The following is a 57,671-nucleotide window of genomic DNA, read 5'->3' as shown; positions in this document are numbered from 1 at the left end:
ACCCGCATGGGCGCGGACCGGGTGGAGGAAAGGCTCTGCGCCAGCAGGTCCTTGAGCCCATTCACATGCCTGGTCCCGCCCGCGGTGAGGCTTTCGGGGTGCAGCAGGACGGCGGTGGCCAGCTGGCTTGGAGCCAGCGACCCGCTGGTGCGTTGCCGCACCAGCAGTTCGAGCAATCCGACCGCGGACTGGACCACGTTGTTCTGTGCGGGGGTCAGCGGAACGTCGGAGCCCAGAACCAGGGCGCCAAGATTGGCATCCTTGGTGCTGCGCAGCGGGTGGCCCACCACCAGCGCCGAGCCCGGCAGGTCAAAGCCGTCCATCTCCACCCGGGGGCCCCGGCCGGACAGCAGCCGTTCCAGCATCGGTTCCAGCAGGGAAAGTTCGACGGCGGTGCTGCCGCCGGCACTGGTGCCGCGTGCCCGGACCCGGCCGTCCGCCCCCACCATGACCGCCCATACAGGCACGCGCTGGACCAGGGCGGCCAGCAGTTCATGCTCCGGCCTGGGGGAGAGGACGGCCCGCATGAGTTGCCGGTTGGTCTCCGCCAGCTGCCGGAAAACCCGGGCATTGTCAGTCTCCAGGAGCTGTGAGAACTGGAGGCCGATCGCCGCGAACGGAAGCGACTCAGGCACCTCGAACAGGGTGAGATTGTGCCGCCGGCACGCGTCCAGCACCACGTCCGGGACGGCATCGAAGTAGGGCCTGATCCCGAACCCGAGGGCCGCCACCTTGGCCTCCACCAGCCGCCGGACATACGCATCCACCCTGGCCGGCGTGCCGCCGTCGCCCAGGAAGGGAAGTCCGGCGGTGAGCAGGAACTCACCCTCCGGCAAATAGGGTGTGGGGTCCTCCAGTTCGCTGGGTTCAACCCACCGCAAAAGACGGCCGCCGCTGCCGCCGTCGTGGAGCGTTTTCAGCAGCGGCGGCAGCTGGTCAAGGAACTGCTGGAGGGTGACGAAGCTCAGCCGTCCGGACTCCGCGGGTCCCACAGTCATGGCTCGCACCGGCGTCGACCGGCACCCGGCAGGCGGCGCACCCGGCCGCCGCAGGCGCCGGATTGCGGGATCCGCTGCGTTTGTGCATAAAGTCTCACGGTGGATCACTATAAGTCATTTTGCACCAGCTTGAGAGTTGGCTCACATGCCAATGTTGGTCAGGGGAAACCGACAACTACTCTGAAGGGACGTCAACGGTGACTGTGCCTGTAACCACCGAAAAACCCATCGCGCCAACCATCGGACGGCCCGGCCTCCGGGCCCAGCTGCTCCGGCGTAAACCGATAGGCCACATGGTCAGCGAAGCCGAAGGCGCCGGTGGGGGAACCGGCCTGGTGCGCAGCTTCGGCGTCCTGCACCTGACGATGATCAGCGTGGGTGCCACCCTGGGGACGGGCATCCTGGTGATCCTCGGCGAATCGGTTCCACTGGCCGGACCGGCCATCTGGATTTCATTCATCATCGCCGGCCTGGCCGCGCTGCTCTCCGCGGTGTCGTACGCCGAGATGGCCGGCCTGGTCCCGGCCGCAGGGTCGAGCTACTCCTATTCCTACGCCACCATGGGGGAGGGCATGGCCTGGATCTGCGGATGGTGCCTCGTCCTTGAATACGCCGTTTCCGTGGCCGCCGTGGCCGTCGGCGCGGGCCAGTACGTCAACGAAACGCTGGCTGTGTTCGGGCAGGTGCTGCCCGACGCGATGTCCCAGCCTCCCGGCGACGGCGGCCTGGTGAACGTTCCGGCGGTGGCCATCGTCGTGCTCGCCACCATCCTGCTGGTCCGCGGTGCCCGGGAAAGCGCCTGGATCAACACCGCCATCGTCATCGTCAAAGTAGGCATCCTGCTGTTCTTCTGCGCCGTGGCTTTTACCGCCTTCAACGCAGGAAACTTCGAGCCGCTCCTGCCCATGGGGGCCGCAGGCGTCTCCGCCGCCGCCTCCAGGGTGTTCTTCTCCTACATTGGGTTCGACGCCGCCTCCACGGCCGGCGAGGAAGCCCGGAACCCCAAGCGCGACCTGCCCCGCGCCATCCTGCTGTCCATGGTGATCGTCACCAGCATCTACGTCCTGGTGGCCGTTGCCGCCATCGGCGCCCGCCCCTGGGGCTGGTTCGACGGAACCGAAGCCGCCCTGGTCCAGATCCTCGAGGAGACCACGCACCAGCCGTGGATAGCGCTGGTCTTCTCCGTCGGCGCGGTCCTCGCGATCGCCAGCATCGTCCTCACCGTCCTCTACGGGCAGACCCGCATCCTCCTGTCCATGTCCCGGGACGGACTGGTGCCCGCGGTCTTCAGCCGCGTCTCACCCCGCACCGGCACCCCGGCCGCCGGTACCCTGATCGTTGGCACCGCCGTCGCCCTCACCGCAGGGCTGGTGCCGCTTGGCGCCCTGGCCGACGCCACCAGCATCGGAACCCTGTTCGCGTTCGCGCTGGTCAACGTGGCCGTTATCTACCTGCGCCGCAACCGCCCGGACCTGAAGCGCAGCTTCCGGGTGCCGCTGTACCCCATCACCCCCGTCCTGGGCACGCTCATGTGCGCCTACCTGATGGCAAACCTTGGCGCCGAAACCTGGGTGGTGTTCGGCGCGTGGATGCTCGTGGGCATCGCCATCTACTTCGGCTATGGACGCCGGAACTCCAAGGTAGCGGCCCTGAGCGAGCTCGACTACCGTGAACTGACCGCCAAGGCCCCCGGCCAGGAACCTGTGAAAGCAGAACAATCATGACCATCGCCACCGAACTGCCTGCCTCCGACCCCTCCAGCACCTCCACGCCGCCGGCGGACGCGGCAGGGCGGGGCACCGGTGAACAGGCAGCTCCCATCACCATGCTGAACCCCGATTTCCCGTTCAGCTACGACCACTACCTGGCCCACCCGGACGGACTGGGAACCGTCCCGCCGGAGCTGCACGGCACGGAGGTGGCCGTCATCGGCGCCGGGCTGTCCGGGCTGGTGACCGCCTATGAACTGATGAAACTCGGACTGCGGCCCGTGGTCTATGAAGCGGACCAGATCGGCGGCCGGCTCCGCACGGCAGCCTTCCCGGCGGCGCCCGGCGTGGTGGCGGACCTGGGCGGCATGCGGTTCCCGGTCTCCGGCAAGGCCTTCTACCACTACGTGGACCTGCTGGGCCTGGAGACCCAGGACTTCCCCAACCCCCTGGCCGAGGCCACCTCCAGCACGGTGATCGAACTGGCAGGCAAGAAGTACTACGCGGAAAAGCCGGGCGACCTTCCGCCGTTCTTCCGCGAAGTGGCCGACGCCTGGAAGGCAGCAGTCAACGACGGCGCCAGGTTCGTGGAGATGCAGGACGCCATCAAGGCGCGGGACATGGCCAGGATCAAGGAACTCTGGAATGAGCTGCTCCCGCTCATGGATGAGCAGACCTTCTACGGTTTCATCGCCGCCAGCGAGTCCTTTAAGAAGGCAGGCTTCGCCCACCGTGAAGCCTTTGGCCAGGTGGGGTTCGGCACCGGCGGCTGGGACACGGACTTCCCCAACTCCATCCTGGAAATCCTCCGCGTGGTCTACACCGACGCAGACGACCAGCACCGGCTGATCCGCGGGGGAGCGCAGCGGCTGCCCGAGGCACTGTGGCAGCACGCGCCGTCGGACATGGTGCACTGGCCGGCCGGCACCTCCCTGGCCTCGCTGCACTCCGGCTCGCCCCGCGGCGCTGTGGGGAAGATCAGCCGGGACCCTGACGGCAACCTGCGGGTCCGTGAGCGTTGGGGCCGCGAGGCCAGCTACCCGGCGGTGGTGACCACCTGCCAGTCGTGGCTGCTGTCCACCCGCATCCACACTGAGGAGGCGCTGTTCCCGGCCGAACTGTGGACCGCCATGGAGAAATCGCACTACATGCAGTCCTCCAAGACCTTTGTGATGGTGGACCGGCCCTTCTGGAAAGACATCGACCCCGCAACGGGCAACGAGGTCCTGTCCATGACCCTGACGGACAGGCTGAACCGTGCCACCTACCTGCTGGACAACGGCCCGGACCAGCCCGCCGTCATCCTGTTGTCCTACACCTGGAATGACGACGCCCTGAAGTGGCTGGCCCTGGACGCGGACGAGCGCGTGGAACTGATGCTGCACTCGCTGGAGCAGATCTACCCCGGCGTGGACATCGCCGGGCACATCGTGGGCCAGCCCATCACCGTGTCCTGGGAGGCGGACCCCAACTTCATGGGGGCCTTCAAGGCCAACCTCCCCGGACACTACCGCTACCAGCAGCGGCTGTTCACGCACTTCAAGCAGGACAGGCTGTCGGAATCCCAGCGCGGCATCTTCCTGGCGGGCGACGACGTCTCCTTCACCGCCGGCTGGGCAGAAGGCGCCGTGACCACCGGGCTGAACGCGGTGTGGGGCGTGTTGAAGCACCTGGGCGGGTCATCGGCGCCGGGGAACCCGGGCCCAGGCGACCTGCTCGACGAGTTCGGGCCAATCAGCCTCGACTAGCCAACGTGGAGCTCGCGGTGTTTCGCCGCGAGCTCCACGTAGCGCGCCGCGTTGGCGCGGACGCCGTCGAACTCTTCATCGGTGAGTTCGCGGCGCACCTTGGCGGGCACGCCCGCCACCAGCGAACGGGGAGGAACCACCGTACCTTCGAGTACCACGGCGCCGGCGGCCACCAGCGAGCCGGCGCCGATCACTGCACCGTTGAGGACGGTGGCGCCCATGCCGATCAGGCAGTCGTCCTCCACCGTGCAGCCATGCACGACGGCGGCGTGCCCCACGCTGACCCGCTGGCCCACCGTGCAGGGGAAGCCGGGGTCGGCGTGCAGCACCACATTGTCCTGCAGGTTGCTTCCGGCGCCCACGGTGATGGCCGCGGTGTCGGCGCGGACGGAGACGCCGTAGAAGGCGCTGGCGTCCGGGCCCAGGGTGGCCTTGCCGATGATCGAGGCCGACGGGGCCACGAACGCTGATTCATGGACAGCCGGGGAATTGCCGGCGAAAGGGTAGAGAGGAGCCATGGCTTCACCCTAAGCCACCCCTCCACCCAACTGAGTAGCAAAAGATGCCGTTTTGGGGCTTCAAAACGGCATCTACTGCGACCTAGTTGAAGACCACCGTACGGTTGCCGTCCAGCAGCACCCGGTGCTCGGCATGCCACTGCACGGCCTGCACCAGCGTGCGGCCCTCCACGTCGCGGCCCATCTGCACGAACTGCTCCGGCGTGCGCGCATGGTCCACGCGGATGACTTCCTGTTCGATGATCGGGCCCTCGTCCAGGGCGGCGGTCACATAGTGTGCCGTGGCGCCGATCAGCTTCACGCCGCGGGCATGCGCCTGGTGGTACGGCTTGGCACCTTTGAAGGACGGCAGGAACGAATGGTGGATGTTGATGGCCTTGCCGGTCAGGTCGGTGCAGAGCTCGTCGGAGAGGATCTGCATGTAGCGGGCCAGGACGGTCAGCTGGATGTCGTGTTCGGCGATGAGGGCACGGAGCTTGTCCTCGGCCTGGACCTTGGTGTCCCTGGTCACGGGGATGTAGTGGAACGGGATGCCGTAAAACTCGGCGAGCCCTGCCAGGTCCTGGTGGTTGGAGACGATGGCGGGGATTTCAATGGGGAGCGTGCCGGAACGCTGCTGGAAGAGCAGGTCGTTGAGGCAGTGCGCCGAGGTGCTGGCCATCACCAGGGTGCGCACCTTGTCACCAACGGTATCGAGGTTCCACTGCATGGAGAACGCTTCCGCCACCGGTTCCAGCGCCGCCCGCAGCTCGGACTTGGGGGCTGCCGTGGTCACCTCCACGCGCATGAAGAAGTTGCCGGTGGAAGGGCTGCCGTACTGCTGCGAGTCCATGATGTTGCACCCTGCAACCAGCAGGGCTCCGGCCACGGCGTGGACGATTCCGGGGCGGTCCGGGCAGGACAGGGTGACGACGTACGCTTGGTTCAGCTGCTCTTGATTCACGCGTAATAGCCTACCCGCGCCGCGGGTGCCGGTTTTGGTAGGCTGGAAGGGTCGCAACTGGCGTTGGGTGGCTAACCACCAGGGAGCGGCAATCACGAAGACCACGGATCGTACGCCTGGGCCGAGGGTCATGTCTTGCCGGAATTGGGGTTGCCCCTGCGTCAGCACAGCAGCACCATGCCGGGCTTTCACGCCCTGTCATCAACGCGGTGCGGAAGCGCGCCAGCCGGTAGCCTGACCTAAGCAGTGCCCGTATCCCTAGCCAGGAGTTCTTCGTGACTACTACAGCCACCTCAACCACAGCCGTCAGCAACCAGCCGCTGGCTGAGCTTGACCCCGAAATTGCCGCAGTCCTTGAGCAGGAGCTCGGCCGCCAGCGCGGCACCCTGGAAATGATTGCTTCCGAGAACTTCGCGCCCCGCGCCGTGATGGAAGCCCAGGGCTCCGTCCTCACCAACAAGTACGCCGAGGGCTACCCGGGCCGCCGCTACTACGGCGGCTGCGAATACGTCGACGTTGCAGAACAGCTGGCCATTGATCGGGTCAAGGCCCTGTTCGGCGCCGAGTTCGCCAACGTCCAGCCGCACTCCGGCGCGCAGGCCAACGCCGCCGCGCTCTCCGCCATGATCACCCCCGGCGACAAGATCCTGGGCCTGTCCCTGGCCCACGGCGGCCACCTGACCCACGGCATGAAGCTGAACTTCTCCGGCAAGCTGTACAACGTGGCTGCCTACCAGGTGGAGGAAGACAACTTCCGCATCGATATGGACAAGCTCCGCGAGCAGGCCATCGCCGAAAAGCCCCAGGTGATCATCGCCGGCTGGTCCGCTTACCCGCGCCACCTGGACTTCGCAGCCTTCCGCTCCATCGCCGATGAAGTGGGCGCGCTCCTCTGGACCGACATGGCACACTTCGCAGGCCTGGTGGCAGCCGGCCTTCACCCCAGCCCGGTGCCGCACTCCGACGTCGTCACCTCCACCGTGCACAAGACCCTCGCCGGTCCCCGCTCGGGCGTGATCCTTGCCAAGGAGCAGTGGGCCAAGAAGCTCAACTCCAGCGTCTTCCCGGGCCAGCAGGGCGGCCCGCTGATGCACGTCATCGCTGCCAAGGCCGTGGCCTTCAAGATCGCCGGCACCCAGGAATTCAAGGAGCGCCAGGAGCGCGTCCTGGAAGGCGCCAGGATCATCGCCGACCGCCTGAACCAGGCCGACGTCGCCGAAGCCGGCGTCTCCGTCCTCACCGGCGGTACGGACGTGCACCTGGTGCTGGTTGACCTTCGCAACTCGCAGCTGGACGGCCAGCAGGCCGAGGACCTCCTGCACTCCGTGGGCATCACCGTCAACCGGAACGCCGTGCCGTTCGACCCCCGCCCGCCGATGGTCACCTCCGGCCTGCGCATCGGCACCCCGGCCCTGGCCACCCGCGGCTTCGGCGCCAACGAGTTCACCGAGGTTGCCGAGATCATCGCCACCGCCCTCAAGGCAGGCAGCAGCGCCGACGTCGAGGCCCTCCAGGCCCGCGTGGACAAGCTGGCGGCCGACTTCCCGCTCTACCCGCAGCACGAGCAGTGGTAAGCAATGACTGAAACCACAACCGCACAGATCCTTGACGGCAAGGCCACCGCCGCTGCCATCAAGGCCGAGCTGACCGAACGCGTGGCCGCACTCAAGGCCAAGGGCGTCACTCCCGGCATCGCCACTGTGCTGGTGGGCGCCGACCCTGCCTCGCAGCTGTATGTCTCCATGAAGCACAAGCAGTCGGTGCAGATCGGGATGAACTCCATCCAGCGCGAGCTCCCGGCGGACGCCACCCAGGAACAGGTAGAGGCCCTCATTGACGAACTCAATGCGGACCCCGCCTGCCACGGGTACATCGTGCAGTTGCCGCTGCCCAAGCACCTGGACACGGACGCCATCCTGGAGCGCATAGACCCCGCCAAGGACGCGGACGGGCTGCACCCCACCAACCTTGGCCGGCTGGTGCTGAACGTCAACAACAAGATCACCACCCCGCTGCCGTGCACGCCACGGGGAGTCATCGAGCTGCTGGAGCGCAACGGGTACAGCCTGGCCGGCAAGCACGTGGTGGTGGTGGGCCGCGGCGTCACCATCGGCCGCTCGATCGGCCTGCTGCTCACGCGGCGGGACGTCAACGCCACCGTGACCCTGACCCACACCGGCACCACCAACCTCTCGGAGCTGCTGAAGCAGGCGGACGTCATTGTGGGCGCGGCGGGCGTGAAGCACATCGTCAAGGCCGCGGACGTGAAGCCGGGCGCTGCCCTGCTGGACGTCGGCGTCACCCGCGAGACCGATCCGGAGACCGGCAAGAGCCGCGTCTACGGGGACATCGATCCTGCCGCTGCCGAGGTGGCCGGCTGGATCTCACCGAACCCCGGTGGAGTAGGCCCCATGACCGTGGCGCTGCTGATGACCAACGTTGTGGAGGCTGCCGAACGCGCAGCAGGCGTCGGGGAGTAGTCCCGGCCCAAACCGCTCGACGGCGGCACGGTAACTTTCGCAGGGAAGGTGCCGGGCCGCCGTCGGCCGTTTAAGCGCAGCGCAGGCTGAGCCAGGCGCGGCCGTGCACCTACTCCCGGGGGAGTATGGCCGCTACGCCGCCTATCTGATTACTTTCGCGGCCCGCGGGAATAGGCTCGGACCATGCAGCGCCGATTCAGGGGACCACCCACCGCCGTCATCGTGGTGGTGGTCGCCGTGATCCAGGTGGCGGGGTCGGCGTTCGCGTCGGTGCGCCAGCCTGGACACGCGCCGCTGGACCCCCTGGCGCTGGCATTGCTGCTGCTGGGGCCCGCCGCGCTGGCTTTCCGCCGGCGCGCGCCGCTGGTGATGCTGCCCGTTGCCGCCGGGGCCACCGCAGCCTACCTTGCCCTGGGCTACGCGTGGGGCCCGGTGGTCCTCTCCTTTGCGCTGGCACTGATCCTGACGGCGGCGGCCGGAAAGCGCGCTGTGGCATGGTCCGGGGCCGCGGCGGGAATCCTGGCATTGTTTTTGGCCGCCGCGCGCAGCGGCGATGAAGCGGCGTTCGTCCGCGCCTTCGCCGGGTCCTCATGGCTGGCCATCCTGGTCCTGATCGGGGAAGGGGTGCGGTTCCGCGGCGAACGGGTGGCCGAACGGCGCCGCCAGGAGGCCGCGGCGGAGCAGGCTGCCCGCGATGAATACCGGCTTGCCCTGGCGCGGGACATCCATGACGTGGTGGCACATTCGCTGTCCCTGATCAATGTCCGGGCCTCGGTGGCGCTGCACCTGGGCGAGAAGGATCCGGCGCAGTTCCGCCCTGCCCTGGAGACCATCAAGGCAGCGAGCAGGGAATCACTGGCTGAAGTCCGCCAGCTGCTGGGCGTGCTCCGGGAAGATGCGCCGTTGAGCCCCACCAGCCGGCCCAGCCTGGCCCGGGTCCCGGAAGTCGTTGACAACGCGCGGCGGGCCGGGCTCGATGTCCGGTTCCATGCCGGCCCGGGCCTGGACCACGTTCCCGCTGCAGCCCAGGAAGCGGCATACCGGATTGTGCAGGAGGCCCTGACCAATGTGGTCCGGCATTCCGGGGCGCGGACGGCCCGGGTCTCCATCCACGCGGCGAAAGGGGAACTGCTGGTGACCATTGACGACGACGGCGCCGGGGCCGGCACAGCGCCCGAAGGCAACGGCATCACCGGCATGCGGGAGCGGGTGGCAGCTTTGGGCGGCAGGCTTGAGCTGGGGCCGGCGCAGTCCGGTTCGGGCTGGCGGGTCCGCGCGGTCCTCCCGCTGGCCGCCCATGCAGGGCAGGGACCAGGATGATCAGCATCCTGCTGGCCGATGACCAGAACCTGATCCGTGCGGGCTTCCGGGCTCTGCTGGACGCCGAAGCCGACATGAAGGTTGTAGCCGAATGCGGGACCGGGCGCGACGCGGTGCGGCTGGCCCGCCAGTGGCATCCCGACGTGGTCCTGATGGATATCCGCATGCCGGACGGTGACGGCCTGGAGGCTACGCGGCAGATCCTCTCCGATGCGGCGCTGCCAGGTACCCGGGTGGTCATTCTCACCACCTTCGAGCTGGACGACTACATCGCCGAGGCGGTGCGGGCCGGGGCCGCCGGTTTCCTGGTCAAGGACACTGAACCGGCCGAGCTGCTGCGCGCAGTCCGCATTGTGCACGATGGCGACGCGCTGCTGTCGCCCTCGGTGACCCGGCGGATCATGGCCCAGCTGGCGCGGCACTCCCGCGCCGCCGAACCGCCGGTGGCACTGGACCGCATCACCGACCGGGAACGGGAAGTCCTCCAGCTTGTGGGGGAGGGTTTGAACAACGCGGAAATCGCCGGGCGCCTGTTCATCACTCCGCTCACGGCAAAGACGCATGTCTCGCGGATCATGGCGAAGCTGATGGTCAGGGACAGGGCGCAACTGGTGGTGCTGGCCTACGAATCCGGCCTGGTCCGGCCCGGCTGGGCCGGCTGAGTCCGGCACGGGATGCAGCAGCAGGACTCCCCAGGGAGTACGCGGCCCCGTACAGGTGACTCCCGCCGCCGGACGCGCCGGCCGGGGTGCGGCAACGAGACTCGATACAAGGCCGGATCCCCGGCCGGTTAAGAAAGTCTGGAGAACAAAAAATGTTGGCTTCACTGAGCACCGCCCTGTCCACCACCGCCCTGTCCACCACCGCACTGTCCACCACCGCCCTGTCCGCGGCTGCGCAGGTGCCGGCCGATACGGTCGTCTACGGACCCTGGCACGGTGCCTTTTCCCCCTGGTTCCTGTTGTTCCCGCTCTTCTGGATCCTGGTCATCGCGCTGTTCATCTTCGTGGCCCGCAGGACCTGGCGCCGCAACCAGCACTGGGCAGCAGCCCAGGGAGCTGAAGGAGTGCTGCGTGAGCGCTACGCCCGGGGCGAGGTTGACGAGACCGAGTACCGGCAACGGCTGGAGGTCCTGCGCAGCGGGGACCGGCGGCAGAAGTGACCCGGGCCGCCCGGGGCTGTTCGCCGGGGGTGGAAGGCGGCCGAAGCACAGGCCGGGGTTTGAGACAATAGCTCCATGCGAACTTTGGGCAGCTCCTCGTCATCCGCCAAACCCGCAAGGGCCGGTTTTTCGATGTTCCGGATCAGCGGGCCGGGCCTGATGGTCCTGGTGACGGCGTTCATTGTTGCCGTCATCTTCGCCGCCAACCAGAACGACGTCGTGGGCTGGGTTGTTGCCGTCATCGCCGCGTTCTGGCTGGCACTGGCCACGTTCGTGGTCTTCAGCATCCAACGGGCGGCCAAAAAGGCCGGTGCCAAGCTGTCCGAGGCACAAAGCGCCTTCCACACCGCAACCGGCCGCGCCCCGGCGCAGGCATCGGCCGACCATGGGGGCACCCGGGTAGTGTACGAGCGCACCGAGGCCGACGAAGTACGCGACCTGAAACTGGACCACTCCTTCAAAATCGTCCAGGTGCAGATCCGCGTGGTGGAAGAGGAACGGGCCAAGGGCGCCGCCGCCAACCAGGACACCATCAACCGCGCCCTCGAGACCATCGAGATCACGGCCACCAATGCCCGGGACATGATCAAGTCCTCCGGCGGCAGCGGAGAGCCGGTGACCGGAACCATCATCGACTAGAGTGGAGCGGGTGAGCTCGGCATTGAACAAGGACCACCTTCGCATCGCATCAGTCAACGTCAACGGCCTTAGGGCTGCCTACAAAAACGGCATGGCGGCGTGGCTGGAGCCGCGCGAAGTGGACATCCTCTGCCTGCAGGAAGTGCGCGCCCCTGACGCGATCGTCCGGCAGCTGCTCGGCGAAGGCTGGCATATCCTGCACGCCGAGGCGGAAGCAAAAGGCCGTGCCGGCGTCGCCATCGCCTCCCGCCGGGAGCCGCTCGAAACCAGGAACGGCATTGGGGATGACTACTTCGCCACCGCCGGGCGCTGGGTGGAGGCCGATTTCCGCGTCCCTGACGCTGCGGGAAACCCCGTCCAGCTCACCGTTGCCAGCGCCTACGTGCACTCCGGCGAGGTAGGGACTCCCAAGCAGGACGACAAGTACCGCTTCCTTGACGTCATGAGCACCCGGCTTCCGGAGCTGACCAAGCACAGCGACCATGCGCTGGTGGTGGGGGACCTGAACGTCGCCCACACGCCAAGGGACATCAGGAACTCCAAGGGCAACCTCAAGAAGGCCGGCCACCTGCCGGAGGAACGCGCGTACTTCGACCGGTTCTTTGGTGAGGAAATCGGCTGGCATGACGTCCACCGGAACCTTGCCGGCGACGTCGACGGGCCATACACGTGGTGGTCCTGGCGCGGCAAGGCGTTCGACAACGACACCGGGTGGCGCATCGACTACCACATGGCCACCCCCGGACTGGCAGCATCCGCCATTTCCGCCGTTGTTGACCGTGCAGCCACCTGGGATGCCCGCTTCTCCGATCACGCCCCGCTGGTAGTGGACTACCAGCTCTAAGCCCGAAAGTTTTCCATGACCACCCAGACTCCCTCCACTGCCAAGAAGCGCATCCTTTCCGGCGCCAAGCCCACCGCGGATTCCCTGCACCTGGGCAACTACATCGGCGCCGTGCGCAACTGGGTGGACATGCAGGCGGAATACGACGCCGTCTTCTTCATCCCGGACCTGCATGCCATCACGGTGGATTTCGATCCCGCCGAACTGGCCAAGCGCACCCGCATTGTGGCGGCGCAGTACATCGCCGCCGGCATCGACCCGGACAAGAGCATCTTCTTTGTCCAGTCCCATGTCCCGGAGCACGCACAGCTTGCCTGGGCGCTGAACTGCATCACCGGCTTCGGTGAGGCGTCCCGGATGACCCAGTTCAAGGACAAGACCCAGAAGTCGGGCGCTGACGCCGCAACGCTGGGCCTTTTCGCCTACCCCACGCTGATGGCCGCGGATATCCTCCTGTACCAGAGCGATCTGGTGCCGGTCGGCGAGGACCAGCGGCAGCACCTGGAACTGACCCGGAACCTCGCGCAGCGTTTCAACACCCGGTTTGGCCACACCTTCACGGTTCCCGAGGCGACGATCGTCAAGGAAAGCGCCAAGATCTACGACCTCCAGAACCCCAGCGCCAAGATGTCCAAGACGGGGGAGTCCCCCAACGGTGCCATCCAGCTGCTGGAGGATCCCAAGATCGCCGCCAAGCGCATCAAATCGGCAGTGACGGACGCGGGCACGGACATCCGCTTCGACGCCGAGGAGAAGCCCGGGGTCTCCAACCTGCTGACCATCTACTCTTCCCTGACCGGGAAGTCGGTGGCGGAGCTCGAAGCCGAGTACCAGGGAAAGATGTACGGCCACCTCAAGGTGGACCTCGCGGAGGTGGTGGTGGACTTCATCACCCCGCTCCGCAACCGGACCAACGAGCTGATGGCTGATCCCGCCGAGCTTGACCGGCTGCTGGCCCTCGGTGCGGAACGGGCCCGGGAAATTGCCTCCGTCACGCTGGGCCAGGTATACCAGCGCATGGGCTTCCTGCCGTCCCTCAGCCTCGCAGGAGTCCGCTAGCGCCATGTCTTCGAGAAACGTCACCGCCAGGGGAGGTGCCTTCTCCGCCGGCCAGGCGGAGCGGAACCTGGCTGACCGCTTCGAAGACCAGTCCGGCCACAACGCGGCAACGGACCGTGAGATGCCCCGCAGCGACGAAATCAGTGTGGGCGTCATCCTGGGCTTTCCCGCCGAGATAGCTGACGAACTGCAGCGCTGGCGCGCGTCCTTTGGCGATCCCCTGGCCGGGGTGGTGCCCGCGCACATCACGCTGGTCACCACTACTCCCACCCAGGACTGGGAGGCCACCCGCCGGCACGTCCGCGAGGTGGCCCGCTGCCAGAGCCCCTTCATGGTGACCATCGCCGGAACCGGAACTTTCCGGCCGGTTTCGCCGGTGGTGTTCATCAACGTGGAGGACGGCTTCGAGGAGTGCGTGGACCTGCATCGCAAGCTGCAGCAGGGTCCCCTTCACCGGGAACTGCCCTTTGCCTACCATCCCCACGTCACCATCGCCCATGATGTCGCCCCTGAAAGCCTGGATGAAGCCGAAACGGTGCTGAAGAACTACAGGGCCACCTTCCCCGTGGTTAGCATGGGACTCTATGAGCATGATGCCGACGGCATCTGGCAGCTACGGGAAGAGCTGGACTTTGGGACCGAAACTGACAACCACGCCGGCACCAGCTTCACGGACGCTGCCGCGGACACCACAACCGAAGGCGGCTGACCGGCCGCCGCTGCCCACGCAGCATGCCCAGCTGAAGCTGGCCGTCATCCAAAAGCGGATGGAATGGGGAAAAGCCAGGAGAGCGGGCGGCGGCGTGGTACCGGGCCTGATGGCACTGATCCAGTGGCTGCTGGCCAAACTCAACACCTTGCGCCCCATGCGGGCCTTCCAGCACTACAACCTCCAGCACGGGCCCCTGCTGAGCGCCGGCATTGGCTTCCGGATGTTCTTCTCCATCACCGGCCTCCTCACCACCGGGTTTTCGATAGCCGGGCTTGTCCTCAGCGGACAGCCGGCCCTCCTCGACACCATTGTTGCCACGGTGGCGCACAGCGCCCCCGGCCTCCTGAAAGTCGGCAACGGGGACGGACTGGTGGACCCGAAGGACCTCCTGAACCCGGGCGGCCTCGGCTGGACGGCGGTTATTGCCGCTGTGGTCACCATCATCACCTCGCTGGGCTGGATCAACGGGATGAGGGACGGGCTGCGCGGCGTGCTGCAACTTCCTCCGCTTGTGGTCAACCCCATCCTGGTGCGGCTGCGCGATGCCGGTACCCTGCTGCTGCTGGGGCTGGCCCTGGTGATCAGCGCGGGCGCCTCCCTTGTCTTCGGCACGGCGGCGGGTTGGGTGGTGGGTTTCCTGCATCTCAGCGACGCCGTGGCCGGTCCCCTCACCACGTCCGTCAAGATCGTGGTGCCGCTGGTCCTGAACTGGGTCACCGCGCTGATCATGTTCCGGCTCGCCGCCGGACTGAAACTGTCCCGGCAGGCGCTGCTCGAAGGCACCCTCCTCGCCGCCGTAGGCACCACCGTTCTGCAGATCTTCAGCACTGAGCTGCTGGCAGGGGCCAGCCGGAACCCAATCCTGGCCTCATTCGCCATCATCATCGGCCTGCTGATCTGGTTCAACCTGGTCAGCCAGGTCTACCTTGTCTCAGCCGGGTGGTCGGCGATCCGTGAGGCTGATTTGGAGTCCGGCGGCGCTCCGCGGAAAACCATCCTCGGCGCGCGGCGGGCCACGCCCCAGACCTGACCTGCCGTGCCGGGTGAGGCCTGCAGGGATATCGGGCCGTGGCCGGCTGTTCTACGGCGCCGGCACCAGCCCCTCCCACGCCACCGTCCAGCCCGCTGGAAAGCCGGGGGCGTGCCGGTCCGGGCCGTTGTCCCAGCCGGCTGCCATCAGGGCGACGGCGGCAAGCAGGCCGCCGTTGCCCGGCAGGTACAGGGGCAGCGAGTCCGTCTGGCGGTTGTGCCCGTTGGACAGCACCGTATTCTTTCCGGCCTCCTGCAGGAGCGCGTTGACTGCGGCCTCGGGGCGGCCCAGGCGCGCAGCGGTCATGGCCATGACCGGATAGTCCCAGCCCCACGTGCTGTCCCAGTCCCAGTCCGCCAGGACATCCTCCAGCGTGGCGTTCATGATGCCTTCGTCGATCAGGTCCGTCAGCGGAAGGACGCCGAGCGCGCACAGCATTGAGGGGTGGTCTGTCCTGATGGTGAAGGGTTCCACGTCCATGGCCGCGTAGACGCCGTTGAGCACGCGCGGGGGCACCAGGCCGTCCGCCACCGTGAGCCAGGACTGCACGGGTTCCAGCCCCAGCCGCTCCCGCCAGGCGGCGGCCGTGCGCAGGCCCCACTGCCAGTACGCGAGTTCAAAGGTGGGGTTGGTGACCGTCCCGCGGAGGGAACCGTAGCATTCCTGCGCGGGAATGAGGGGCGGGCCCAGCTCAAATCCGCGCGGTGTGGGGTGGGCGAAGCCGGCCATGAAGTGGGCGGATTCGAAGACGATGTCCGCAAATTCCTCCAGCACCTCCCGGCCCGGACGGCTCCGGTACACCAGTTCCGCCATGTGGATGGGATGCGGCTGCTGCCAGATAAGGAAGGTGCCGATCGGGCTGGGGCTCTCCCTTCCGTCCGGACCTGTCTGCTTTGGCCAGCGGGCGCCGTCGAACCCTTGTCCCCGGGCCGTTTCCCGTGCGCCCTCCAGCACCGTGGCGTACCAGCGCAGGGACGGCAGGAGGAGCTCCACCCGGTTCCAGTGCGCAAAGTGGGCGGCGTGCCACCAGTGCATCTCCAGGTGGAAACGTCCGCGCCAGGAATTGCAGACCAGCCCGGTTTCCTGCGGCGGCAGCGACCCTGAACAGTTGACGGCCGTGAGGTATTGGGACAGCACGATGCGCCGTTCCAGCTCAGCGGCCCGGGGATCCGCCGTGGCAGCCAGTTCCACGGCACCGCCGGATCCCCAGAAGCGTGGCCAGTGCGACGCCGACGCGGCGGCGACAGTGCTGCCAGGCAACGGAGGAGCCACCATCGGATGCCCGGCGCCGGGAGGCAGCGGAGTGCTTGCGCCCGCCTTTCCGGCCACCCGGGAAAGGCCCGCGCCGCCGCGCGGAATACAGTCACCATCTCCGGCGGTAAGGAAGGCGATGGACAGGTCCAGGACGGCCGGATCCGCATCCACGCACGAACGTATCCTCACGTGGTGCGTCCCTGTTTGGTCCACGGTCAGGCCCTGCCCCGAAACCACCACCTGGTACCGCGCGTTATCCAGTTCGCGGTGCACGATCCAGCTGGTGGATCCGGGGTGGAGCTCTGAGGGGTGTGGTTGGCCAAGGCGGGTTGTGTGGGCCTCGGGCTGCTCCCAACCGGCCGCGTTGTGCCACGCCTCTGAGCCGTACGGAAAGTCAATGCCGATCACCAGCCCGTCCCGGATCGCAGTCGACTCCACCCGGATGCCCAGTTCGTCGCGGTCCGGATGGCAGGCTGTGGTGACCTTGGCCGGATGGCCCGCAACCGTGAACGTACTGGTGACGGTGCCGGTCCACAGATCCAGGGTCTGGCTGGTGCCGGAGAGTTCGCCGCTGCTGAGCGGCCGGCCGGTGCCGCCCTGCAGCAGGTGGAAGCCGATGCGTCCGAGGTCCAGGCGGTGCGGGTTGGCGCGAAGCCATGTTTCTGCTGCTGAGGTGCCCGTTTCACGGTCATTGACGATGTCTCCCACCATGTCCACGTACGGCACCGGGCCGCGCGGTGAATCGTAGAGGACAGTGGACCCTGCCAGGGTGCAGTGTTCCCCGCCCGGCGTGGAGTGCCAGCCCCACGCGGACTGTGTCCCCAGCAGGGTTCCCGGCGGGAGTGCGTCCTCGCGCGGCCCCACAGGGTAATCGCGCGGAAGCGTCTGCAGCCCGGTGAGGTCCATGGTGAAAGCGAACTCGCCGTTGCCCACGGAGAGGGGACTGCGCGGATCAAGCGTCCGCTGCCGGACATTGTGGCGCCGCACCAGTGCTTCCCGGTCGATGGGGGCTGGACCGTCTGAAGGGACTCCTCCGGCTCTGTCCGGTCCTGCAGTGCTGCCGTGGCTGCGCAAAGTGCACGTCCTCCTGAGGGATGGCTGGTGACCGGAATGTCCGGCGCACGACGCGCCGTCCCGTCCACTGCGGACCAAGGTTCCCGGACGGTGAGAAAGCGGTTTCCGCGATCCATCATTGGCTGGTTCCAGGGCGGTGTCAAGGCCTTCCCGGGCGCGGAACGGCCCGAAAGTTTTCGGCGGCAACACCGTGCGGACCAGGATACCCGCCGCGTATTGACGGCCTGCAAAACGTGTTGATACGTTTCACGAAACCGTTTTCCAGCCCCCTGATCCAGGAAGAAGCCTGCCCAATGACGCGCCACGGTATGCCCCGCATTCGTCAGTCCATTGCCATCCTGTCAGCAGCAGCCATGCTGGCCGTGACCGCGGGTTGTTCCAGCCCATCGTCCAACAAGGCCGAGGATGGGCCGGTGGAAATCCGGTTCTCCTGGTGGGGCAACGCCGGCCGCGCCGACCTGACCAACAAAGCCATCGCGGAATTCGAGGCAGCCAACCCCACCATCAAGGTCAAGCCGGAGTACGGGGACATCGGCGGTTACTTCGACAAGCTTGCCACCCAGATGGCCGCCAACGACGCCCCGGACGTGATCACCATGGGCGGCGCGTATCCCGCGGAATATGCCAACCGCGGGGCGTTGCTGGACCTGTCGAAGGTAGAGGGGTCACTCGACTTGTCCAAGCTGGACCAGGGTGCGCGGGAAAACGGCCAGGTCAAAGGAAAGCAGTACGGGGTCTCCACGGGAGCCAACGCACTGGCGATCGTGGTGAACCCCGCAGTCTTCACGGCTGCGGGCGTCCCCATGCCGGATGACAGCACCTGGAGCTGGGATGACTTTGCCAGGATTGCCGGCGACATCACGGCCAAGAGCCCGAAGGGGACCTACGGAACGGCGACCGTCCTCACCCATGACTCTCTGGATGCCTTCGCCCGCCAGCGTGGAGAATCGCTCTACACCCAGGACGGCCAACTGGGACTGGGCAAGGAGACGGTGCGGGACTACTTCGATTACTCACTGAAGCTCAGCGAATCCGGCGCCGCCCCCAGTGCTTCCGAAACGGTGGAAAAGCTCAACGTCAGCACCGAGCAGACGCTCATGGGCATGGGCAAGGCCGGGATGATGCTGACCTGGAGCAACTCGCTGACTGCCCTCAGCAAGGCTTCAGGCGCAGACCTAAAGCTGCTCAAGCTTCCCGGCGAAAAACCCACTCCGGGAATCTGGCTCCAGTCCTCGCAGTTCTACACCATCTCCGCCCGCAGCAACCACACCGACGCTGCGGCTAAGCTGGTGGACTTCCTGGTGAACAACCAGGCCGCCGCCAGGATCATCCAAAGCGACAGGGGCATCCCCGGCAACGCCGATATGCGGGCCGCTATCCAGGACGGCCTCACGCCGCAGGGGAAGGTCGAAGCCGGGTACATCGACCAGATCGGCAAAATGGACTTCGCTCCCACCTACATCGGCCCTACCGGTTCCACCGCGGTTTCCGAGATCACCGCCCGGATCAACACCGACGTCCTGTTCAAGCGGCTCACACCGGAGAAGGCGGCCGAACAGTGGATCAGCGAGAGCAAGGCAGCCATCGGCAAGTAGGCTTCCCGCCACAGGCGGCGCGGCCGGATCAGGCGGGGGTTGCGTCCAGGTACTGGTCAGCCCAGGCAGCGATGATCCGCGCGGCCCGTGCGGCCTGCCCCTTGCCGGTCAGGAGGTGGTCGCTTCCCTCGAGCGAGACGAAGTTCCGCGGGTGCCGTGCGGTCTGGAAGATGGTGCTGGCATTCTCAATCCCCACGGTGTTGTCGGTAGGGGAGTGGAGCACCATCAGCGGCTTGTGCAGCTGCCTGATGCAGTCCGTGAGGTCCGCGTTCTCCAGGTCCTCCACGAAATGCCGGCGGATTTCCACGCGTTTGCCGCCCAGGTCCACCTCGGCGCTGCCCTCACTCAGGATCCGGTCCAGTGCGGCATCGAACACATGGGCCACGTGTTTGGGGGAGAAGGGCGCTCCCACGGTGGCAACGGCGTCCAGTTCGGGAATTTCCCGGGCAGCGGCGAGGACCGCAGCGCCGCCGAACGAATGGCCCACCAGCAGCGAGATTTCCTTCCCCTCGCTGCGCATGAATTCCGCCGCCTTCACCGTGTCCGCAACCTTGTGGCTGAAGGATCCGGCAGACCATTCCCCGGCGGAGCCGCCCAGGCCCACGTTGTCGAAACGCAGCATGCCGATGCCGCTGTCAGCCAGGGCCTTGCACATCCGTGCCGCGGAGGGGCTGTCCTTGCCCAGCGTGAAGCCGTGCGAAAAGACGCCCCAGCCTTTGACGGGGCCCTCGGGAACATCGATGATGCCGGAGAGCATCTCTCCTGTGGAGCCGGCGAAGGACACTTTTTCGGAGCGGGACATGCTGTCCCCTTTCTGTGCGGAAAGGCTGTGCGGAAACGAACGACGGCGCCCTCCACCACGTGTGGTGGGTGACGCCGTCGGCCGTTGTGTCTGTTCTTGAACGCGCCTAGATCCTGCGGGCCAGGATGGCCTGCTTGACCTCCGCGATGGCCTGCGTGACCTGGATGCCGCGGGGGCATGCCTCCGAGCAGTTGAAGGTGGTGCGGCAGCGCCACACGCCTTCCTTGTCGTTGAGGATCTCCAGGCGCATGTCGCCGGCATCATCGCGGGAGTCGAAGATGAAGCGGTGCGCGTTCACGATGGCGGCGGGGCCGAAGTACTGCCCGTCGGTCCAGAACACGGGGCAGGAGGACGTGCACGCAGCACACAGGATGCACTTGGTGGTGTCATCAAAGCGCTCACGGTCCTCTGCGGACTGCAGGCGCTCCCGGGTGGGCTCGTGGCCCTTGTTGATCAGGAAGGGCATGACTTCGCGGTACGACTGGAAGAACGGCTCCATGTCCACGATCAGGTCCTTTTCCACCGGCAGGCCCTTGATGGGCTCCACCGTGATGGGCTTGGACGTGTCCAGGTCCTTCAGGAGGGTCTTGCAGGCAAGGCGGTTGCGGCCGTTGATGCGCATGGCGTCCGAGCCGCACACGCCGTGGGCGCAGGAGCGGCGGAACGACAGGGTGCCGTCCATCTCCCACTTCACCTTGTGCAGGGCGTCCAGGACACGGTCCGTGCCGTACATGGTCAGGTGGAAATCGTCCCAGGTTGATTCCCCGGAGACCTCCGGGTTGTACCGGCGGACCCGCAGGTGGACGTCGAACGTGGGGATTTCCCCGCCCCCGCCAACGCCGGCAGGAAGTTCAACCTTTGAGGCTGGCTCAGCGATTTCAGCGGTCATCTTAGTACTTCCTCACCATCGGCTCGTAGCGGGTAAAGACAACCGGCTTGGTGGCCAGGCGGATGCCGGCGATTGATTCCGCCGATCCGTCAGCCGGCGCATGGTCATCCTTGTACGCCATGGAGTGCTTCATGAATTTCTCGTCGTCACGCTCGGGGAAGTCCTCGCGGAAGTGTCCGCCGCGGGATTCCTCACGGTGCAGGGCGGCCACGGTCATGACCTTGGCCAGTTCCAGCAGGAAGCCGAGTTCCACGGCCTCGAGCAGGTCCAGGTTGAAGCGCTTGCCCTTGTCCTGGACGTTGATGCGCTTGTAGCGCTCCTCGAAGGATTCGATGTCGCGCAGCACCTGGTTCAGGGTGTCTGCCGTACGGAACACCTGCATGTTCGCGTCCATCGTGTCCTGCAGTTCCTTGCGGATCTGCGCCACTTTCTCGTCGCCGGTGCCGTTGCGGGCAATGTCCAGCAGCTCGGTGGTGTAGGCCAGCGGGTTCTCCGGCAGTTCCACGTAAGGCGCGGTCTTTGCGTACTCCGCGGCGGCGATGCCGGCGCGCTTACCGAAGACGTTGATGTCCAGCAGCGAGTTGGTGCCCAGGCGGTTGGAGCCGTGGACGGAGACGCAGGCAACTTCACCAGCGGCGTAGAGCCCGGGGATTACGGTGTCGTTGTCCTGCAGCACCTCGGTCTGGATGTTCGTGGGAATGCCACCCATGGCGTAGTGCGCGGTGGGGAATACCGGCACCGGCTCGGTGTACGGTTCCACGCCCAGGTAGGTGCGGGCGAACTCGGTGATGTCCGGGAGCTTGGCGTCGATGTGCGCCGGCTCCAGGTGGGTCAGGTCCAGGAGGACGTAATCCTTGTTCGGGCCGCAGCCGCGGCCTTCGCGCACCTCGTTGGCCATGGAACGGGCCACGATGTCACGCGGCGCCAGGTCCTTGATGGTGGGGGCGTAGCGCTCCATGAAGCGCTCACCCTCGGAGTTGCGGAGGATTGCACCTTCACCGCGGGCGGCCTCGGACAGCAGGATGCCCAGGCCGGCCAGGCCGGTGGGGTGGAACTGGAAGAATTCCATGTCTTCCAGCGGGATGCCGCGGCGGAAGGCGATGCCCATGCCGTCACCGGTCAGGGTGTGGGCGTTGGAGGTGGTCTTGAAGACCTTGCCGGCACCACCGGAGGCGAACACCACGGACTTGGCCTGGAACACGTGCAGTTCACCGGAGGCGAGGTCGTAGGAGACGACGCCGGCCACGCGCTTCTGCTTGTAGGCAGTGCCGTCTTCGCGGACTGCGTCCTCTTCAACCGTCAGCAGGTCCAGGACGTAGTACTCGTTGTAGAACTCAACGTTGTGCTTGACGCAGTTTTGGTACAGGGTCTGCAGGATCATGTGGCCGGTACGGTCCGCGGCGTAGCATGCACGGCGGACGGGAGCCTTGCCGTGGTCACGGGTGTGGCCACCGAAGCGGCGCTGGTCGATGCGGCCCTCGGGGGTGCGGTTGAAGGGCAGGCCCATCTTTTCCAAGTCCAGCACGGCGTCGATGGCTTCCTTGGCCATGACCTCGGCGGCGTCCTGGTCAACCAGGTAGTCGCCGCCCTTGACGGTGTCGAAGGTGTGCCATTCCCAGTTGTCTTCCTCGACATTGGCAAGGGCTGCACACATGCCACCCTGTGCCGCACCCGTGTGCGAGCGGGTGGGGTAGAGCTTGGTCAGTACTGCTGTGCGCGCGCGCTGACCGGACTCGATCGCGGCGCGCATGCCAGCGCCACCGGCACCGACGATGACGACGTCGTACTTATGGACCTGCATACCAGACGCTCTTTCTCTCAAAATTCGCTATAAAACAACGGGGCGGCTTTGCCTGCTCCGCAAAACAGGGCCCGCGGACAAGCCCGCGGGCCCAGGGTCGTGCCAGTGCTAGGCAGGGCAGAAGCCGCCCGGAAGGGCAACGCCGTTCACTACGGGGCACGGGTTGAAGGTGAAGATGACCAGGGTGCCCAGGAGGATGATGACCACGGCGGCCGCGTAGAGAACGGTCTTCAGCCAGCGGCGGGTGGACGTCTTCTCGGCGTAGTCGTTGATGATGGTCCGCACGCCGTTGCTGCCGTGCAGCATGGCCAGCCACAGCATGGCCAGGTCCCAGAACTGCCAGAACGGGTCGGCCCACTTGCCGGCCACGAAGCCGAAGTCAATGGCGTGGATGCCTTCGCCGACCATCAGGTTCACGAACAGATGGCCGAAGATCAGGACCACCAGCACCACGCCGGAAAGGCGCATGAACAGCCAGGCGATCATCTCGAAGTTGCCCTTGGACCCGCCGCTGCGGCGGTACTGGGGAGCGATCCGGCCGCTGCGGGGGCTCTCGATGGTTGCAGTCATGGCTTAGTGACCTCCGAGGGCGAGGGACAGGTGGCGGATGGAGAAGGCGACCATGGTCACGACCCAGAGGGCCAGGACTGCCCACAGCATCTGCCGCTGGTACTTGGCGCCCTTCTTCCAGAAGTCGACCGCGATGATCCGCAGGCCATTGAAGGCGTGGAAAACGATGGCAGCCACAAGGCCGGTCTCACCCAGCGCCATCAGCGGATTCTTGTAGGCGCCGATCACGGCGGTGTAGGCCTCCGGTGACACACGCACCAAGGAGGTGTCCAGGACGTGGACCAACAAGAAGAAAAAGATCACTACACCGGTAATACGGTGTCCTACCCAGGACCACATGCCTTCACGGCCGCGGTACAAGGTGCCAGCTGGTTTTGTCGGCACTGATAAACCTCCCTGCAACACAGCGGCGCTGGCATGAGATCCATGCGGGGGGAACGCCTGCTGCGAGAGCACTCGTAGCTCAGGCCTAAATCTAGGCTTCGCTAACAGCTTATTCAATTTAGACGTTTGTTGGTGCCCAGTGCTGGAGCGGATTTTCCGGGGAAATGAGACAAACACCACATCCGCGCGGGCCCAAAGGCCGGGACGGAGGCCAAAACGCGGGCCCATGCGCCGCCACAGGAGCCGCCCGCGGCCCTTCAGCTAAAGTAGCCGTGATGAGTACAGACAAAGTGACAAGCCCGGCTTCACCCCTTGACCGCTTCATTGCGGTGATTCCGGCAGGCGGAGTGGGGACCCGCCTCTGGCCTCTGTCACGAGCAGCAGCTCCCAAGTTCCTTCACGATCTCACCGGATCGGGCAGCACGTTGCTGCGCGCCACCTACGACCGGCTGCACCCCCTCGCGGGCAACCGGATGCTGGTGGTGACCGGCCAGGCGCACCGTGAAGCCGTGTGCCGCCAGCTTCCTGAGGTGCGCGACTCCGACCTTGTCCTGGAGTCCGAGCCCAAGGACTCCGGTGCGGCAATCGGCCTTGCAGCGGCAATCCTGCACGAACGCGATCCCGACACCATCATGGGTTCCTTCGCCGCCGACCAGGTGATCAGCCCGGACAACCTCTTCCAGGAGGCAGTCCGTGAAGCCATCCATACCGCTGCTGCCGGCAAGATCGTGACCATCGGCATCAAGCCCACCCACCCGTCCACCGGTTTCGGTTACATCCGTTCCGGCAAGGCCCTCCACATCGAAGGCGCCCCCAGCGCCCACGACGTCGTGGAATTCGTCGAAAAGCCGGACGAGACGGTGGCCCAGCAGTACGTGGACAGCGGCGACTACGTGTGGAACGCCGGCATGTTCGTGGCGCCCGTGTCGCTGATGCTCAAGCACCTCGAGGCCAACCAGCCCGAACTGTTCCAGGGCCTGCAGGAAATCGCCCGTGCCTGGGACACCCCCCAGCGTGATGAGGTCACTGCCCGCATCTGGCCCACCCTGCCCAAGATCGCCATCGATTACGCGGTGGCCGAACCCGCCGCCGAAGCCGGGGACGTCGCCGTCGTGCCCGGTTCCTTCCGCTGGGACGACGTCGGCGACTTCGCCTCGGTCGGCCGCCTCAACAGCGCCAAGGAAGTGGATGACGTCACCGTCCTCGGTGAGGGCGCCCGCGTGTTCACCGAGAACTCAAGCGGCGTCGTTGTCACCGACACCAAGCGTGTCATCGCCCTGATCGGAATCCAGGACGTCGTCATCGTGGATACGCCGGACGCCCTGTTGGTGACCACCATGGCCAATTCCCAGCGCGTGAAGGCTGCCGTGGACGCCCTCAAGGCGAGCGGGGACACGGACGTCCTCTGACCGGGAACCTGCCGGCACTCCGCGTGCCGGCAGGGCCGGGATGTAACGCGGCTCAGTGAATGGGCGCTAATGCCGCCACCCTCGCTAGAGTGAAACAGTGCGCAACTACACTACTGAAGCCGAGCCCACCGCCCTGGTGGCTCCCTGGCTCGAACCGCTCCTGCCGGAACTGATCGAATTCCGCCGGGACCTGCATGCGCACCCGGAACTGTCCTTCAAGGAGTTTCGCACCACGGACAAGCTCGCCGAACGGCTCGAAGCCGCAGGCCTGAGCCCCCGCCGCCTGGAAGGCACCGGCCTGACGGTGGACGTGGGCGAAGGCCCCATTGCCACGGCCCTGCGCGGTGACATCGACGCCCTGCCCATCATCGAGGAGACGGGCCTGCCGTTCGCGTCGAAAAACCACGGCGTGACCCACGCCTGCGGCCATGATGTGCACACCACCACCATGCTGGGCATTGCCCTGGTCCTGCACCGGATGCACCAGGAAGCACCCCTCGGCGCCACCGTCCGCATCATCTTCCAGCCTGCCGAGGAAACCATGCCCGGCGGCGCACATGCCTGCATCGAGCAGGGTGTCCTGGACGGTGTGCCCCGGATCCTTGCTCTGCACTGCGACCCGCGGATCGAAGTGGGCAAGGTGGGCACCAGGATCGGTGCCATCACATCGGCCTCGGACACCATCCGGATCGAACTGTCCGGGCGTGGCGGCCACACCTCCCGCCCGCACCTCACTGAGGACCTCGTGTTCGCGCTGGCGCAGATTGCTGTCAACGTGCCGGCCGTGCTGTCCCGCAGGGTGGACGTCCGCAGCGGCGTCTCCGTGGTGTGGGGCCAGATCACCGCAGGTTCGGCGCCCAACGCGATCCCCGGCAGCGGCTACATGGCGGGAACCATGCGCTGCCTGGACCGGGATGCCTGGCATGCCGCCGGTGAACTGCTCGACGAGGTGGTGCACCAGGTGGCCGCGCCCTACGGCGTGGACGTCCACCTTGAACACACCAGGGGAGTGCCGCCGGTGGTGAACTCCGAGCATGAGACGGCGATCATCGAGGCTGCTGCCCGCGCTGAGATCGGGGAAAGCGCCGTGGTGCTGACACCCCAGTCCATGGGCGGCGAGGACTTCGCCTGGTTCCTGGCCGAACTTCCGGGCGCGATGATGCGGCTGGGCACCAAAACGCCCGGCGGCGAGGACTACGACCTGCACCGCGGCGACTACATCCTGGACGAACGGTCCCTGGGCCTGGGCATCAGGGTGCTCACCGCGGCCGCCCTGCGCACCATCCGGGACCTGGAGCAGGCGCCCCTTTCCTAGCCCCGTCCCGCCGCAGGGCCGGCCGGGAGGTGCGGATCCGGCGGTGGGAACGCACGACGGCGTTTCAACCGGGGGCGGTCCGCGCTGCGGTAAGTTGTGCACAATTTAGTTGTGCGCTACGGTGGTTCCATGACCGAAGCACCCCGCCTGGACCGGCAAGTATGTTTTGCGCTCTATTCGGCGTCCCGGGCCGCCACCGCCGTCTACCGGCCGGTCTTGGATGAGCTGGGACTCACTTACCCGCAGTACCTGGTGATGCTGGTCCTGTGGGAAAGCGAACCCCGGGGCGTGAAGGAGCTTGGCGGGGAACTTGGCCTCGATTCCGGCACCCTGTCGCCCCTGCTCAAACGGCTGGAAACGCTGGGGCTGGTGGAACGGCGGCGGTCCGGCGAGGACGAGCGCCGCGTTGCGATCCACCTGACGCCCGCCGGACGGAACCTCAGCGGCCCGGCGAGTGCCATTCCGCAGCGGCTGGCCGATGCCGCCGGACTCTCCCTGGAAGAACTTGAACAACTGCGGACCACGCTCGGCAAGCTCACGGCGGCACTGCACGAATCACTGTGACCCCGAATACTGCACCATGCCAACAACAGGACGGATATCTTTCGTGAAGACTCTCTACACCGCAGAGGCCCTGGCCTCGGGCGAAGGCCGTGACGGCGCTGCCCGCAGCAACGACGGCAAGCTCGCAGTGGCCCTCGCCAGCCCGGTCGAACTCGGTGGCAGCGGCCAGGGCACCAACCCCGAACAGCTCTTTGCCGCAGGGTACGCCGCCTGCTTCCACTCCGCACTGCGCCTGGTCGGCCGCAAAGCAGGCGCAGACCTCACGGACTCGGCCGTCGCGGCAAAAATCCACCTTGGGCAGCTGGACGGCGGCGCCGGCTTCGGGCTGGCCGCCGAACTGGAAATCGCCCTTCCGGCCCTGGACTTGGCCACCGCAGAGGACCTGGTGGCCAAGGCACACCAGGTCTGCCCCTATTCGAACGCCACGCGCGGCAACATCGCCGTCGACCTCAAGATCCTGGAGTACGCAGCATGAGCACAGCCCTCGCAACCACCACCCGTGAAATCCGGCTCGCCTCCCGCCCCGTGGGGCGCCCGTCCGGTGAGAACTTCGAACTCGCAGAGTCACCGCTGCCCGCACTTGAAGACGGCCAGATCCTGGTGCGCAACCTCTTCATGTCCGTGGACCCCTACATGCGGGGCCGCATGAACGACGTCAAGTCCTACTCCGCCCCCTTCGCCGTGGGCAAAGCGCTCGACGGCGGTGCGGTGGGTGAAGTGATCGCGTCCCGTTCGTCGGCACACAAGGAGGGCGACGTCGTCGTCCATTCCCTGGGTTGGCGGGAGTATGCGGTGGTGGACGGCAATGCTGCCACCCCTGCCCGCACTGACCTGGCACCGGCGTCGGCTTTCCTCGGCGCCCTGGGAATGACCGGGCTGACGGCCTACACCGGCCTGTTGAAGGTAGCGGAATTCAAGCCGGGGGACGCCGTGTTCGTCTCCGGCGCCGCAGGTGCGGTGGGCTCCCTGGTGGGCCAGATCGCCAAGGCCATGGGCGCCTCGCGGGTCATCGGCTCTGCAGGCTCGCCCGCCAAGGTGGCACGCCTCCTGGAGCTGGGCTTCGACGCCGCGTTCGACTACCACGATGGTCCCGTGGTGGAGCAGCTGCAGGAGGCAGCAGGCCCCGCCGGCATCGACGTCTACTTCGACAACGTGGGCGGCGAGCACCTGGAGGCCGCCCTGGCGGTCCTCAATGTGGGCGGCCGGGTGGCAATGTGCGGCGCGATCGCACAGTACAACTCCACCGAACCGACTCCCGCACCGCACAACCTCATGCAGGCAATCGGCAAGCAGCTGACCCTGCGCGGCTTCCTGGTGGGCGGCCAGCGGCAGCACGCCGCTGAGTTCGCGGAGAAGATGGCCGGCTGGCTTGCGTACGGCACCGTGCGCTACGACGAGACGATCGTGGACGGCCTGGAGAACGCGCCGCAGGCGTTCATGGACCTGCTGGACGGGGCAAACACCGGCAAGATGCTGGTCCGGCTGTAGCCCAAGCACTGATCCGACCGAAGAACCATAAGCAGTAGGGGCGCCTCCTTTGGAGGCGCCCCTACTGCTTGGTAACAACTTGTAAACAATATCCGGGGTCAGCTCCCACCGTGCTATGGGGACGTGGCGCAGGCCACTAAAGTGATTGCCATCAGTGCGCTCCGGCGCAGTGCTGCGTGCCTTCAGTGAAAACAGAATTTCAGCGCCGAAACGGACACTCATTGAATTCCGCCCGTAGTGCCACTCGCATCATCCCTGGAGGAAAATTGAAGAAATCACTGCGTGCCGGCTTCAAGCGCGGTTCAATGGCCGGTGTGGCCACCCTCGGTGCGTCCGCCTTGCTGCTCACCGGTTGCGGAGCCGCCCCGTCTGCGTCCGGCCCCTCCGGTTCAGCGACCGCCTCGGACTACACCGCATGCATGGTGTCCGACTCCGGAGGATTCGACGACAAGTCGTTCAACCAGTCCGGCTACGAGGGCCTGCAGAGCGCCGTGAAGGACCTCGGCATCAAGGAAAAGCACGTCCAGTCCAAGGCTGACACGGACTACGATCCCAACCTCCGCTCCATGGTCCAGCAGGGCTGCAAGCTGACCGTTACTGTCGGCTTCCTGCTCGGCGACGCCACCAAGTCCATCGCGACGGCCAACCCGAACAGCCACTTCGCCATCATTGACTACAACGACCCCACGTTCCCCAAGAACGTCAAGCCGATCGTCTATGACACTGCCCAGGCCGCGTTCCTGGCCGGCTACCTGGCAGCAGGCACCTCCAAGACGGGGAAGGTCGCAACCTTCGGCGGCATCAACATTCCCACCGTCACCATCTTCATGGACGGCTTTGCCGATGGCGTGAAGTACTACAACGAGAAGAAGGGCAAGAGCGTCCAGCTCATCGGCTGGGACAAGGACAAGCAGGACGGCACCTTCGTTGGTGACTTCAAGCAGGTGGACAAGGGCAAGGTCCTGACCCAGGGGTTCCTTGACCAGGGCGCAGACATTGTTCTTCCGGTGGCCGGACCCGTTGGCGGCGGCGCGGGCAGCGCGATCCTCGATGCCAAGTCCAAAGGCAAGGACGCCAAGCTCATCTGGGTCGACTCCGATGGCTACCTGACTGCCCCGGATTACAAGTCCGTGATCCTCTCCTCCGTCCAGAAGACCATGTCCACCGCTGTGGAGACAGTCATCAAGGACGACAAGGACGGCAAGTTCGACGCGTCGCCCTACATTGGAACCCTGGCAAACGGCGGCGTGGCCCTGGCGCCGTTCCACGATCTGGATTCCGCCGTGCCGGCAGACCTGAAGAGCGACCTGGACCAGCTCAAGAAGGACATCATCTCCGGCACCGTCAAGGTCGAGTCGAAGTCCAGCCCCACCAAGTAAGCACCGAACCGCGGGGCGCGCTGCCCTTCCGCCGTTACCCCGGCCGAAGGGCAGCGCGTTCTGCTTTGCTGGCAACAGACGGTCGCCGGCACCATGCAGGCGGTGCCCATTGCCGCCTTCCTGCCCTGCCCAGGAACCACCCGTGACACTAGGCTGGGACTACCCGCTGCCTCGCCGCCGACAGCGCGCCGGAGCAGATCCATACACACACAGATTGGTTGGGGTCTTGAAACTCGAACTGAAAGGGATCACGAAGAGATTCGGGTCCCTGGTAGCCAATGACCACATTGATTTGGTCGTTGAACCCGGGCAGGTGCACTGCCTCCTGGGCGAGAACGGCGCAGGGAAATCCACCCTGATGAACGTGCTCTACGGCCTGTACGATCCGACCGAAGGTGAAATCCTGGTCGATGGCAAGCCCGTCGTCTTCAAAGACCCCGGCGAGGCCATGGCGGCCGGCATCGGGATGGTCCACCAGCACTTCATGCTCATCCCGGTCTTCACCGTGGCCGAGAATGTGGCGCTGGGCAATGAGGCCACCAAAGCCGCCGGCCTGCTCAACCTGGAAGCCACGCGCGAAAAGATCCGCCGCATCTCGGACCAGTACGGGTTCGACGTCGACCCCGACGCCATGGTGGAGGACCTGCCCGTCGGCGTCCAGCAGCGGGTCGAGATCATCAAGGCGCTGGTGCGTGATGCCGAGGTACTCATTCTCGATGAACCCACCGCCGTGCTGACGCCGCAGGAAACCGATGAGCTCCTGGACATCATCCGGCAGCTGAAGCGCGACGGTAAGTCGATCGTCTTCATCTCCCACAAACTGCGTGAAGTCAAAGCCATCTCAGACACCATCACGGTCATCCGCCGCGGCAAGGTGGTGGGGCAGGCGGATCCCACGGCTTCCCCCACTGAACTGGCGTCCGCCATGGTTGGCCGCACGGTGAGCCTGACCCTCGACAAGGCGCCCGCCAAGCCCGGTGACGTGACCTTCAAGGTCCGCAACCTGACAGTGACGGACCACAACGGCCAGCACGTGGTCAATGACCTGTCCTTCGACATCGCCAAGGGCGAAGTGCTGGCCATCGCAGGAGTGCAAGGCAACGGCCAGACTGAACTGACCGAGGCGATTCTTGGCGTGCAGCCGCACGTAGCCGGGTCCATCACGCTCGACGGCGAGGAACTGCTGGGCAGGAGCGTCAAGCACGTCCTCGGTGCCGGTGTGGGCTTCGTCCCCGAGGACCGCACCATTGACGGTCTGGTGGGCACGTTCACCATCTCCGAAAACATGATCCTGGACCTCTACGACAAAGCGCCCTTCGCACGCGGCGTGGGGATGAAGCCGGGCGTGATCGCGGAGAACGCCGCCAGGAAGGTCGAGGAATTCGACGTTCGCACGCCCTCCGTGTCCGCGGCGGTGGGCACCCTTTCCGGCGGCAACCAGCAGAAGGTGGTCCTGGCCCGTGAGCTCTCCCGTCCGCTGCGGCTGTTCATCGCCTCGCAGCCCACACGTGGTCTCGACGTCGGCTCGATTGAGTTTGTGCACAAGCGGGTCATCGCCGAACGCGACCACGGGACGCCGGTCATGATCGTGTCCACAGAACTGGACGAAGTACTTCAGCTGGCCGACCGGATCGCCGTGCTCTACCGCGGCCGGCTGGTGGGAATCGTACCCGCCACCACGTCCCGCGACGTTCTGGGCCTGATGATGGCCGGTGTCCCGGCCACCGAAGCCGAAGCCAGCGCCGCCGCCCCTGTTTCCGGCGCCACCACCACAGCGGCGGTATCGGAGCCTGCCGGCCACGAAGGAGAATCCCATGTCTGAAAAGACAACCCCGGAACCGCGGACCGGCCGCAACGGCGCCCCGGAGCCCGTCGACACCCCGGAGCCCGGCGGCACCACCTCCGAGGCTGTGGCCTCCGACGTCGTCCTTGACACCGCCGGTGGCCAGATGCCGCCGTCTGCCGTTCCGGCAGCCACCCAGCGGCGCGGCCGGGACCATGACCGGGATGGAAGCGGTTCCGTCCTGCACCAGATCTTCACCGGCAACGCCATGGTCTCCTTCCTCTCCGTGCTGCTGGCGATCGTGCTCGGCGGCATCCTGATGGCAGTGACCAACCCCAAGGTCGCCGTCACGGCCGGTTACTTCTTTGCCCAGCCCGGGGACCTCCTGACCGAGGTCATCCGTCCCTACACTGCCCTGGTACAGGGGTCCATCTTCAACTGGGCGGGCGCCGACCTGGCAGCCCAGCTGTACCCGATCACCGAGACCCTCACCGTCGCAACCCCGCTGATCTGCGCCGGGCTCGGTGTCGCGCTGGCGTTCCGCGCCGGCCTGTTCAACATCGGCGCCCAAGGGCAGATCATCTTCGGCGCGCTCTTCGGCGCCTACGTAGGGTTCGCTTGGCACCTGCCCATCGGCCTGCACCTGCTGGTCGTTATCCTGGCCGGCCTCGTCGGGGGCGCGGTCTGGGGCGGCGTCGTGGGCCTGCTGAAGGCACGGACCGGCGCGCACGAGGTGATCGTGACCATCATGCTCAACTACATCGCCAACTTCCTGCTGCTGTTCCTGCTCACCACGCCGGCTTTCCAGCGCAAGGGTTCCACAAACCCGATCTCGCCATTCCTTGATTCCACCGCGTTGTTCCCCGAACTGCTCGGACCGCAATTCCGCCTGCACGCCGGCTTCCTGGCCGCGATAGCGGCCACCGCCTTCGTGTGGTGGCTGCTGAACCGCTCAACGATCGGTTTTGAGTTCCGCGCCGTCGGTGCGAACCCCAGCGCGGCCCGCACCGCTGGCATCAACGTAGCCCGCAGCACCATCCTGGTGATGGCGATCGCCGGTGCGCTGGCCGGCTTGGCCGGCGTGGCCCAGGTGTCCGGGACGGAAAAGTACCTCTCCGGCGGTGTCGCTGCCTCCATCGGTTTTGATGCCATCACGGTGGCGCTGCTGGGACGCTCGACGCCGTGGGGAACCTTCTTCGCCGGCCTGCTGTTCGGCGCCTTCCGCGCCGGCGGCGTGGCAATGCAGGCCCAGACGCAGACGCCGATCGACATTGTGCTCGTCATCCAGTCCCTGATTGTGCTGTTCATCGCAGCACCGCCGCTGGTCCGTGCGATATTCGGACTCAACCCCCGTAAGAAGAAGACCACTACGAGTGGGACCGCAGGTTCGCGTGCCGGCGGCGTCAAGAGCGGAGCGGCAGCATGAGCGCCACCACACAATCTCCTACCGGCAAACAGCCGGGCACCGGTAAGGGAACCAGCAGCACCAGCGGAGCCACCCGCGCCGGAGGCCGGACAGGCACAACCGAACTGGTGAGCTGGAAAGCCGGCGTTGGCCTTGGCCTGCTCGCCATCCTGGGAACCGTGCTGTTCGGTTTCCTGGCCAACCCAAAATCTGCCGGCTTCCGGATTGCCGAGGCCCGCGATCCGAACGCCTCCTCTACGGCGGCGTGGGTCACCCTGGCCGTGGCGCTGGCCGCCGCGGCCTACGTCGGTTACCGCTGGGTCAGCCAGCGGCGGGAGGGCGGGGGAGTAGACCGCTGGATACCCGCCACCACCATCGCTGCCGTCGCCGTCCTGGGCCTGGCCGCCCTCGGCGTCGCCCGGGTTGAAAAGATTACCGTGCCTTCGATGGCGCTGGGCTGGATCTGCTCCGTCGTGCTGCTCGCACTGGCAGGGTCCGCCTGTTTCCTGACCGTGCAGCGGCGGCGCACTCCCGGATGGCTGGGCGGCATTTTCGCAGTGGTCTTCCTCGTCGGCTTCATGATCTGGATCGTCGCCGGCGGCCGTGACCCCGAACCCTCCATCTCCCTCGGCGGCCTCATGGCCGGTGCCGTGACCCTGGCCGTACCGCTGGTGTTTGGCTCACTCTCGGGTGTGCTGTGCGAACGGGCCGGCGTGGTTAATATCGCCATCGAAGGCCAACTGCTGCTCGGGGCGTTCTCCGCCGCCGTCGTTGCCACCGTGACCGGCAACGTCTACGTTGGGCTCATCTCGGCCGCAGTCGCCGGTGCGCTCGTGTCCCTGGTCCTGGCCATCGTGAGCATCAAGTACCTCGTCAACCAGATCATCGTCGGCGTGGTCCTCAATGTCCTGATCAGCGGCCTCACCAGCTTCCTCTTCTCCACCCTGCTCACGGCGGACCCCGAACACCTCAACAAGCCCGGCCGGCTGCAGGCCGTGGATATTCCGTTCCTCGCCGACATCCCGATCATCGGCCCCATTCTGTTCCGCCAGTCCCTGGTGGGCTACCTCATGTACGTCGCCGTGATCGTGGTCTACGTGGGCCTTTTCCACACCAAGTGGGGCCTGCGCGTGCGCGCCGTCGGCGAACACCCCCAGGCGGCCGACACGGTGGGCATCAACGTCAACCGGACCCGCTTCATCAACGTCCTCATGGGCGGGGCCATCGCAGGAATCGGCGGCTCCTTCTTCACCCTGGTGTCGGTGGATGCGTTCAGCAAGGACATGTCCGGCGGCCGCGGCTACATTGCCCTGGCAGCCATGATCTTCGGGCGGTGGAATCCGATCGGCGCGTTCCTGGCGGCGTTGCTGTTTGGCTTCGCCGACAACCTGCAAAGCATCATCACCATCATCGGTTCTCCCGTCCCCAGCCAGTTCATGGCGATGCTCCCCTACGCCCTGACCGTCGTCGCGGTGGCGGGCCTGGTAGGACGGTCCAGGCCGCCCGCGGCCGACGGCATACCGTACGTCAAGGGATGACCGCCGTGGACAACACACAACAGGTGGACTGGGCAGCCCTGGAAGCTGCCGCCGCAGCCGCCATGAAGAATGCGTACGCCCCGTATTCAAAGTTTCCGGTGGGAGCCGCTGCCCTGACGGTGGACGGCCGGATCGTCAGCGGCTGCAACGTGGAAAATGCCAGTTACGGACTGACCCTCTGCGCGGAGTGCGTCCTGGTGGGGGAACTGCAGATGACCGGCGGGGGACTGCTGCGGGCGTTCTACTGCGTGGACGGTGAGGGCACCGTCCTCATGCCCTGCGGCCGCTGCCGGCAGCTGCTGTACGAATTCAGCGCCCCCGGCATGCAGCTCATGACCAACCGCGGCATCAAGACCATGGACCAGGTGCTGCCTGACGCCTTTGGTCCCGAACACCTGGAGGAGACCCGGTGACCGACAGCAAAGCAGAGGCGTTCGACGCCGTAGACATCATCCGCACCAAGCGTGACAAGGGGACGCTGAGCCCCGAACAGATCGACTGGACCATCGACGCGTACACGCGTGGGGCCATCGCGGACGAACAGATGGCTGCCCTGAACATGGCCATCCTGCTCAACGGCATGGACCGCGCCGAAATCGCCCGGTGGACGGCCGCCATGATCGCCTCGGGGGAGCGGATGGATTTCTCCAGCCTCCGTCGACCAGACGGCGGCCTGAAATACACCTCCGACAAACATTCCACCGGTGGCGTGGGGGACAAGATCACCCTGCCGCTGGCCCCGCTGGTGGCGGTGTTCGGCGTGGCCGTCCCGCAGCTGTCCGGCCGCGGGCTGGGGCACACCGGGGGCACCCTGGACAAGCTGGAGTCCATTCCGGGATGGCGGGCCAACCTGGCAAACGACGAAATCCTGGCCCAGCTCCAGGACGTCGGGGCGGTCATCTGCGCCGCCGGTGCCGGCCTGGCCCCGGCCGACAAGAAGCTCTATGCGCTGCGCGACGTCACGGGAACGGTTGAGGCCATCCCGCTGATCGCCTCCTCCATCATGAGCAAGAAGATCGCCGAGGGCACCGGCTCCCTGGTCCTGGACGTCAAGGTGGGCAGCGGAGCCTTCATGAAGGATGAAGCCAAAGCCCGCGAACTGGCGGAGACCATGGTGGCGCTCGGCAAGGACGCGGGGGTCAACACCGTTGCGTTGCTGACCAACATGAACACCCCCCTGGGCCTCACCGCCGGCAATGCCATCGAAGTCGAGGAATCGGTGGAGGTGCTGGCGGGCGGCGGCCCGGAGGACGTGGTGGAACTGACCGTCCGGCTCGCCGAGGAGATGCTCGTCTGTGCAGGGGTCCACGACGCCGACCCCGCCGCCGCCCTCAAGGACGGCCGGGCCATGGACGTCTGGAACCGGATGATCACCGCCCAGGGCGGCGACCCCCGCGCGGCGCTCCCGGAGGCCCGGGAATCCGACGTCGTCTATGCCCCTGCCGACGGGGTGCTGGTGGAACTGGACGCGCTCGCTGTCGGTGTGGCTGCATGGCGGCTGGGTGCCGGCCGCGCCCGCAAGGAGGACGCCGTACAGGCGGGGGCCGGGGTGCGCATGCACGCCAAGCCCGGCGCCACCGTGCGGGCAGGGGAGCCCCTGATGACGCTGCTCACCGACACTCCGGAGCGGTTCGCCCGTGCCCGGGAAGCCCTGGAACACGCAGTGGTCATCGCTCCGGAAGGTTCGCGGCCAGCCCAGCAGCTCATCATCGACCGCATAGCATAGGGACCCATGCAGGCCATCAATGACTTCATCCTCGCCGCAGCCGGCCAGCCGTGGGTGCTGGTCCTGGTGCTGGCGTGCTGCATCATTGACGGCTTCTTCCCGCCCGTTCCCAGTGAGTCCGTGGTGGTGGGCCTCGCCGCCGTGGCCTCCACCGCGGATGTTCCCAACCCGCTGCTCCTGGTCCTTGTCGCGGCGGCGGGTGCATTCCTCGGGGACAACATCGCGTACCTGCTGGGCCGCCGGGTGGGCACCAGGCGCTGGGCGTGGATGCGCGGGCCGCGCATGCAAAGTGCGTTCCGCTGGGCGGGCCGGGAGCTGCACAAGCGGCCGGCATCGCTGATCCTGGTGGCCCGCTTCGTCCCGATCGGCCGGGTGGCGGTGAACCTGACCGCCGGGGTCACGCACTACCCGCACCTGCGGTTCGTGGGCCTGACCATCCTTTCGGCCAGCCTGTGGGCCGGCTACTCGGTGGCGATCGGGCTGTTTTTCGGCCAGTGGTTCGAGAACAACCACGTCCTGGGCGCAGCGATTGCCATTGTCTGCGCGGTAGCGCTGGGCATCGTGGTGGACCTGGTAATCAACAAATTCCGGGGCAAACCCAACGTGGTGGAACGGATCCGGGAACCCGGCGCCTGACCAGCGCGTTTAAGGGGTAATTCCGGGCATTGGGGCGTAGCGGACAGGGCCCGGAGCGTGGGACACTTAGGAACGATTTCCGCTTTGGCTGCGGCACTTTGGCTGTGTCATTTTTATACAGGAGCAACACCGCGTGGAGTTTATTAATGAGGCCGTGCTCCATGCAGCGGGCCAGTGGTGGATTTACCCGGTTCTGCTGGCGTTCTTCTTCGTGGACGGCTTCGCCATGGTGGTCCCCAGCGAGACCCTCATCGTGGCGCTCGCAGCCTTCTCGCGGCACAGCGGCGAACCCAATCTCTGGCTCCTAGGGCTCACTGCACTGGTCGGCGCCATTGCCGGTGACAATATGGCCTACATGCTCGGCCGCAAGATCGGCCTGGAGCGGTGGGGATGGATGCGCCGGCCCAAGGTCCGGAAAGTCTTCGCCTGGGCCCGCTATGAACTTGAGAAACGCGGCGCGGTACTGATCTTCACCGCCCGCTACATCCCGTGGGGCCGGGTGGCGGTCAACTACGTGGCCGGAAGCACCGGCTTCTCGCACCGCAGGTTCTTCGTCTTCGACGCCTTTGCCTGTGTGACCTGGGTGGGCTACTCCCTTGGCATCGGCCTGCTGGCCAGCTCGTTCCCGTGGCTGCACCACAACCCGCTGCTGAGCGCCGGCATCGCCGTCGTCTTCGCCATTGTCCTGGGTGTGCTCATCGACCACCTGCTCCGCTGGTGGCACAAACGGCTGGGCCGGCATGACGCCCCCGAGGCGGACGAGTGGGCCGAAGGGTCCTCCGGTTCCGGGCAGGAAGACCGGCCCGGCATGCAGGCCCTTGTGGTGCCCTCGGCAGAGGCCGGACCCGCGGCCAAGTAGCGGCTGGCTTTGAACTGCGGCCCACCCTAAGGTGGGAACGTGACTGAGCCCATTGTTGACGCTGCCCCTGCCATCGATTTTGACCTGAAGAGCCTGCCCAAGGTTTCCCTCCACGACCACCTGGACGGAGGACTCCGTCCGGCCACCATCATCGAACTGGCGGAGGCCGTTGGCCACACGCTTCCCTCAACGGACCCCGTGGCCCTGGGACAGTGGTTCCGCGAATCAGCCGATTCCGGATCCCTGGTCCGCTACCTGGAAACGTTCGACCACACGGTCGCCGTCATGCAGACCTACGACGGCCTGTTCCGCGTGGCCAAGGAGTTCGTCGAGGACCTCGCGGACGACGGCGTGGTGTACGGCGAAGTGCGCTGGGCGCCGGAACAGCACCTCCAGAAGGGACTCAGCCTTGACGAAGCCGTGGAGGCAGTCCAGGACGGACTGGAAGCCGGCGTCGAGGCCGTCTCCGAGACCGGACGCGAGATCCAGGTGGGCCAGCTGATCACCGCCATGCGCCACGCCGACCGCGGCCAGGAGATCGCCGAACTCGCCGTCCGACACCGCAACCAGGGTGCAGTGGGCTTCGACATTGCCGGTGCCGAGGACGGATTCCTGCCCAGCCGCTTCAGGGATGCCTTCACGTACCTCGCCCAGCACAATTTCCCCGCCACCGTGCACGCAGGCGAGGCTGCCGGGCTGGAGAGCATCCAGTCCGCGCTGGTGGACGGCCGCGCCCTCCGGCTGGGACACGGCGTCCGCATTGCCGAGGACATCATGGTGGAATTCGACGACGACGAGGAAGCCGGGGACACCGTTGGCCTGGTCACCCTGGGCGACCTCTCCAGCTGGGTCCGCGACCGCGGCATCGCCCTGGAGATCTGCCCTTCCTCCAACCTGCAGACCGGCGCCATCGCGGAGTTCGGCGAAGGCATCGAAAGCCACCCCCTGGACATGCTCTACCAGCTGGGCTTCAACGTCACCATCAACACCGATAACCGCCTGATGAGCGGCGTTACCCTCACCGACGAGTTCAACCTGCTGGTGGAAACCTTCGACTACGACCTCGATGACCTGCTGGAGCTGACCCTCAACGCCGCCGAGGCATCCTTCCTGCCCCTGGAGGAAAAGGAAGCGCTGGTGGAGTACATCAACGACGCCTACGCCAACCTTGGCTGATCCGGAATCCCGGCCCGGCAGTTCTGCAACAGCGGAACTGCTGGGCCTGATCGCCCAGCTGCGCGTGCACTGCCCCTGGATGGGCGCCCTGACGCACGCGTCGCTGGTGGAATACCTCCTGGAAGAGGCCTACGAAGTGGCCGAGACCATCGAGGAAGGCCACCCCGACGCCGAGCTGCAGGGCGAGCTCGGTGACGTGCTGCTCCAGGTGGTGCTGCATGCCCGCCTGGCTGAGGAGCGCGGCGCCTTCACGTTCGACGACGTGGCGCGCGGGCTGGGTGCCAAAATGATCCGCCGGAATCCCCACGTCTTCCGGCCTGACGGCTCCCTGCAGGACAGCTTCCCGGCCACCGTGGCGGAGATCGAGCAGAAGTGGGATGCCGTCAAGCGGGCCGAAAAGCCGGAACGGCAGGACCCCTTCGACGGCATCCCGCAGGCCCTCCCGGCGCTGGCCAGGGCACAGAAGTCCCTGGCCCGTGCAGCACGTGCGGGCCTTGGGCTCCCCGCGGGCTCTCCCGTCCCCGACAGCGAGGAGGAGCTCGGAAACCTGCTGCTCGCCGTCGTCCGTTCTGCGCGGGACAACGGCATGGACGCAGAGCGCGCCCTGCATGCCGCCGTCCGCCGCTACCAGCGTGACCAGAGTGACCAAAGCGACCAAGCGCCATCATGACGTCCGGGCCTTGACCGGTTTGAGTAACCCGGAGCACTCTCGACTAGGCTGGACCGTGACGAGTACGTCGAGTTTTCTGCCTGATTCCCCCCGTTAATCGCCCATAAGGAGCAAATTCATGGCGCTTATCGATGCCATCCACGCCCGCGAGATCCTCGATTCCCGCGGCAACCCCACCGTTGAAGTTGAAGTCCTGCTGTCGGACGGCCAGATTGGCCGCGCCGCGGTTCCCTCCGGCGCCTCCACCGGTGAGCACGAGGCCGTTGAACTGCGTGACGGCGACAAGGGCCGCTACCTGGGCAAGGGCGTGCAGAAGGCCGTCGACGCCGTGATCGACCAGATCGCCCCCGCCCTGACCGGGTTCGACGCCACCGACCAGCGCAGCATCGACCAGGCCATGCTGGACCTGGACGGCACCCCCAACAAGGGCAAGCTGGGCGCCAACGCCATCCTGGGCGTCTCCCTGGCCGTCGCCAACGCAGCCGCAGCCTCCGCCGACCTGCCGCTCTACAAGTACCTGGGCGGCCCGAACGCCCACGTCCTGCCCGTGCCGCTGATGAACATCCTCAATGGTGGCTCCCACGCCGACTCCGACGTCGACATCCAGGAATTCATGATCGCCCCCATCGGCGCAGAGACCTTCTCCGAAGGCCTGCGCTGGGGCGTTGAGGTCTACCACAACCTCAAGTCCGTGCTGCAGCAGAAGGGCCTCTCCACCGGCCTCGGCGACGAAGGCGGCTTCGCGCCCAACCTGCCGTCCAACCGCGCAGCCCTGGACCTCATCACCGAAGCCATCAAGAACGCCGGCTACACCCCGGGCAAGGACATCGCCCTGGCCCTGGACGTTGCCTCCTCCGAGTTCTACAAGGACGGCGCCTACCAGTTCGAAGGCAAGTCCCTGTCCGCCAGCGACATGAGCGCCTACTACGGCGAACTCGTTGCCGACTACCCGCTGGTCTCCATCGAGGACCCGCTGGACGAGAACGACTGGGACGGCTGGAAGACCCTCACCGACGCCATCGGCGACAAGGTCCAGCTGGTGGGTGACGACCTCTTCGTCACCAACCCCTCCATCCTGCAGCGTGGCATCGACACCAGGACCGCCAACTCCCTGCTGGTCAAGGTCAACCAGATCGGTTCGCTGACTGAGACCCTGGACGCCGTCAGCCTGGCCCAGCGTGCCGGCTACACCACCATCACCTCGCACCGCTCCGGCGAAACCGAGGACACCACCATCGCCGACATCGCCGTGGCCACCAACGCCGGCCAGATCAAGACCGGTGCACCGGCCCGCTCCGAGCGCGTAGCCAAGTACAACCAGCTGCTGCGCATCGAAGAAGAACTGGACGACGCCGCACGCTACGCCGGCCGCAGCGCCTTCCCGCGTTTCAAGGGCTAGTAACCGCCCAAACCCATCCGCGGTGGCTATGGTTGAAAGACCATAGCCACCGCTGTTGTTTCCAGCAGCATTTGTTCAGCAGTGAACGTCCAGCACAGATAGTGGCGGCCCCGGCAGGCTGCGTTTCAGGAGTGTCATGGCTACCCGCCGCCCCAAAGTTCCCAAGGTCGCCCCCGCCCGTCCAGCCAAGGCAACGGACGACGACGGATCCTCCGGCGGTGCCGAGGTCATCCGGGCGGATTTCCGGCCGGCCAAGGGCGGGCCCGCGGCGGGCGCCGCACCTGCGAAGGACAACCACGCGGGCGGAACTGCTCCGGGCCGGCCCGGGAAAGCGGGGGAGGCCAAGGCGGCCAGGCCAACCGCCGGGCGCAAAGGAAGCAGCCCCGTTGACGGCAAGGACGCCCGCAGCCCCGAAGAGGAGCAGCATCCTGTCCCCGCCAAGGCCTTTTCCGGCCGCATGCTCGCGCTGGCCGTGGTGATGATCGCCATCACCGTCATGCTGGCCCCCACGGTCAAGATCTTCTTCGACAAGAAGGCCGAAATAGACGCCCTGAACGCGGATATCGCCGCACGCCAGGCCGAAGGCGACGCCCTCCGCCAGCAGGTGTCGCGCTGGCAGGACCCCAACTACGTCAAGCAGCAGGCCCGCGACCGCATTAACATGGTTATGCCGGGCGAAACCGGCTACTGGGTTTTTGGCAGCGATGAGCCGGCCGGAGAAAGCAGTAGCCCCGCCGGCGCAGCAGCACAAGACCCCGCCGATCTGCCGTGGGTGGATTCCCTGTGGGAGTCCATCAGGCGCGCGGCCACAGACTGAACCGCACAGGAAGGACGGCCCGCGACAGTGGAATACAACACGGCAGCCGCCCGGGACGAATCCCGCCAACCAACAGCACACGACCTTGAAGTACTGAGCAGGCAGCTGGGACGACCCGTCCGCGACGTCGTGGAGATTCCGGCCCGCTGCGTCTGTGGCAACCCCCTCGTGGCCGCCACCGCGCCCCGGCTGAGCAACGGTACCCCGTTTCCCACCACCTTCTACCTGACGCACCCGGTGATCACGTCCGCGGTTTCCAGGCTTGAAGCCGCCGGGGTCATGAACAACATGAACGAGCAGCTGGCCGCGGACGCCGGGCTTGCCGCTGCCTACCGGGCGGCCCACGGGGAGTACCTTGCCGCCCGCGACGCCATCGGCCAGCGTTCCGGAATCGGTCCGGTCCCCGAAATTGACGGCGTGTCCGCGGGCGGGATGCCCACCCGCGTCAAATGCCTGCATGTCCTGGTGGGCCACTCCCTTGCAGCGGGCAGCGGCGTCAACCCCCTGGGTGACCAGGCCCTGGACATGATCAGCGAATGGTGGACTGCTGACAAGTGCTACTGCGACGGCGCCTGGGACACCACCGGTGAGGCACCATCCCGGGACCTCAGCCGGCACGGGCCCCAAGGGCTCCCGGACATTGTCGGCCGCCCCGCCCCGGTCCGGAAATCCGCCGGAACCACAGAGGCATCCGAATGACCCGCGTCGCCGCCATCGACTGCGGCACCAACTCCATCCGGCTCCTCATCGCCGACATTGACCGCAGTAACGGCGGCACAAAGCTCACCGACGTGGTCCGGGAGATGCGCGTGGTCCGGCTGGGCCAGGGCGTGGACGCCACCGGAGAACTGGCTCCGGAGGCGCTGGAACGCACGCTTGGCGCCACGGCCGATTACGCCCGCCTGATCAAGGAGCATGGCGCAGAGCGGATCCGGTTTGTTGCCACCTCCGCGAGCCGCGATGCACGCAACCGGGACGTCTTCGTGGACGGCGTCAGGGAGCTGCTGGGAGTGGAACCTGAGGTCATCTCCGGGGACGAAGAAGCGGCGTTGTCCTTTGCCGGGGCCAGCAGCGTGCTGCCCGTCCTCGACGGCCAGCAGGTGCTCGTGGTGGACCTCGGCGGGGGAAGCACCGAATTCGTCCTGGGCACCGCGGCCGGCGTGACCGCTGCCAAGTCCGTGGACATCGGCTGCGTCCGGCTGACTGAACGCCACCTGCGCAACGATCCGCCCACTGCCGAACAGATTGCCGCCGCGGAAGCCGACGTGGACGAAGCCATGGCCCGAGCCGGACGCGACGTGCCCCTGGAACGCGCCACCGCCGTCGTCGGTGTTGCCGGGTCCGTCACCACCATCACCGCGCACGCGCTCCACCTGCCCGAATACTCGCCCCACGCCATCCACGGGGCCTCGCTGCCCATCGGGGACATCCGCGACGCCGCCACCGACCTGCTGGGGATGACCCGGGCCGGGCGGGCCGCGCTGCCGTACATGCATCCGGGCCGCGTGGACGTCATCGGCGCCGGGGGACTGGTGTGGCGCCGCATCCTGGAACGGATGGGGGAGCTGACCGGCGGGAAGGTCACCGCGGCCACCGCAAGCGAGCACGACATCCTTGACGGCATCGCGCTGAGCATCGGGTAGCCCATGCATCCCACCCCAGCTTCAACCCCGCTCGTGTCCCGTGCCGCGGCCGCCGCAATGGCCGTCCTGCTGGCCGCGTGCTGCCTGTTCGCCGGCCTGTTCACGGCCCCCGCCGCACACGCCGACGAGTGGCGCGACAAGGAATACTGGCTCGCGGACTCGGGCATCACCAAGGCCTGGGAAGTGTCAAAGGGCGCCGGCGTCAAGGTGGCCGTCATCGACAGCGGCATCGATGCCCAGCACCCGGACCTCAAAGGCGCCGTTGTCGGCGGTTACGATGCCTCCGGCTCAGGCCAGCCGGACGGCCAGAAAAGCGTCGGCTCCAAGCCTGAACACGGCACCCTGGTAGCCACCATGCTCGCAGGCCGCGGACACCAGCCCGCCAGCGCGAGCCCCAGCCCCAGCCCCGGGCCGGCTGTTCCCCCGGACGGCATCATCGGCGTCGCGCCCGAAGCGCAGCTCCTCTCCGTCTCCACCTGGCTGGGCTCGGCCAATCCGTCGGGCAAAAGCGACCAGGACCAGATTCCCGAGGCGGTCCGCTGGGCGGTGGACAACGGCGCCAAGGTCATCAACATCTCGCTCGGCAGCACCACGCCGCAGTGGCCGCAGAGCTGGGACGCCGCCTTCCTGTACGCCGAACAGAAGGACGTGGTCATCGTCGCCGCCGCCGGGAACCGGGTGGGAGGCAATACCCAGGTGGGCGCCCCTGCCACCATCCCGGGCGTGCTCACCGTCGCCGGCCTGGACCGCAAGAACGTGGCCAGCGTGGACGCTTCCTCGCAGGGCATCAGCATTGGGGTGGCTGCACCGGCCGAGAACCTCCTGGGCGGCCTTCCGGCCGGAGGCTATGCCGAATGGGCCGGAACCTCCGGGTCCACGCCCATCGTCGCAGGCGTTGCTGCCCTGATCCGGTCCAAGTGGCCGGACATGAGCGCCGAACAGGTGATCAACAGGATCGTCTCCACGGCGAAGGACGCAGGAGCCCCGGGCAAGGATCCGCTGTACGGCTACGGCATCCTCAACGCTGAGGCAGCGCTCAAGGCTGACGTCCCGGAGGTTTCAGTCAATCCGCTGGGCACCATCGCCGAGTGGATCCGCGTGCACAGGCGCGGCAATGCCGCCCCGGCAACGCCGCTGCCCACCGCAACCTCAGTGCCAAGTGCGGCACCCACGCTGCCCGAAGCCACCGTTCCTGCCGCGAAGGCGCCGTCCCAGCGCGACAGTGCCATCGGCGCCGCCGTCGTCATCGGTTTTGCCGCCCTGTTCGTGGCCATCATCGCCGCCGCTGCCGTCCAGCTCCGACGGGCTGCCCGCAACCCTTCCCTTGCCGTGGAAGAACCCGACACGGGCGTGATGGAAAGGGTCAAATCCCGCCCGGATTCCTAGGTTACGGGGGCTCCGTACGGCTAGTGAAGATTTTCACAAACTCCTGTATCCTTGAACAATGGCAACCACCCCACAGCTCCAGGACCGTCCCAGGGTACTCGTCGTCGGCGGCGGGTACGTCGGCCTGTACGTAGCACTGAAACTGCAGAAGAAGATCGCGAATGCCGGTGGCATCGTCACCGTCGTCGATCCCCTGCCCTACATGACTTACCAGCCCTTCCTCCCCGAGGTGGCAGGTGGCAACATCGAAGCCCGCCACGCAGTGGTCTCCCACCGCCAGCACCTCAAGCAGACGGAACTCATCCAGGGCCGCGTCACCTCGATCGACCACGTCAACCGGACTGCCGTGGTGGCTCCTGCCGACGGCGGCGAGAACTTTGAGGTTCCCTACTTCGACGTCGTGCTCGCAGCCGGCGCCATCACCCGCACCTTCCCCATCAAGGGCCTGGCGGACAAGGGTATCGGCCTGAAGACCATCGAGGAAGCCGTTGCCCTGCGCAACAAGCTCCTGGAGCGCATCGAGGTTGCCTCCACCATGACGGACCCCGCAGCCCGCGCCAAGGCCCTCACCTTCGTGGTGGTCGGCGGCGGCTTCGCCGGCATCGAGTGCATCACCGAAATGGAAGACCTCGCCCGCGCCGCCGTGCGCAACAACCCCCGCATCAAGCAGGAGGAAGTCCGCTTCGTCCTGGTCGAAGCCATGGGCCGCATCATGCCCGAGGTCACGGCCAAGCAGGCTGACTGGGTGGTTGAGCACCTGCGCAGCCGCGGCATCGAGGTCCTGCTGAACACCTCGCTGGACAGCGCCGAAGGCACCCTGAAGCTCATCAACCTCCCGGACAAGACTCCTGCCCAGGAGTTCGAGGCAGACACCCTGGTGTGGACGGCCGGCGTGCAGGCGAACCCGATGGTCCGCTCCACCGACTTCCCGCTCGAACCCCGTGGCCGCGTCCGCGTCCTGCCGGACCTGCGCATCGCAGGCGACGAAGGCATCGTGGAGAACGCCTGGGCCGCCGGCGACATCGCCGCTGTTCCGGACCTCACCGGCAAGGGCCTCCCGGACGGCACCTGCGTCCCCAACGCCCAGCACGCCCTGCGCCAGGCCAAGCGCCTGGCCAAGAACCTGTGGGCTTCCCGCTGGGACAAGCCGCTGGCCGACTACAAGCACAAGAACCTTGGTGCCGTAGCAGGCTTCGGCGAATGGAAGGGCGTTGCCAACATCAACCTCCTGGGCCGCATCGGCCTCAAGGGCGGACTCGCCTGGCTGGCCCACCGCGGCTACCACGGCATGGCCATGCCCACGGTGGAGCGCAAGTTCCGCGTCATCCTGAACTGGATCATCGGCTTCTTCGCCGGACGCGACACCACGCAGCTGATGGACCTGGACAACCCCCGTGGCGCCTTCGTCTCAGCAGCCACCCCGGCACCGAAGCCTGCCGCTGCCCCCGCAGCGGTGCCGGCCGCCGGCTCCAGCGCCACCGCCGCCGCTCCCAAGGAAACGGTAGCGGCCAACGCCAAGTAGCGCGCCTGTTCCACCACGCTTCACAGCGTCCGACGGCGGCTGTCCCCTTTGCGGGGCGGCCGCCGTCGGCGTTTCCAGCCAACGCGTCCCGGGCAGGTACCATTGACCCGGCGCCCCAGTAGCCCAATTGGCAGAGGCAGCGGACTTAAAATCCGCGTGTTGTGGGTTCGAGTCCCACCTGGGGTACAACTGTCCCTTCCGGCGCCCGACGGTGCTTGGACACCAGGAAGCCGCCTGCACAGCAGGCGGCTTCCGGCGTTTAATTCCGCATATGCAACGACTGTTATAAGGCTGTGACCTCAGTCACTTAGTTTCGCTGCTGTCTATGCACTAGCTTGAACCTAAATCAGGAATACCTGGTCCCATTCCGGGCGCCGAAGCGCCCCATTGATCCGCACGCGCATCGCATGGCCCTGTTTCGGAAGGCAGACAAATGTACCGAAAGAAAGTCCTCACCTCGTTGGCAGCGGCAGCCACATTCAGCATGCTGCTGTCGGCCTGTGCCAACCAGGCAGGCCCCGGCACCACCGAAAGCTCGGGATCGTCCAGCAAGGTGAACATCCCCGCCATTTCGAAAGTCGACGTCCCTGCCGGCGCGGTAAAGCCCGCCGGCGACGGCAAGGCGACCTGCCCCGCGACCACCACGCTCGCCTACGCAGGCGCGCAGACCGGCCCCAACGCCCAGCTTGGCGTCAACATCTTCAACGGCATCCAGCTGGCCATTGACCAGCACAACAAGTCCAACCCGGGCTGCCAGGTCCAGTTCAAGAAGTTCGATACTGAAGGCGACCCCAACAAGGCCACCGGCCCCGTCACCCAGCTGGTGAGCGAGTCGGACATCGTGGGCGTGATCGGCCTGCCGTTCTCCGGCGAATCCAAGGCCACGGGCAACATCTTCGAGCAGAAGGGCCTGGTCCACATCACCCCGTCGGCCACCAACCCCACGCTGACCGAAAACGGCTGGACCACCTTCTTCCGCGGCCTCGGCAATGACGCCGTCCAGGGCCCCGCAGCCGCCAAGTTCCTCACCGGCAAGCTCGGCGCCAAGAAGGTGTACCTGGTCCAGGATGACTCTGACTACGGCATTGGCCTGGGAACCTCCACCTCCGCGGGCCTGGGCAGCGCCCTGGCCGGAACGGAGAAGGTGACCACAGGGCAGAAGGACTTCTCCGCCGTGATCTCCAAGATCATGAACGCCAAGGCCGACGCCGTGTTCTACGCCGGCTACTACGCCGAAGGCGCACCGTTCGACCAGCAGCTGGTTGGCAAGGGATTCACCGGAACGTTCGTGGCACCTGACGGTGTCAAGGACGACCAGTTCATCAAGCAGGCAGGCGACGCTTCCAACAACGCCTACTTCACCTGCCCCTGCCTGCCGGGCGAACTCATTCCCGACTTCGCCTCGGCCTACAAGGACGTCTCCAAGGGAGCTGAACCCGGAACGTACTCCATCGAGGGCTACGACGCCGCAACCGTACTCCTCTCCGGCATTGACGCAGGCAAGCAGAGCCGCGCGGACCTGCTGGCCTGGGTCAAGGCCTACGACAAGGACGGCCTGAGCAAGCACTACAAGTGGGATGCCAAGGGCGAGCTCCAGGCCCCGACCGTCTACGGCTACAAGGTGGAAAACGGAAAGATCGTTCCCATCGGCCCCATCGGGGAGTAGCAACCAGCACGAACCGGCTGTGGGGGCCAGCATCAGCGGGCCCCCACAGCCTTTTCTTCGCTTGGCAGCAGCCCAGGACCAAGCAACGTCAATAGACACAAGTCCCACGGCCGGGCCCACAAGGCCGCGTGCAACTGGATCAGGATGTTCCCATGCTTCCCTCTCTTGTCCCACTACTCCCGATGGAAAACGACTGGATCTCCTTCGACATACCGTCCCTGGCCCAGAACTTCTGGAGTGCCACGTTTGACGGCCTCACGTTCGGGGCCATCTATGCGCTCGTAGCGCTGGGCTACACCCTGGTTTACGGCGTCCTGAACCTGATCAACTTCGCCCACTCGGAAGTGTTCATCGTTGGCTGCTACGCAGTCTTCTTTACCCTCAGCAGCCTTGGCTTCGGCCCCTCAGCTCCCCGGCTCGACATCTGGGCCATCATCCTGAACCTGCTGCTGGCGCTGGTCCTGGCCATGGTGGCGTCAGCCGTGACAGCGTTCCTGCTGGAGCGGATCGCCTACAAACCCCTGCGGCAACGGAACGCGCCCCGCCTGGTCTTCCTGATCACCGCCATTGGTGCTTCCTTCACCATCCAGTACCTCATTTACCTGTGGCGCGGTCCCAGCCCCGAACTGGCCCTGACCATGTTCCGGCCCACCCCCATTTTCGACGTCTTCGGCACCATCATCGATTCGCAGCAGCTGGTGATCATCATCGCCGCCGTGATCATGATGGTGGGAATCGACAGGTTCATCAGCAAGTCGCGCACAGGCCGCGGCATCCGGGCGGTCGCCCAGGATCCCGACACCGCCACGTTGATGGGCGTCAACAAAGAGCGCATCATTATTACCACCTTCGTCATCGGAGGCCTGCTCGCAGGAGCCGCCGCCTTGTTCTACGTCATGAAAATCCCGTCCGGTGTCCAGTACAGCGGTGGTTTCGTCCTGGGCATCAAGGCGTTTGCTGCCGCGGTGCTTGGCGGCATCGGCAACGTGCGCGGGGCCCTTCTGGGCGGACTGCTCCTCGGCCTGATCGGCAACTACGGCCAGATCCTGCTGGGCAATTCGCAGTGGACCGACGTCGTGGCGTTCGTGGTGCTGGTGCTCGTGCTGCTGCTGCGGCCCGAGGGCATCCTGGGAACCTCCCTTGGAAGGAGCAAAGCATGAGTATGACGGACGGCCCCACGCCGCTGCAGACAGCGGCCGCCCAGCAGGCAGCTGAGGAACGCGAAGCTTCCGAGAAAGCCGCGGGAAAGAGCGACCTTCGCCAGCGGGGCAAACGCAAGCCCGGCTACTTCTCCGACCGCTGGCACGCCCTGTCCCGCCAGCAGCAGTGGGCCTTCCTGGTCATCGTGGTGGTCCTGGCCTACCTGCTGCCGCTGCTCAACCCGCCGATCATCACCACCGAACCCGGCAACAACTTCGCCCTGGCATGTTTCGACATGGCACGCTTTGCGCTGATCGCCGTTGGCCTCAACATCGTGGTGGGGTACGCCGGCCTGCTGGACCTTGGCTACGTTGCCTTCTTTGCGGTGGGTTCGTACGTGGCCGCCATGCTGACCAGCCCGGATTCGCCCTACCTGCACATCCCTTACCTGTGGACGCTTCCGGTGGCCATGGCAGTCACCATGTTCTTCGGCGTCATGCTGGGCGTGCCCACACTCCGGCTCCGGGGCGACTATCTCGCCATCGTGACGCTCGGCTTCGGCGAGATCATCCGCATCCTGGCCACCATCATTCCTGCCATGAAGGGCCAGGTGGGCTTCCAGAACGTCGGCCACCCGCCGGGTGACGGGGCTGACGGGACGCCGATCTTCTCCAACTCAAACGGTGTGCCCTGGTACTGGCTGACCCTGACCATCATCATCATCGTCACCCTCCTGGTGGGCAACCTGGAACGCAGCCGGGTGGGCCGCGCCTGGATTGCCATCCGCGAAGATGAGGACGCCGCGGAAATCATGGGTGTTCCCACCTTCAAGTACAAGGTGTGGGCCTTCGCCATCGGTGCTGCCGTCGGCGGCCTGTCCGGAGCACTCTTCGCCGGGCAGGTGGGATTCGTCAACAACCAGAAGTTCGACGTCACCACATCGATCCTGTTCCTCGCCGCAGTGGTGCTGGGAGGTGCCGGCAACAAGGTGGGCGCCATCCTTGGTGGGGCCCTGGTCAGCTACATCCCGTTGAGGTTCACGGCCATCGCCGAATACAAGTACCTGATCTTCGGGATTGCGCTGGTGCTGATCATGATCTTCCGTTCCCAGGGACTCCTGCCCGCACGGCAGCGGCTGCTGGCGTACGGCAGGACGGCACTCAACAAGGTCACCAGCCGCGATGGCACGGACCCGAAAGACTCGAACAATCCACCAGCCGGCCCCGGGACGCATGTGGCCGGACAGAGAGGAGCGGAGGCATGAGCTCCGAGGAAAGGCACGCGGGCTCCAGCAGTGTGGAGGAGCAGCCGGCCCAGGACAGCACTGCCCAGGACAGCACGGTCCAGGACGGCTCGGCGGCTTCCGTCGCGCCGGAGCTGGACATGGAGGCCCTCGCTGAAGCCGGAGTGGACCAGGAACTGGCCGAGAAGGTGGCCCCGGACCGCGATATTGCGGTCAAGGTCGGCGACAACATTGTCGAGGTGCAAAACCTGACCATCAAGTTCGGCGGCCTGGTGGCACTGGACAACATCAGCTTCAACATCAAGCGCGGCGAGATCCTTGGCCTCATCGGGCCCAACGGCGCCGGGAAGACCACGTGCTTCAATGCGATGACCGGCGTGTACAAGCCCACCAGCGGAAAAGTGGTGCTGGAGGGGCAGGTCCTGAACGGCATCAAGCAGCACAAGATCACCCGGCTTGGCCTGTCCCGCACGTTCCAGAACATCCGCCTGTTCGGTGAGATGACCGCCCTGGAGAACGTGGTGGTGGGCCTGGACGCGCGGCACCGGACCAGCGTCGGCGGGGCGCTGCTGCGCCTGCCCACCCATATCAAGGAGGAAAAGTCGGCCATCGAGCGCGGCATGGCCCTGCTGGACTTCGTGGGGATCGGCAGCCATGCCCATGTCCTGTCCCGGCAACTGCCGTACGGCTACCAGCGCCGGCTTGAGATAGCGCGCGCCTTGGCCACTGATCCAAAGGTCCTCTGCCTGGACGAACCGGCAGCCGGCTTCAACCCGGCCGAAAAAGAGGAACTGATGGCGCTGATCCGCACCATCAGGGATGAGGGCTACACCGTGCTGCTGATCGAGCACGACATGAAGCTGGTCATGGGTGTGACAGACCGGATTGTCGTACTGGAATTCGGGAAGAAGATCGCGGACGGACTGCCGCGGGAGATCCGCGAAGACCCGCGTGTTATTGCTGCTTACCTAGGGGAGCCTGAAGATGACGTTGCTTGAACTTGAGGGAGTGTCCGTCCACTACGGCCGAATCCAGGCCCTGCGGGACATCTCCTTTACCGTCGACGAAGGCGAAGTGGTGGCGCTGATTGGGGCCAACGGTGCCGGCAAGACCACCACCATGCGGACCATCTCCGGCCTGCTGAACTGCTCAGAGGGCAGGATCACCTTCGAGGGCCAGGACATCACCAAGATGAAGGCCCACATCCGCGTGGTGCACGGAATCTCCCAGGCCCCCGAAGGGCGCGGCATCTTCCCTGGCATGACCGTCATGGAGAACCTCGACATGGGAACGTTCGGGCGCAAGGACAGAAGCGGTGTGGGCAAGGACCTGGACCGCGTCTTTGACTTGTTTCCCCGTTTGAAGGAGCGGGAAAAGCAGTTTGGGGGAACCATGTCCGGCGGTGAGCAGCAGATGCTGGCGATCGGACGTGCGCTGATGTCCAATCCGAGACTGCTGCTGCTCGACGAGCCCTCGATGGGCCTCGCCCCACAGTTCATCCGCCAGATTTTCAAGATCATCAAGGAAATCAACAACCAGGGCACCACGGTCCTGGTGGTGGAGCAGAACGCCAACCAGGCCCTGGCCGGAGCGCACCGCGCCTTCGTTCTGGAGACGGGGGCGATCACCCACAGCGGCACCGGCAAGCAGCTGCTGGAAGATCCCTCGATCAAGGAGGCCTACCTGGGCGTGGGCTAATTCGCCTGATGGGGCCCGGTTCCGGACCGGCGGCAACGGTCACGGTTCGGTTGCAACCGGGCCCCTTGGGAACTTTCGCAGCGGCCCCCACGTGGGAATTGGTAGCGTAACCACAAGCTCATCACCCACACCCACATGGAGGAATCCCGCAATGGCACTTGGCGGCAACCCGATCTTCAACGGAAAGAGTTTCCGTGGAGCCACCCAGGCACCGCCTGTCCCGCAGGCTCCCTACGGCGCTCCCTACGGCCAGGCGTCGTACGGCCAGCAGCCCTATGGCCAGCAGCCCTACGGCCAGCAACCGTACGCTCAGCAGGGCTGGGGCACGCAGCCCCAGAGCATGACCGACGAACAGCTGCGGCAGATGTACAGCCAGCCCTCGGCGGGCCCCGCGGATACTGGCCGGATGACGTTCGACGACGTCATCATGAAGACCGCTGCCTGCCTCGCCGCGGTGATTGCCGGCGCAGCAGTCACCCTGGTGGTGGCGCAGGGCCTGGCTTCCATGCTGATGATCGTCGGCGCCCTGGGCGGCTTCGTCCTGGCATTGGTGAACACCTTCAAGAAGCAGCCGTCGCCGGCGCTGATCCTGGCCTACGCCGCATTGGAAGGTCTCTTCCTCGGCGGCCTGACCCGGATCCTGGATGGCATGTTCCCCGGCGTCGGGCTGCAGGCAGTTGTCGGCACGCTTTCGGTGTTCGCCGTGACCCTGCTGCTGTTCAAGAGCGGGAAGGTCCGCGCCACCCCGAAGGCCATGCGGTTCTTTATGATCGCCATCATCGGCTATGCCGTGTTCTCCCTGGTCAACATGGTGATGATGTGGACAGGCGTCCTGCAGCAACCCTTCGGCATGCGCAGCATTGAGATCTTCGGCATCCCGCTGGGCGTCTTCATCGGACTGCTCGCCATCGGCCTCGCAGCCTTCTCGCTGATCATGGACTTCACCAGCATCGAAGAGGGCGTCCGCAACGGTGCCCCGCAGCGCTTCTCCTGGACGGCGGCCTTCGGCCTGACCGTCACGCTGGTCTGGCTGTACGTGGAGATCATCCGCCTGCTGGCCATCCTGCGCGGCGACGACTAGGCACTCCGGCAACCTCCCGCCGTCGTACGTTAACCAACTGTGGGCCCCACCAAACTGGTGGGGCCCACAGCCGTTAAAGCGCTCCAGACGGACCGCGCCTGCCTAGGCGATCCGCATGGCGCCGGCGGCAGGGGAGACGGTGAAGATGTCCGGCGCCGCGAAGCCGGCGTCTGCGAAAGCCTTGACGACGGCGTCACGCACCTTCTGTTCGGCGTCCAGCGGCGTCAGCGCAATAGCCGCCCCGCCGAAGCCGCCCCCCGTCATGCGTGCGCCGATTGCCCCATTGGCACGGGAGGTGTCCACGGCAAGGTCCAGCTCCGGGCACGAGATTTCGAAGTCGTCGCGCATGGAGGCGTGGCTGGCGTCCAGCAGGGGGCCGATGGCGTCGGGACCCGGGCCGCCCAGCAGATCCACGGTCTGGAGCACCCGGTCGTTCTCGGTGACGACGTGCCGGACGCGACGGAATGTGACCTCGTCCAGCAGCCCGCTGGCTTCCTCAAGGTCCGCCACCTTCAGGTCCCGCAAGGCCTGCACCCCCATGACCTCCGCGCCCAGCTCGCAGGATGCGCGCCGCGAGGCGTAGCCCCCGTCGGCGTGGGAGTGCGACACCTTGGTGTCGATCACCAGGAGCACCAGGCCGGCGGGACCGGTCTCAAACGGGACCAGGCGCGCCGTCTGGTCCCGGCAGTCCAGGAACACTGCGTGGCCTTGTGAACCGCGCAGGGACGCGGACTGGTCCATGATGCCGGTGGGTGCCCCGACGAAGTCATTTTCGGCCCGCTGGGTGGCCAGCACCATGTCCTCGGCCTCCAGTCCGGCGTCCGTGAGGTCGTTCAGTGCGGTGATGACGGCACATTCAATGGCGTGCGACGACGACAGGCCGGCGCCGAGCGGAACGTTTGAGTCCAGGAGCAGGTCCAGTCCGGGGACGTCGATGCCCCGTTGCCGCAGCGCCCACACGACGCCCAGGGGGTACTTGGTCCAGCCCTTTGCCGTTCCCGGCTGCAGGGTTTCGAGATTGGTGCTGACCACCCCCTGGTCGCCATACGTGGACAGCAGCCGCATGGTGGCGTCCTGGCGCACGGCGACGGCCACCCGCGCGGTGCGGTCGATGGCGAAGGGCAAAACGAAGCCTTCGTTGTAGTCCGTGTGTTCGCCGATGAGGTTGACCCGCCCGGGCGCCTGCCACACGCCGTCGGGAGCGCGGCCGAATTCCTGCTCAAAGCGGGCGCCCAGGTCCTGCGGTGTAGCACCTGCGGCCTGGCTGTTGTCCTGGTTCCGGGTGCTCACGCGGAGGCTCCTTCCGGGGTGGCCGCGAGGGCGGCAGCAGGCGTGGACGACGGTGGGACGGCAACATTGCGGAGCCGTTCCGCCACGCTTTCGGGAGTGGTGTCATTGATGAAAGCGCCCATGGCTGCCTCCGACCCTGCCAGGTACTTCAGCTTGTCGGCTGCCCTGCGCGGGGAGGTCAGCTGCAGGTGGAGGTATCCTGCCGGCCGCAGGACGTCATCCAGCGGGGCCTGGTGCCACGCGGAGATGTAGGGAGTGGGCGTGGGGTACAGGGCGTCAACCCGCTTGAGCAGGTCCAGGTAGACATGCGCCAACTCATCCTTCTCCTCCCCGTCCAAGGCCGCGAGGTCGGCGACCTGGCGGTGCGGCACCAGGTGGATTTCCAGGGGCCACCGGGCTGCGAAGGGCACGTAGGCGCTGAAGTGCGTTCCTTCCAACACCATCCTGCTGCCGTCGTCCCGCTCGGCCCGCAGCAGCGAACCGGTCAGGGTTTCCCTGCCGTCCGTTGCATCGTAATACTTCCGGGCCGCCGCACCCAGGACGCCGGCGCGGGGCGTGACGTAGGGGTAGGCGTAGATCTGGCCGTGCGGGTGGTGCAGCGTGACGCCGATGTCGGCGCCGCGGTTTTCGAACGGGAAGACCTGCTTGATCCCCGTCATGGCACTGAGGGCAGCCGTGCGGTGCGACCAGGCTTCGATCACGGTCCGGGACCGCTCCTGGCTCAGCCCGCTGAAGGATCCCGTGTGGTCCGGGGTGAACGACACGACCTCGCAGCGGCCGTATGCGGGGCCCTTCGTTCCCCAACCGGCATGCTCGGGAACCGGCCCGAGCGCCGGTCCCAGGGAGGGGAACCGGTTCTCGAAGACCACCACGTCATAGTCCGCGGCAGGAATCTCCGAAGCATTCCCGGGAGTGGTGGGACAGATGGGGCACTGGTCTGCCGGCGGAAGGTGGGTACGGGCCTGGCGGTGCGCGGCAACGGCCACCCATTCATCCGTCAGCGCATCGAAGCGGACCTCGCCCGGTTCGCCCCGCGGCGGCAGGCCGCGATGATCGGTGGTGAGGTGCCCGGCGCGGGAGGTGCTGGTGCCGGCGTCGTCGAAATACATCAGCTCCCGGCCGTCGGAGAGTCTGGTGCTGGTAATCCCTGTCATGCAAAAAGTTTGGCACAAGCGATCAGAAAAGAATAGTTAACAACAAAAAGTAACAAAGTTCGGGATGGAGGTGAGGCACCGCCCGTTGTACGGTAATCCCCATGACTGCCTCTTCCCCACAGGAAACCTCTGTTGCATCCACCCGGACCTGCGCCACCGGCAGGCAATACGAACTGCGCCGGGGCGATGCCCTGGCCGTAGTCACCGAGCTCGCCGCGGGGCTGCGCTTGTTCAGCCGTGGCGGTGTCCTGCTGACCGAGACTTATGGGGACGACGAGATCTCCCCGGGCGGCGCCGGCATCACGCTCGCCCCCTGGGCCAACAGGGTGGAGGACGGGCAATGGTTCCTCGACGGCAGGAAACAGCAGCTGGACATCACGGAAGTGTCCCGCAACAACGCCAGCCACGGCCTGCTTCGAAACGCCGGCTATGCCCTGGTGGGGGAGTCCCCGCACGCCGTGGCGCTGGAAGCGGTCGTCTTCCCGCAGCACGGCTATCCCTTTCTGGTACGGCACCGGGTGGACTACCAGCTTTCCGAGGACCTCGGGCTGCGCGTCCGGCAGACCCTCACCAATGACGGTACGGCGGCAGCGCCTTTCGTCCTCGGCGCGCACCCCTACCTGCGGGTCGGTGACACTCCGGTCGAGGAACTGAAGCTGACCGTTGCCGCCGACACCCGTCTGGTGACCGATGAGCGCTTGATTCCGCGCAGTTCGGCCCCGGTCGACGGGGACGTTGACTTCCGTTCCGGCCGGCACGTCGTGGACCTGGCAGTGGATGTGGCCCTGACGGACCTCCGGTTTGAGGGCGGCGTGGCCCGGCACACCCTTGCAGCCGGTGACGGCAGCGCTGTGTCGCTCTGGCAGGACGAATCCTGCCGGTACGTCCACATCTTCGTGAGCACTGTGTATCCGGGCCGGACCCGGGCCGTGGCGGTGGAGCCAATGACGGGGCCGGCCAATGCATTCAACTCCGGTGACGGCCTCCGGTGGCTGCCTGCAGGGGAGTCCTTCAGCATGGAATGGGGGATCGACTACGCAGCCGGCGCGGCACGGTAGTTTGCATTGGGCCACCGCTGGGGAAGTATGGGGATATGACGCCAAAAGAGGACGACGTTACCCTTGCCCACACAGCACCGGTCCAACCGGCTCCCGCGCCGGCACCGGCCGCGGCCGCACCCCTGAGGGTCCTGACGGACCGTGAGCTGGACAAGGACATCCCGTACGGCATCCGCATCGCAGCTTCCTGGTCATGGCGGCTCGGCCTGATCCTCCTGATGGCGGGAACCCTGGTGTGGCTGCTTAGCCACATCACCCTCCTGATCATTCCCATCATGGTGGCCGCACTCCTCGCCGGACTGCTCAGCCCGGTCACGGCATGGCTGAAGAGGCGGGGGCTTCCCGCGGGTCTGGCCGTCGCAGTGACAGTCCTTGGCTTCATCGGCGTCATCGCCGGTGCACTGGCCCTGGTGGGCAGGCAACTGGTGGTCGGTTTCGGCGAACTGTATTCCCAGGCGCTTGAGGGCGTCCGGCAGGTCCAGGACTGGCTGTCCGCCGGGCCCCTGCACCTGACCGCCACCCAGATTGACCAGTACGTCAAGGAAGCCACCGACGCCCTCCAGAACAACAGCAGCAGCATCCTCAGCGGCGCCCTGTCCTTCGGGAGCACCGCCGGACACTTCGCAGCCGGGATGCTCCTCTCGCTGTTCATCCTCATATTCTTCCTCCTGGAGGGAGACCGAATCTGGGCCTTCCTGGTAAGGATGCTTCCCCGCAAAGCCCGGGCCGCCACGTTCGGCGCCGGCCACAAAGGCTGGGCATCGATGGTCAGCTACGCGCGCATCCAGATGTTCGTCGCCGCTGTCGATGCGCTGGGCATCGGCGTCGGCGCCGCCATCATTGGTGTACCGCTCGCGCTTCCCCTGGGCGTGCTGGTCTTCCTCGGCTCCTTCATCCCGGTGGTGGGCGCCCTGGTGACCGGCGTCGTTGCCGTCCTGCTGGCACTGGTGGCCAACGGTCCCGTCAACGCCCTGATCATGCTGGGCATCGTCCTGCTGGTCCAGCAGCTCGAGGGCCACATCCTGCAGCCCCTGGTCATGGGCAAGGCAGTCTCGCTCCACCCGGTGGCAGTAATCCTCAGCGTTGCGGCCGGTT

The 57,671-nt window shown here is 66.3% G+C and carries 53 protein-coding genes, 1 tRNA gene and 1 riboswitch (2 of these 55 cut by a window edge); of the genes, 43 read left to right on the top strand and 11 right to left on the bottom strand.

All coding sequences use genetic code 11. From position 1 onward, the window contains the following. On the bottom strand, window positions 1-998 hold the 5' portion of the coding sequence (locus PUN51_RS08210) for a PucR family transcriptional regulator (RefSeq protein WP_224025417.1). It extends 610 nt beyond the left edge of the window; the window shows 998 of its 1,608 coding nt (coding positions 1-998); its start codon is at window positions 996-998; the stop codon falls past the left edge of the window. A 197-nt stretch (window positions 999-1,195) separates the two neighbouring features. On the opposite strand from PUN51_RS08210, the gene PUN51_RS08205 reads away from it, so the two are divergent. Together PUN51_RS08205 and PUN51_RS08200 are read left to right on the top strand one after the other, a co-directional pair. After that, window positions 1,196-2,722, top strand: coding sequence for an amino acid permease (locus PUN51_RS08205; protein ID WP_275180441.1), 1,527 nt, complete (start codon window positions 1,196-1,198; stop codon window positions 2,720-2,722). Then, window positions 2,719-4,455, top strand: a complete 1,737-nt coding sequence (locus tag PUN51_RS08200) for a flavin monoamine oxidase family protein (protein WP_275180440.1) — start codon at window positions 2,719-2,721, stop codon at window positions 4,453-4,455. The genes PUN51_RS08205 and PUN51_RS08200 overlap by 4 nt, the downstream gene beginning before the upstream one ends. Here the strand turns inward: PUN51_RS08200 and PUN51_RS08195 are convergent. Then, window positions 4,452-4,973 (bottom strand): gamma carbonic anhydrase family protein, encoded by a 522-nt coding sequence (locus tag PUN51_RS08195; RefSeq protein WP_275180439.1) that lies wholly within the window; start codon window positions 4,971-4,973, stop codon window positions 4,452-4,454. The genes PUN51_RS08200 and PUN51_RS08195 overlap by 4 nt on opposite strands. Before the next feature lie 82 nt (window positions 4,974-5,055). After that, window positions 5,056-5,916: a formyltetrahydrofolate deformylase gene (gene purU / locus PUN51_RS08190; RefSeq protein ID WP_159632582.1), complete on the bottom strand. Its 861-nt coding sequence runs from the start codon at window positions 5,914-5,916 to the stop codon at window positions 5,056-5,058. 43 nt (window positions 5,917-5,959) lie between these two features. Beyond that, window positions 5,960-6,045: riboswitch (ZMP/ZTP riboswitch) on the top strand. Between the two features lie 146 nt (window positions 6,046-6,191). Between purU and glyA the strand changes: the two genes are divergently transcribed. From glyA to PUN51_RS08140, 10 genes are all read left to right on the top strand, one after another. Further along, window positions 6,192-7,490, top strand: a complete 1,299-nt coding sequence (glyA, locus tag PUN51_RS08185; protein WP_224025422.1) for a serine hydroxymethyltransferase — start codon at window positions 6,192-6,194, stop codon at window positions 7,488-7,490. A gap of 3 nt (window positions 7,491-7,493) precedes the next feature. Further along, the gene (locus PUN51_RS08180) at window positions 7,494-8,396 is read left to right on the top strand and encodes a bifunctional methylenetetrahydrofolate dehydrogenase/methenyltetrahydrofolate cyclohydrolase (RefSeq protein WP_159632580.1); all 903 of its coding nucleotides are present in this window, start codon (window positions 7,494-7,496) and stop codon (window positions 8,394-8,396) included. A gap of 183 nt (window positions 8,397-8,579) precedes the next feature. Then, window positions 8,580-9,716 (top strand): sensor histidine kinase, encoded by a 1,137-nt coding sequence (locus tag PUN51_RS08175; protein WP_275180438.1) that lies wholly within the window; start codon window positions 8,580-8,582, stop codon window positions 9,714-9,716. Then, window positions 9,713-10,378, top strand: coding sequence for a response regulator (locus PUN51_RS08170; protein WP_275180437.1), 666 nt, complete (start codon window positions 9,713-9,715; stop codon window positions 10,376-10,378). The genes PUN51_RS08175 and PUN51_RS08170 overlap by 4 nt, the downstream gene beginning before the upstream one ends. A 152-nt stretch (window positions 10,379-10,530) precedes the next feature. Next, window positions 10,531-10,878: an SHOCT domain-containing protein gene (locus PUN51_RS08165; RefSeq protein ID WP_275180436.1), complete on the top strand. Its 348-nt coding sequence runs from the start codon at window positions 10,531-10,533 to the stop codon at window positions 10,876-10,878. Between the two features lie 75 nt (window positions 10,879-10,953). Further along, on the top strand, window positions 10,954-11,517 hold the full coding sequence (locus PUN51_RS08160) for a hypothetical protein (protein ID WP_275180435.1): 564 nt from the start codon (window positions 10,954-10,956) through the stop codon (window positions 11,515-11,517). Between the two features lie 10 nt (window positions 11,518-11,527). Beyond that, window positions 11,528-12,361: an exodeoxyribonuclease III gene (locus PUN51_RS08155; protein ID WP_275180434.1), complete on the top strand. Its 834-nt coding sequence runs from the start codon at window positions 11,528-11,530 to the stop codon at window positions 12,359-12,361. A 15-nt stretch (window positions 12,362-12,376) separates the two neighbouring features. Further along, window positions 12,377-13,420, top strand: coding sequence for a tryptophan--tRNA ligase (gene trpS, locus PUN51_RS08150; RefSeq protein ID WP_159632575.1), 1,044 nt, complete (start codon window positions 12,377-12,379; stop codon window positions 13,418-13,420). 121 nt (window positions 13,421-13,541) lie between these two features. Continuing rightward, entirely contained in the window at window positions 13,542-14,129 is a 588-nt protein-coding gene (locus PUN51_RS08145) for a 2'-5' RNA ligase family protein (protein ID WP_224027288.1), read from the top strand. A gap of 58 nt (window positions 14,130-14,187) precedes the next feature. After that, entirely contained in the window at window positions 14,188-15,162 is a 975-nt protein-coding gene (locus PUN51_RS08140; RefSeq protein ID WP_275180433.1) for a YihY/virulence factor BrkB family protein, read from the top strand. A gap of 51 nt (window positions 15,163-15,213) precedes the next feature. Here PUN51_RS08140 and PUN51_RS08135 read toward each other — a convergent pair whose 3' ends face one another. Beyond that, a complete protein-coding gene (locus tag PUN51_RS08135) occupies window positions 15,214-17,322 on the bottom strand; it encodes a hypothetical protein (RefSeq protein WP_275180518.1) in 2,109 nt (702 codons plus the stop codon). Between the two features lie 461 nt (window positions 17,323-17,783). Between PUN51_RS08135 and PUN51_RS08130 the strand changes: the two genes are divergently transcribed. Continuing rightward, on the top strand, window positions 17,784-19,085 hold the full coding sequence (locus tag PUN51_RS08130; RefSeq protein WP_275180432.1) for an ABC transporter substrate-binding protein: 1,302 nt from the start codon (window positions 17,784-17,786) through the stop codon (window positions 19,083-19,085). Window positions 19,086-19,113: 28 nt separating this feature from the next. On the opposite strand, the gene PUN51_RS08125 is transcribed toward PUN51_RS08130, so the two are convergent. From PUN51_RS08125 to sdhC, 5 genes are all read right to left on the bottom strand, one after another. Then, window positions 19,114-19,887, bottom strand: a complete 774-nt coding sequence (locus PUN51_RS08125; protein ID WP_159632571.1) for an alpha/beta hydrolase family protein — start codon at window positions 19,885-19,887, stop codon at window positions 19,114-19,116. A gap of 106 nt (window positions 19,888-19,993) precedes the next feature. After that, window positions 19,994-20,776 (bottom strand): succinate dehydrogenase iron-sulfur subunit, encoded by a 783-nt coding sequence (locus PUN51_RS08120; RefSeq protein ID WP_159632570.1) that lies wholly within the window; start codon window positions 20,774-20,776, stop codon window positions 19,994-19,996. Between the two features lies 1 nt (window position 20,777). Continuing rightward, window positions 20,778-22,577 (bottom strand): succinate dehydrogenase flavoprotein subunit, encoded by a 1,800-nt coding sequence (gene sdhA, locus PUN51_RS08115; RefSeq protein ID WP_159632569.1) that lies wholly within the window; start codon window positions 22,575-22,577, stop codon window positions 20,778-20,780. 108 nt (window positions 22,578-22,685) lie between these two features. After that, window positions 22,686-23,147, bottom strand: coding sequence for a succinate dehydrogenase hydrophobic membrane anchor subunit (locus PUN51_RS08110; protein ID WP_224025431.1), 462 nt, complete (start codon window positions 23,145-23,147; stop codon window positions 22,686-22,688). A 3-nt stretch (window positions 23,148-23,150) separates the two neighbouring features. After that, a complete protein-coding gene (gene sdhC / locus PUN51_RS08105; RefSeq protein WP_081620212.1) occupies window positions 23,151-23,531 on the bottom strand; it encodes a succinate dehydrogenase, cytochrome b556 subunit in 381 nt (126 codons plus the stop codon). Window positions 23,532-23,806: 275 nt separating this feature from the next. Between sdhC and PUN51_RS08100 the strand changes: the two genes are divergently transcribed. From PUN51_RS08100 to PUN51_RS07965, 28 genes are all read left to right on the top strand, one after another. Next, window positions 23,807-24,940, top strand: coding sequence for a mannose-1-phosphate guanylyltransferase (locus PUN51_RS08100; RefSeq protein WP_159632567.1), 1,134 nt, complete (start codon window positions 23,807-23,809; stop codon window positions 24,938-24,940). A 97-nt stretch (window positions 24,941-25,037) separates the two neighbouring features. Further along, window positions 25,038-26,255 (top strand): amidohydrolase, encoded by a 1,218-nt coding sequence (locus PUN51_RS08095; RefSeq protein ID WP_159632566.1) that lies wholly within the window; start codon window positions 25,038-25,040, stop codon window positions 26,253-26,255. Between the two features lie 129 nt (window positions 26,256-26,384). Beyond that, the gene (locus tag PUN51_RS08090) at window positions 26,385-26,819 is read left to right on the top strand and encodes a MarR family winged helix-turn-helix transcriptional regulator (protein ID WP_043450533.1); all 435 of its coding nucleotides are present in this window, start codon (window positions 26,385-26,387) and stop codon (window positions 26,817-26,819) included. 43 nt (window positions 26,820-26,862) lie between these two features. Continuing rightward, complete coding sequence (locus PUN51_RS08085; RefSeq protein ID WP_159632564.1) at window positions 26,863-27,294, top strand: organic hydroperoxide resistance protein; 432 nt, start codon at window positions 26,863-26,865, stop codon at window positions 27,292-27,294. Then, window positions 27,291-28,307, top strand: a complete 1,017-nt coding sequence (locus tag PUN51_RS08080; RefSeq protein WP_275180431.1) for an NADP-dependent oxidoreductase — start codon at window positions 27,291-27,293, stop codon at window positions 28,305-28,307. The genes PUN51_RS08085 and PUN51_RS08080 overlap by 4 nt, the downstream gene beginning before the upstream one ends. Window positions 28,308-28,573: 266 nt before the next feature. Then, window positions 28,574-29,686, top strand: coding sequence for a BMP family lipoprotein (locus PUN51_RS08075; RefSeq protein ID WP_159632562.1), 1,113 nt, complete (start codon window positions 28,574-28,576; stop codon window positions 29,684-29,686). Window positions 29,687-29,912: 226 nt separating this feature from the next. Next, window positions 29,913-31,508, top strand: a complete 1,596-nt coding sequence (locus tag PUN51_RS08070; RefSeq protein WP_159632561.1) for an ABC transporter ATP-binding protein — start codon at window positions 29,913-29,915, stop codon at window positions 31,506-31,508. Continuing rightward, entirely contained in the window at window positions 31,501-32,895 is a 1,395-nt protein-coding gene (locus PUN51_RS08065; protein ID WP_224025434.1) for an ABC transporter permease, read from the top strand. The genes PUN51_RS08070 and PUN51_RS08065 overlap by 8 nt, the downstream gene beginning before the upstream one ends. Then, window positions 32,892-34,412 (top strand): ABC transporter permease, encoded by a 1,521-nt coding sequence (locus tag PUN51_RS08060; RefSeq protein ID WP_159632559.1) that lies wholly within the window; start codon window positions 32,892-32,894, stop codon window positions 34,410-34,412. Before PUN51_RS08065 ends, PUN51_RS08060 begins: the two co-directional genes overlap by 4 nt. Continuing rightward, on the top strand, window positions 34,409-34,825 hold the full coding sequence (locus PUN51_RS08055; protein ID WP_159632558.1) for a cytidine deaminase: 417 nt from the start codon (window positions 34,409-34,411) through the stop codon (window positions 34,823-34,825). Before PUN51_RS08060 ends, PUN51_RS08055 begins: the two co-directional genes overlap by 4 nt. Further along, window positions 34,822-36,138, top strand: coding sequence for a thymidine phosphorylase (locus PUN51_RS08050; protein ID WP_224025436.1), 1,317 nt, complete (start codon window positions 34,822-34,824; stop codon window positions 36,136-36,138). Before PUN51_RS08055 ends, PUN51_RS08050 begins: the two co-directional genes overlap by 4 nt. A 6-nt stretch (window positions 36,139-36,144) precedes the next feature. Then, complete coding sequence (locus tag PUN51_RS08045) at window positions 36,145-36,774, top strand: DedA family protein (RefSeq protein ID WP_159632556.1); 630 nt, start codon at window positions 36,145-36,147, stop codon at window positions 36,772-36,774. A gap of 133 nt (window positions 36,775-36,907) precedes the next feature. Next, the gene (locus PUN51_RS08040; protein ID WP_159632555.1) at window positions 36,908-37,633 is read left to right on the top strand and encodes a DedA family protein; all 726 of its coding nucleotides are present in this window, start codon (window positions 36,908-36,910) and stop codon (window positions 37,631-37,633) included. Between the two features lie 39 nt (window positions 37,634-37,672). Then, complete coding sequence (locus PUN51_RS08035) at window positions 37,673-38,809, top strand: adenosine deaminase (protein ID WP_159632554.1); 1,137 nt, start codon at window positions 37,673-37,675, stop codon at window positions 38,807-38,809. A gap of 79 nt (window positions 38,810-38,888) precedes the next feature. After that, a complete protein-coding gene (locus PUN51_RS08030; protein ID WP_159635675.1) occupies window positions 38,889-39,479 on the top strand; it encodes a MazG nucleotide pyrophosphohydrolase domain-containing protein in 591 nt (196 codons plus the stop codon). Between the two features lie 118 nt (window positions 39,480-39,597). Continuing rightward, entirely contained in the window at window positions 39,598-40,878 is a 1,281-nt protein-coding gene (eno, locus tag PUN51_RS08025) for a phosphopyruvate hydratase (RefSeq protein ID WP_110542781.1), read from the top strand. A 136-nt stretch (window positions 40,879-41,014) separates the two neighbouring features. Further along, window positions 41,015-41,695 (top strand): FtsB family cell division protein, encoded by a 681-nt coding sequence (locus PUN51_RS08020; protein WP_275180430.1) that lies wholly within the window; start codon window positions 41,015-41,017, stop codon window positions 41,693-41,695. Between the two features lie 27 nt (window positions 41,696-41,722). Continuing rightward, window positions 41,723-42,394, top strand: coding sequence for a DUF501 domain-containing protein (locus tag PUN51_RS08015; RefSeq protein ID WP_275180429.1), 672 nt, complete (start codon window positions 41,723-41,725; stop codon window positions 42,392-42,394). Beyond that, on the top strand, window positions 42,391-43,338 hold the full coding sequence (locus PUN51_RS08010) for a Ppx/GppA phosphatase family protein (protein ID WP_159632551.1): 948 nt from the start codon (window positions 42,391-42,393) through the stop codon (window positions 43,336-43,338). Before PUN51_RS08015 ends, PUN51_RS08010 begins: the two co-directional genes overlap by 4 nt. Before the next feature lie 3 nt (window positions 43,339-43,341). Beyond that, window positions 43,342-44,724, top strand: a complete 1,383-nt coding sequence (locus tag PUN51_RS08005) for a S8 family serine peptidase (RefSeq protein ID WP_275180428.1) — start codon at window positions 43,342-43,344, stop codon at window positions 44,722-44,724. 58 nt (window positions 44,725-44,782) lie between these two features. Beyond that, window positions 44,783-46,246 carry an NAD(P)/FAD-dependent oxidoreductase gene (locus PUN51_RS08000; RefSeq protein WP_159632550.1) on the top strand — a complete coding sequence of 488 codons (1,464 nt, stop codon included), beginning with the start codon at window positions 44,783-44,785 and terminating at the stop codon, window positions 46,244-46,246. A gap of 112 nt (window positions 46,247-46,358) precedes the next feature. Continuing rightward, a tRNA-Leu gene (locus PUN51_RS07995) sits at window positions 46,359-46,432 on the top strand. 247 nt (window positions 46,433-46,679) lie between these two features. Continuing rightward, window positions 46,680-47,912 (top strand): branched-chain amino acid ABC transporter substrate-binding protein, encoded by a 1,233-nt coding sequence (locus PUN51_RS07990; protein ID WP_159632549.1) that lies wholly within the window; start codon window positions 46,680-46,682, stop codon window positions 47,910-47,912. A gap of 152 nt (window positions 47,913-48,064) precedes the next feature. Further along, on the top strand, window positions 48,065-49,072 hold the full coding sequence (locus PUN51_RS07985; RefSeq protein WP_275180427.1) for a branched-chain amino acid ABC transporter permease: 1,008 nt from the start codon (window positions 48,065-48,067) through the stop codon (window positions 49,070-49,072). Further along, window positions 49,069-50,316: a branched-chain amino acid ABC transporter permease gene (locus PUN51_RS07980; protein ID WP_275180426.1), complete on the top strand. Its 1,248-nt coding sequence runs from the start codon at window positions 49,069-49,071 to the stop codon at window positions 50,314-50,316. The genes PUN51_RS07985 and PUN51_RS07980 overlap by 4 nt, the downstream gene beginning before the upstream one ends. Beyond that, entirely contained in the window at window positions 50,313-51,293 is a 981-nt protein-coding gene (locus tag PUN51_RS07975; RefSeq protein WP_275180425.1) for an ABC transporter ATP-binding protein, read from the top strand. Before PUN51_RS07980 ends, PUN51_RS07975 begins: the two co-directional genes overlap by 4 nt. After that, a complete protein-coding gene (locus PUN51_RS07970) occupies window positions 51,280-51,993 on the top strand; it encodes an ABC transporter ATP-binding protein (protein ID WP_159632545.1) in 714 nt (237 codons plus the stop codon). The genes PUN51_RS07975 and PUN51_RS07970 overlap by 14 nt, the downstream gene beginning before the upstream one ends. A gap of 151 nt (window positions 51,994-52,144) precedes the next feature. Continuing rightward, a complete protein-coding gene (locus PUN51_RS07965; protein ID WP_275180424.1) occupies window positions 52,145-53,074 on the top strand; it encodes a Bax inhibitor-1/YccA family membrane protein in 930 nt (309 codons plus the stop codon). Between the two features lie 102 nt (window positions 53,075-53,176). Here the strand turns inward: PUN51_RS07965 and galK are convergent, their stop codons facing one another. Next, entirely contained in the window at window positions 53,177-54,364 is a 1,188-nt protein-coding gene (gene galK, locus PUN51_RS07960) for a galactokinase (RefSeq protein WP_275180423.1), read from the bottom strand. Then, on the bottom strand, window positions 54,361-55,518 hold the full coding sequence (gene galT / locus PUN51_RS07955; RefSeq protein ID WP_275180422.1) for a galactose-1-phosphate uridylyltransferase: 1,158 nt from the start codon (window positions 55,516-55,518) through the stop codon (window positions 54,361-54,363). Before galT ends, galK begins: the two co-directional genes overlap by 4 nt. A 101-nt stretch (window positions 55,519-55,619) precedes the next feature. On the opposite strand from galT, the gene PUN51_RS07950 reads away from it, so the two are divergent. Continuing rightward, the gene (locus PUN51_RS07950; RefSeq protein WP_275180421.1) at window positions 55,620-56,576 is read left to right on the top strand and encodes an aldose 1-epimerase family protein; all 957 of its coding nucleotides are present in this window, start codon (window positions 55,620-55,622) and stop codon (window positions 56,574-56,576) included. 35 nt (window positions 56,577-56,611) lie between these two features. Further along, window positions 56,612-57,671 carry the 5' portion of an AI-2E family transporter gene (locus PUN51_RS07945; RefSeq protein WP_275180420.1) on the top strand. Its footprint extends 287 nt past the window's final position, so only the first 1,060 of its 1,347 coding nucleotides appear in the window; the start codon lies at window positions 56,612-56,614; its stop codon lies off the right edge, out of view.

The sequence above is a fragment of the Arthrobacter sp. NQ4 genome (assembly GCF_029077345.1).
Taxonomy (GTDB): domain Bacteria; phylum Actinomycetota; class Actinomycetes; order Actinomycetales; family Micrococcaceae; genus Arthrobacter.
This window is presented reverse-complemented; position numbering and strand designations above follow the sequence as displayed.

Coding starts and splice junctions, on each gene's coding strand:
- PUN51_RS08200 (WP_275180440.1), top strand. CDS start 2,719: ATGACCATCGCCACCGAACTGCCTGCCTCCGACCCCTCCAGCACCTCC.
- PUN51_RS08195 (WP_275180439.1), bottom strand. CDS start 4,973: ATGGCTCCTCTCTACCCTTTCGCCGGCAATTCCCCGGCTGTCCATGAA.
- PUN51_RS08180 (WP_159632580.1), top strand. CDS start 7,494: ATGACTGAAACCACAACCGCACAGATCCTTGACGGCAAGGCCACCGCC.
- PUN51_RS08175 (WP_275180438.1), top strand. CDS start 8,580: ATGCAGCGCCGATTCAGGGGACCACCCACCGCCGTCATCGTGGTGGTG.
- PUN51_RS08170 (WP_275180437.1), top strand. CDS start 9,713: ATGATCAGCATCCTGCTGGCCGATGACCAGAACCTGATCCGTGCGGGC.
- PUN51_RS08165 (WP_275180436.1), top strand. CDS start 10,531: ATGTTGGCTTCACTGAGCACCGCCCTGTCCACCACCGCCCTGTCCACC.
- PUN51_RS08160 (WP_275180435.1), top strand. CDS start 10,954: ATGCGAACTTTGGGCAGCTCCTCGTCATCCGCCAAACCCGCAAGGGCC.
- trpS (WP_159632575.1), top strand. CDS start 12,377: ATGACCACCCAGACTCCCTCCACTGCCAAGAAGCGCATCCTTTCCGGC.
- PUN51_RS08145 (WP_224027288.1), top strand. CDS start 13,542: ATGCCCCGCAGCGACGAAATCAGTGTGGGCGTCATCCTGGGCTTTCCC.
- PUN51_RS08140 (WP_275180433.1), top strand. CDS start 14,188: ATGGAATGGGGAAAAGCCAGGAGAGCGGGCGGCGGCGTGGTACCGGGC.
- PUN51_RS08135 (WP_275180518.1), bottom strand. CDS start 17,322: ATGGACCTCACCGGGCTGCAGACGCTTCCGCGCGATTACCCTGTGGGG.
- PUN51_RS08130 (WP_275180432.1), top strand. CDS start 17,784: ATGACGCGCCACGGTATGCCCCGCATTCGTCAGTCCATTGCCATCCTG.
- PUN51_RS08125 (WP_159632571.1), bottom strand. CDS start 19,887: ATGTCCCGCTCCGAAAAAGTGTCCTTCGCCGGCTCCACAGGAGAGATG.
- PUN51_RS08120 (WP_159632570.1), bottom strand. CDS start 20,776: ATGACCGCTGAAATCGCTGAGCCAGCCTCAAAGGTTGAACTTCCTGCC.
- sdhA (WP_159632569.1), bottom strand. CDS start 22,577: ATGCAGGTCCATAAGTACGACGTCGTCATCGTCGGTGCCGGTGGCGCT.
- PUN51_RS08110 (WP_224025431.1), bottom strand. CDS start 23,147: ATGACTGCAACCATCGAGAGCCCCCGCAGCGGCCGGATCGCTCCCCAG.
- PUN51_RS08100 (WP_159632567.1), top strand. CDS start 23,807: ATGAGTACAGACAAAGTGACAAGCCCGGCTTCACCCCTTGACCGCTTC.
- PUN51_RS08090 (WP_043450533.1), top strand. CDS start 26,385: ATGACCGAAGCACCCCGCCTGGACCGGCAAGTATGTTTTGCGCTCTAT.
- PUN51_RS08080 (WP_275180431.1), top strand. CDS start 27,291: ATGAGCACAGCCCTCGCAACCACCACCCGTGAAATCCGGCTCGCCTCC.
- PUN51_RS08065 (WP_224025434.1), top strand. CDS start 31,501: ATGTCTGAAAAGACAACCCCGGAACCGCGGACCGGCCGCAACGGCGCC.
- PUN51_RS08060 (WP_159632559.1), top strand. CDS start 32,892: ATGAGCGCCACCACACAATCTCCTACCGGCAAACAGCCGGGCACCGGT.
- PUN51_RS08055 (WP_159632558.1), top strand. CDS start 34,409: ATGACCGCCGTGGACAACACACAACAGGTGGACTGGGCAGCCCTGGAA.
- PUN51_RS08045 (WP_159632556.1), top strand. CDS start 36,145: ATGCAGGCCATCAATGACTTCATCCTCGCCGCAGCCGGCCAGCCGTGG.
- PUN51_RS08030 (WP_159635675.1), top strand. CDS start 38,889: ATGGGCGCCCTGACGCACGCGTCGCTGGTGGAATACCTCCTGGAAGAG.
- eno (WP_110542781.1), top strand. CDS start 39,598: ATGGCGCTTATCGATGCCATCCACGCCCGCGAGATCCTCGATTCCCGC.
- PUN51_RS08020 (WP_275180430.1), top strand. CDS start 41,015: ATGGCTACCCGCCGCCCCAAAGTTCCCAAGGTCGCCCCCGCCCGTCCA.
- PUN51_RS08010 (WP_159632551.1), top strand. CDS start 42,391: ATGACCCGCGTCGCCGCCATCGACTGCGGCACCAACTCCATCCGGCTC.
- PUN51_RS08005 (WP_275180428.1), top strand. CDS start 43,342: ATGCATCCCACCCCAGCTTCAACCCCGCTCGTGTCCCGTGCCGCGGCC.
- PUN51_RS08000 (WP_159632550.1), top strand. CDS start 44,783: ATGGCAACCACCCCACAGCTCCAGGACCGTCCCAGGGTACTCGTCGTC.
- PUN51_RS07990 (WP_159632549.1), top strand. CDS start 46,680: ATGTACCGAAAGAAAGTCCTCACCTCGTTGGCAGCGGCAGCCACATTC.
- PUN51_RS07985 (WP_275180427.1), top strand. CDS start 48,065: ATGCTTCCCTCTCTTGTCCCACTACTCCCGATGGAAAACGACTGGATC.
- PUN51_RS07980 (WP_275180426.1), top strand. CDS start 49,069: ATGAGTATGACGGACGGCCCCACGCCGCTGCAGACAGCGGCCGCCCAG.
- PUN51_RS07975 (WP_275180425.1), top strand. CDS start 50,313: ATGAGCTCCGAGGAAAGGCACGCGGGCTCCAGCAGTGTGGAGGAGCAG.
- PUN51_RS07970 (WP_159632545.1), top strand. CDS start 51,280: ATGACGTTGCTTGAACTTGAGGGAGTGTCCGTCCACTACGGCCGAATC.
- PUN51_RS07965 (WP_275180424.1), top strand. CDS start 52,145: ATGGCACTTGGCGGCAACCCGATCTTCAACGGAAAGAGTTTCCGTGGA.
- galT (WP_275180422.1), bottom strand. CDS start 55,518: ATGACAGGGATTACCAGCACCAGACTCTCCGACGGCCGGGAGCTGATG.
- PUN51_RS07950 (WP_275180421.1), top strand. CDS start 55,620: ATGACTGCCTCTTCCCCACAGGAAACCTCTGTTGCATCCACCCGGACC.